General features: G+C 55.9%; 37 protein-coding genes and 1 pseudogene. 14 read left to right on the top strand and 24 right to left on the bottom strand.

Going from position 1 to position 43,576, the window contains the following annotated elements; all coding sequences use genetic code 11:
• The first annotated feature begins 307 nt into the window (after window positions 1-307).
• From QRD42_RS01910 to QRD42_RS01920, 3 genes are read left to right on the top strand one after another with little or no spacing between them, the layout of a single operon-like run.
• A complete protein-coding gene (locus tag QRD42_RS01910; protein WP_318373778.1) occupies window positions 308-613 on the top strand; it encodes a PTS sugar transporter subunit IIB in 306 nt (101 codons plus the stop codon).
• Window positions 614-622: 9 nt separating this feature from the next.
• Window positions 623-2,026 (top strand): glycoside hydrolase family 1 protein, encoded by a 1,404-nt coding sequence (locus QRD42_RS01915; protein ID WP_321988074.1) that lies wholly within the window; start codon window positions 623-625, stop codon window positions 2,024-2,026.
• The gene (locus tag QRD42_RS01920; protein WP_318363439.1) at window positions 2,013-3,341 is read left to right on the top strand and encodes a PTS sugar transporter subunit IIC; all 1,329 of its coding nucleotides are present in this window, start codon (window positions 2,013-2,015) and stop codon (window positions 3,339-3,341) included. Before QRD42_RS01915 ends, QRD42_RS01920 begins: the two co-directional genes overlap by 14 nt.
• 39 nt (window positions 3,342-3,380) lie before the next feature.
• On the opposite strand, the gene QRD42_RS01925 is transcribed toward QRD42_RS01920, so the two are convergent.
• A complete protein-coding gene (locus tag QRD42_RS01925; RefSeq protein ID WP_321988075.1) occupies window positions 3,381-4,601 on the bottom strand; it encodes an amino acid deaminase in 1,221 nt (406 codons plus the stop codon).
• A 202-nt stretch (window positions 4,602-4,803) separates the two neighbouring features.
• Here QRD42_RS01925 and QRD42_RS01930 point away from each other — a divergent pair, with 202 nt between their 5' ends.
• Both QRD42_RS01930 and QRD42_RS01935 read left to right on the top strand, forming a co-directional pair.
• A complete protein-coding gene (locus tag QRD42_RS01930; RefSeq protein ID WP_321988076.1) occupies window positions 4,804-6,258 on the top strand; it encodes an N-acyl-D-amino-acid deacylase family protein in 1,455 nt (484 codons plus the stop codon).
• Window positions 6,255-6,647 (top strand): RidA family protein, encoded by a 393-nt coding sequence (locus QRD42_RS01935; protein ID WP_072569678.1) that lies wholly within the window; start codon window positions 6,255-6,257, stop codon window positions 6,645-6,647. Before QRD42_RS01930 ends, QRD42_RS01935 begins: the two co-directional genes overlap by 4 nt.
• Window positions 6,648-6,741: 94 nt before the next feature.
• On the opposite strand, the gene QRD42_RS01940 is transcribed toward QRD42_RS01935, so the two are convergent.
• The 8 genes from QRD42_RS01940 to QRD42_RS01975 form a co-directional block, all read right to left on the bottom strand.
• On the bottom strand, window positions 6,742-8,133 hold the full coding sequence (locus QRD42_RS01940; protein ID WP_321988077.1) for a fimbrial protein: 1,392 nt from the start codon (window positions 8,131-8,133) through the stop codon (window positions 6,742-6,744).
• The gene (locus QRD42_RS01945) at window positions 8,126-8,704 is read right to left on the bottom strand and encodes a fimbrial protein (RefSeq protein ID WP_318363434.1); all 579 of its coding nucleotides are present in this window, start codon (window positions 8,702-8,704) and stop codon (window positions 8,126-8,128) included. The genes QRD42_RS01940 and QRD42_RS01945 overlap by 8 nt, the downstream gene beginning before the upstream one ends.
• A gap of 75 nt (window positions 8,705-8,779) precedes the next feature.
• Complete coding sequence (locus QRD42_RS01950; RefSeq protein WP_321988078.1) at window positions 8,780-9,406, bottom strand: fimbrial protein; 627 nt, start codon at window positions 9,404-9,406, stop codon at window positions 8,780-8,782.
• A gap of 12 nt (window positions 9,407-9,418) precedes the next feature.
• The gene (locus tag QRD42_RS01955; RefSeq protein ID WP_321988079.1) at window positions 9,419-10,000 is read right to left on the bottom strand and encodes a hypothetical protein; all 582 of its coding nucleotides are present in this window, start codon (window positions 9,998-10,000) and stop codon (window positions 9,419-9,421) included.
• 23 nt (window positions 10,001-10,023) lie between these two features.
• Complete coding sequence (locus QRD42_RS01960) at window positions 10,024-12,657, bottom strand: fimbria/pilus outer membrane usher protein (protein ID WP_321988080.1); 2,634 nt, start codon at window positions 12,655-12,657, stop codon at window positions 10,024-10,026.
• A 35-nt stretch (window positions 12,658-12,692) separates the two neighbouring features.
• Window positions 12,693-13,400 (bottom strand): fimbria/pilus periplasmic chaperone, encoded by a 708-nt coding sequence (locus QRD42_RS01965; protein ID WP_321988081.1) that lies wholly within the window; start codon window positions 13,398-13,400, stop codon window positions 12,693-12,695.
• A gap of 66 nt (window positions 13,401-13,466) precedes the next feature.
• Window positions 13,467-14,081 (bottom strand): fimbrial protein, encoded by a 615-nt coding sequence (locus QRD42_RS01970; RefSeq protein ID WP_321988082.1) that lies wholly within the window; start codon window positions 14,079-14,081, stop codon window positions 13,467-13,469.
• 583 nt (window positions 14,082-14,664) lie between these two features.
• Complete coding sequence (locus QRD42_RS01975) at window positions 14,665-15,528, bottom strand: MurR/RpiR family transcriptional regulator (RefSeq protein ID WP_072569670.1); 864 nt, start codon at window positions 15,526-15,528, stop codon at window positions 14,665-14,667.
• Between the two features lie 210 nt (window positions 15,529-15,738).
• Between QRD42_RS01975 and lysM the strand changes: the two genes are divergently transcribed.
• Together lysM and QRD42_RS01985 are read left to right on the top strand one after the other, a co-directional pair.
• Window positions 15,739-16,182: a peptidoglycan-binding protein LysM gene (gene lysM / locus QRD42_RS01980; protein WP_072569669.1), complete on the top strand. Its 444-nt coding sequence runs from the start codon at window positions 15,739-15,741 to the stop codon at window positions 16,180-16,182.
• 187 nt (window positions 16,183-16,369) lie between these two features.
• Window positions 16,370-17,539: a DNA repair protein gene (locus QRD42_RS01985; RefSeq protein WP_072569668.1), complete on the top strand. Its 1,170-nt coding sequence runs from the start codon at window positions 16,370-16,372 to the stop codon at window positions 17,537-17,539.
• Here QRD42_RS01985 and QRD42_RS01990 read toward each other — a convergent pair whose 3' ends face one another.
• The gene (locus tag QRD42_RS01990) at window positions 17,540-18,310 is read right to left on the bottom strand and encodes a siderophore-interacting protein (RefSeq protein ID WP_321988083.1); all 771 of its coding nucleotides are present in this window, start codon (window positions 18,308-18,310) and stop codon (window positions 17,540-17,542) included. It lies immediately after the preceding gene.
• A 118-nt stretch (window positions 18,311-18,428) separates the two neighbouring features.
• On the opposite strand from QRD42_RS01990, the gene QRD42_RS01995 reads away from it, so the two are divergent.
• Window positions 18,429-18,935 (top strand): PadR family transcriptional regulator, encoded by a 507-nt coding sequence (locus tag QRD42_RS01995; RefSeq protein ID WP_321988084.1) that lies wholly within the window; start codon window positions 18,429-18,431, stop codon window positions 18,933-18,935.
• Here the strand turns inward: QRD42_RS01995 and QRD42_RS02000 are convergent.
• Window positions 18,932-20,491 carry a methyl-accepting chemotaxis protein gene (locus QRD42_RS02000; RefSeq protein WP_321988085.1) on the bottom strand — a complete coding sequence of 520 codons (1,560 nt, stop codon included), beginning with the start codon at window positions 20,489-20,491 and terminating at the stop codon, window positions 18,932-18,934. The two genes, QRD42_RS01995 and QRD42_RS02000, sit on opposite strands and share 4 nt — an antisense overlap.
• A 311-nt stretch (window positions 20,492-20,802) precedes the next feature.
• On the bottom strand, window positions 20,803-22,323 hold the full coding sequence (locus QRD42_RS02005; protein ID WP_321988086.1) for a PAS domain-containing methyl-accepting chemotaxis protein: 1,521 nt from the start codon (window positions 22,321-22,323) through the stop codon (window positions 20,803-20,805).
• 435 nt (window positions 22,324-22,758) lie between these two features.
• On the opposite strand from QRD42_RS02005, the pseudogene ygjG reads away from it, so the two are divergent.
• Window positions 22,759-24,138, top strand: a pseudogene (ygjG, locus tag QRD42_RS02010) (putrescine aminotransferase).
• Between the two features lie 45 nt (window positions 24,139-24,183).
• Here ygjG and QRD42_RS02015 read toward each other — a convergent pair.
• From QRD42_RS02015 to QRD42_RS02035, 5 genes are read right to left on the bottom strand one after another with little or no spacing between them, the layout of a single operon-like run.
• A complete protein-coding gene (locus QRD42_RS02015) occupies window positions 24,184-25,239 on the bottom strand; it encodes a glycoside hydrolase family 130 protein (RefSeq protein WP_321988087.1) in 1,056 nt (351 codons plus the stop codon).
• On the bottom strand, window positions 25,223-26,716 hold the full coding sequence (locus tag QRD42_RS02020) for an alpha-amylase family glycosyl hydrolase (RefSeq protein ID WP_321988088.1): 1,494 nt from the start codon (window positions 26,714-26,716) through the stop codon (window positions 25,223-25,225). The genes QRD42_RS02015 and QRD42_RS02020 overlap by 17 nt, the downstream gene beginning before the upstream one ends.
• Before the next feature lie 10 nt (window positions 26,717-26,726).
• On the bottom strand, window positions 26,727-27,554 hold the full coding sequence (locus QRD42_RS02025; RefSeq protein ID WP_321988089.1) for a carbohydrate ABC transporter permease: 828 nt from the start codon (window positions 27,552-27,554) through the stop codon (window positions 26,727-26,729).
• Window positions 27,554-28,420 carry a carbohydrate ABC transporter permease gene (locus QRD42_RS02030; protein WP_318363421.1) on the bottom strand — a complete coding sequence of 289 codons (867 nt, stop codon included), beginning with the start codon at window positions 28,418-28,420 and terminating at the stop codon, window positions 27,554-27,556. Before QRD42_RS02030 ends, QRD42_RS02025 begins: the two co-directional genes overlap by 1 nt.
• A gap of 9 nt (window positions 28,421-28,429) precedes the next feature.
• On the bottom strand, window positions 28,430-29,716 hold the full coding sequence (locus QRD42_RS02035) for an ABC transporter substrate-binding protein (protein WP_321988090.1): 1,287 nt from the start codon (window positions 29,714-29,716) through the stop codon (window positions 28,430-28,432).
• 246 nt (window positions 29,717-29,962) lie between these two features.
• Between QRD42_RS02035 and QRD42_RS02040 the strand changes: the two genes are divergently transcribed.
• Window positions 29,963-31,036, top strand: a complete 1,074-nt coding sequence (locus QRD42_RS02040) for an ABC transporter ATP-binding protein (protein ID WP_321988091.1) — start codon at window positions 29,963-29,965, stop codon at window positions 31,034-31,036.
• On the opposite strand, the gene lsrG is transcribed toward QRD42_RS02040, so the two are convergent.
• From lsrG to lsrA, 6 genes are read right to left on the bottom strand one after another with little or no spacing between them, the layout of a single operon-like run.
• On the bottom strand, window positions 31,025-31,318 hold the full coding sequence (gene lsrG / locus QRD42_RS02045) for a (4S)-4-hydroxy-5-phosphonooxypentane-2,3-dione isomerase (RefSeq protein WP_072569657.1): 294 nt from the start codon (window positions 31,316-31,318) through the stop codon (window positions 31,025-31,027). The two genes, QRD42_RS02040 and lsrG, sit on opposite strands and share 12 nt — an antisense overlap.
• Entirely contained in the window at window positions 31,315-32,202 is an 888-nt protein-coding gene (lsrF, locus tag QRD42_RS02050) for a 3-hydroxy-5-phosphonooxypentane-2,4-dione thiolase (protein WP_318363418.1), read from the bottom strand. Before lsrF ends, lsrG begins: the two co-directional genes overlap by 4 nt.
• Before the next feature lie 11 nt (window positions 32,203-32,213).
• A complete protein-coding gene (lsrB, locus tag QRD42_RS02055; protein ID WP_072569655.1) occupies window positions 32,214-33,227 on the bottom strand; it encodes an autoinducer 2 ABC transporter substrate-binding protein LsrB in 1,014 nt (337 codons plus the stop codon).
• Between the two features lies 1 nt (window position 33,228).
• Window positions 33,229-34,221 carry an autoinducer 2 ABC transporter permease LsrD gene (gene lsrD, locus QRD42_RS02060; RefSeq protein ID WP_318373800.1) on the bottom strand — a complete coding sequence of 331 codons (993 nt, stop codon included), beginning with the start codon at window positions 34,219-34,221 and terminating at the stop codon, window positions 33,229-33,231.
• A complete protein-coding gene (gene lsrC / locus QRD42_RS02065; protein WP_321988092.1) occupies window positions 34,222-35,256 on the bottom strand; it encodes an autoinducer 2 ABC transporter permease LsrC in 1,035 nt (344 codons plus the stop codon). It lies immediately after the preceding gene.
• Entirely contained in the window at window positions 35,253-36,761 is a 1,509-nt protein-coding gene (lsrA, locus tag QRD42_RS02070) for an autoinducer 2 ABC transporter ATP-binding protein LsrA (RefSeq protein ID WP_321988093.1), read from the bottom strand. Before lsrA ends, lsrC begins: the two co-directional genes overlap by 4 nt.
• Window positions 36,762-36,959: 198 nt before the next feature.
• Between lsrA and lsrR the strand changes: the two genes are divergently transcribed.
• The 3 genes from lsrR (at window position 36,960) to QRD42_RS02085 (ending at window position 41,779) form a co-directional block, all read left to right on the top strand.
• The gene (gene lsrR / locus QRD42_RS02075) at window positions 36,960-37,931 is read left to right on the top strand and encodes a transcriptional regulator LsrR (protein WP_318373802.1); all 972 of its coding nucleotides are present in this window, start codon (window positions 36,960-36,962) and stop codon (window positions 37,929-37,931) included.
• A gap of 36 nt (window positions 37,932-37,967) precedes the next feature.
• Window positions 37,968-39,548 carry an autoinducer-2 kinase gene (gene lsrK, locus QRD42_RS02080; RefSeq protein WP_321988094.1) on the top strand — a complete coding sequence of 527 codons (1,581 nt, stop codon included), beginning with the start codon at window positions 37,968-37,970 and terminating at the stop codon, window positions 39,546-39,548.
• A 209-nt stretch (window positions 39,549-39,757) separates the two neighbouring features.
• Window positions 39,758-41,779, top strand: coding sequence for an NADPH-dependent 2,4-dienoyl-CoA reductase (locus QRD42_RS02085; protein WP_321988095.1), 2,022 nt, complete (start codon window positions 39,758-39,760; stop codon window positions 41,777-41,779).
• 87 nt (window positions 41,780-41,866) lie between these two features.
• Here QRD42_RS02085 and rlmG read toward each other — a convergent pair whose 3' ends face one another.
• A complete protein-coding gene (gene rlmG, locus QRD42_RS02090) occupies window positions 41,867-43,003 on the bottom strand; it encodes a 23S rRNA (guanine(1835)-N(2))-methyltransferase RlmG (protein WP_321988096.1) in 1,137 nt (378 codons plus the stop codon).
• An 86-nt stretch (window positions 43,004-43,089) separates the two neighbouring features.
• On the opposite strand from rlmG, the gene QRD42_RS02095 reads away from it, so the two are divergent.
• Window positions 43,090-43,576 (top strand): M48 family metallopeptidase (locus QRD42_RS02095; protein ID WP_321988097.1); only part of this gene is annotated, 487 nt, incomplete at its 3' end.

Below are 43,576 nucleotides of genomic sequence, written 5' to 3' on the forward strand. Positions count from 1 at the left end.
AACTCATAATCGCTTGGTCGCTGGTTCAAGTCCAGCAGGGGCCACCAGGTTAAACAAGGAGTTAGATGAAAATCATCTGACTCCTTTTTGTTTTCAGACGATAAAGTTTTACCGTTCATATAAGTAACACCCCTACCCCCCTGTTTTTAAACGGCTATCCCCCCAAACACCCACCAATCCCCCAAAAAGTATCAGACTATAACTCCTGATTTGTGTCCCCCCTCACTTGTGGGTTTTTTGGTCACTACCCAGAATACCTTCCACCGCGCGTCGCGCATTCTGGCGTTTATTCACTGAGGGAAAAGCAATGAAAAAGATCTTCTTATGCTGTGCTGCCGGTATGTCTACCAGCATGTTAGTGGAAAAAATGAAGCAGTCCGCCAGCAGCCGTGACGTGGCGGTGGAAATTACCGCCGTACCCGTTTCGGATTTTGAACAGATCGTCACGGAAGCCGACGTGATTTTGCTGGGGCCGCAGGTGAAGTTCCAGTTGCAGAGTTTACGGGCTGCCGCCGCCACGCACGGCGTGCCGGTGGATGCTATCGATATGATGCAATATGGATCGATGCAGGGGGATAAAGTCCTCGATCACGCCCTGTCACTGGTAAAATAAGGATCGCCCATGAAATACCGCTTTCCTGATAAATTCTGGTGGGGCACGGCGACCAGCGCCACCCAGTCCGAAGGGCGCATACCCGGCGACGGCAAAGGCGACAATATCTGGGATTATGCCTCGCATCACTATAACGAGCGTTTTTATAACGGCGTCACCGCCGACGATACCTCCGGGTTTTATCAGCACTGGCGGGAAGATATTCAGCGTGCGAAAGATATTGGCCTCAACTCCTTTCGCACCTCCATTTCCTGGTCACGATTAATACCTGACGGGGATGGCGACATTAATCCTCTCGCCGTTGAGTTCTATAACCAGGTTATTAATGAGCTCATTGATCAGGGTATTGAGCCCTTTATTAATCTGTACCACTTCGATATGCCGATGGCATTGCAGGAAAAAGGCGGTTTTGAAAATCGCGACGTGGTGGAGGCCTTCGCCCGTTATGCCGACATTTGTTATCAGCTGTTTGGCGATCGGGTGCGCCACTGGTTTACCTTTAATGAGCCCCTTATTCCGGCGGAAGCGGGTTATCTTCATCCCCGCCATTATCCTTACGTCAGCGATTTTCGCCGTGCGGCCCAGGTGCTGCACCATATTGTTATTGCCCACTGTAAAGCGGTGGCGGCCTGGCGTAAACGAAATCTGCCGGGAAAAATCGGCATTATTATGGATGTCATTCCGGTATATCCCCGCAACGACAGTCCGGAGGATCGGCAGGCGGCGGCGATGGCGGATCTGTTTTATACCCGCAGCATTAACGAGCCGATATTACTGGGCCGCTATCCGGCGGAATTACTCGCCATCCTCAACGAACACAGTCAGCTCCCCGTGGCTTTACCGGGTGACAGCGAATTAATTGCAGCGACGCGTATCGATCTGCTGGGGATTAATTATTATCGCCCGCGGCGGGTAAAAGCGCGCGAAACGCCCCTTACCGAAGCGCAGAATTTTGTCCCTGAACGCTTCTTTGAAGAGTACATCATGCCAGGCCGCCGGATGAATACTTCCCGCGGCATCGAAATTTATCCGCCCGCACTGTATGACATCGCGATGCTGATAAAGCATCGCTACGGCAATATTCCATGGTTCGTCTCGGAAAATGGAATCGGCATCATGGACGAAGAGCAGTTTATGGTGAATGGCGAAGTGCAGGACGATTACCGCATTGCCTTTCTTGAGGAACATCTTACCTGGCTGCATAAGGCCATTGCCGACGGAAGCCAGTGTCTCGGCTATCACATGTGGACCTTTATCGACTGCTGGTCCTGGCAGAATGCCTATAAAAACCGCTACGGGTTTTATCGTCTGGATTTAGCCAATGGTCAACGCTCGCTTAAAAAGTCAGGCCGCTGGTTCCGCACGGTAATTGAAAATAATGGCTTTGAGGAGAGTGACCATGTCGGCTTTTGATACCCTGGCAGAAAAGTTATTACCGCTGGCGAACGCCATTGGTAATCAGCGGCACATGCAGGCGATCCGCAACGGCCTTATTTCCATTCTGCCGCTGACCATTGTCGGCTCATTCTTTGTGATTTTGCTGAATATCCCCATCAAGGGCTATATGGATTTTGTCGCGCCCTGGCGCGATATGCTGGATGTTCCGTTTCGTTTTACCGTCGGGCTGATGTCGCTGTATGCCGCCTTTACCATCGGCTCTTTCCTGGGCAAAAGTTATAAGCTCAACGATATTACCAGCGGTCTGCTGGCGATGCTGGCGACCATCCTGATGATCGTGCCGGTCAATATTAAACAGGGGGTCACGGTTGCCGGGGATGCGGTTACCGGACGGTATATTCCATTAAGTTCGCTCAGCTCTCAGGGGCTGTTCGGGGCGATTATCTCATCGCTGATCGCCATTGAGATTTACCGTTTTATTAAAGTGCGCAATATCGAAATCAAAATGCCCGCCGGGGTGCCGCCGGTGGTGGCGAGTTCATTCTCTGCACTATTCCCGACGCTTGCCGTGGTGCTGGTATTCTGGATCCCACGGCACTTTTTTAATATCGATATTAACGCCATCATCAGCTACCTCATTATGCCGCTGAAAGGCTTTATGACCGGCACGAATCTGTTTGGCGGCATCGTCACGCAGTTTATGATCGACCTGTTCTGGGTGCTGGGTATTCATGGTCATGCGGTGATGGGGCCGCTGATCCGCCCGCTGTGGGATCAGGCCATTGTGCAGAATATGGAGCTGTTCCAGTCCGGCGTCAGTGCTTATGACCTGCCGAATATTTTCACCGAGCAGTTCTTCCAGTGGTATGCACAGATGGGCGGCACCGGTTCGACGCTGGCGCTGGTGGTGTTATTTATCCGCTCGCGGGTGATTTACCTGAAACAGCTGGGAAAAATTTCCTTCATTCCCGGCCTGTTTAATATCAATGAACCGATGATTTTTGGCGCGCCCATTGTGATGAACCCTCTGCTGGCCATTCCCTTTATCCTGGCGCCGATGGCAAACACGCTGGTGGTCTATCTCTGCACCATCAGCGGCCTGATCCCGCGCATGATGGTCAAACCCCCCTTTACCGTTCCGGCCCCGCTCGGGGCGCTGATCACCACGAACTGGAATTTAATCGCCTGCGGACTGGTGTTTGTCTGCTTCTTTATCTCCCTTGCCATCTATTACCCGTTCTTTAAGGTGTACGAGAAAAAGATGCTGGAAACCGAGCGCCAGCAACAGGCGGAAGAAAAAGCCAGAGAAGCGGCGCAGGCCAGCAGCTAAGCGCATTTCCCCTCTCCCGGACGGGAGAGGGAACGCCTGTCAGAATTCGGTATCCAGTTCTTCCAGCACGTTGTACTCATCGTCCACCAGCAGCAGCGTTTTCCATTTATCGAACGTCAGGCACGGGTGGGAGGTACTGAACAGCAGAATATCCCCCACCTGCACCTCTGCGCCGGGATGGAGTTTCAGCATGGCGTGCTGATCCATTATGCCGGTGGTTTCGATCAATGCTGAAGGATCAGCCAGCGCCTTACCCTGCCGATAATGGGCGATCGGCTGCGGAAGTCCGGCGTCAAAGGCGCTGTCGCGCTTGCCGAAGTTGACGATAGCCCGCCCTGCTTCCGGTACCGACTGCACCATGGCCGCCAGCTCCATCGCACAGGTCAGATCGCCGCCCAGATCGCAGGCAACGCAGTCGCGCGCCATCAGCGCATGCTGCGCCTCGTGATAAATTCCACCATCGTGGGTGATATAGCAGCCGGGCCGAATGGCGATGCGGCAGTCCGACGGTTTTTTTGCCGCCAGCCAGACGTTACAGACCACGTCGTACCACACCGAACCCGCGCCGGTCAGCAGAAACTCGCCGTCGACATAACGGTCCAGCTGGCAGGCCAGCGCCGCCGCCTCGCGCAGGAAAGCTTCCACCTGCGGCTGTGGATTATCGCCGTGCACCACGCCTTCATACAGCTCCAGCCCGCGCAAGCGCAGCCCCGGCAGATCCGCCACCGTAGCGGCCAACGCCAGCGCTTCATCCGCGGTACGGCAGCCGCAGCGGCCCCCCGGCACGCCCAGCTCAATCAGTACGTCCAGCGTCTGCTGCTGCGCGCTGAAAAACGCGGAAAGCACCTGCGCATTGGCCGCGCTGTCCACACAACACAGATAGTCCACATCCGGATAGGTGTTCTTCAGCTGTGAGATCAGCGTCATGTTCGCCTTCCCCACCAGTTGATTCACCATCAGCACGCGCCTGATGCCGCTCGCCATGGCGATGCTGGCCTGCCACGCGCTGCCGACGCCAATCGCCCAGGCGCCCGCCTGTTGTTGCCGCTGAAAGATCCACGGCGTCATGGTGGTTTTACCGTGAGGCGCAAGAGAAACGCCGCGCGCGTCGGCGTAATCCTGCATCCACTGAATATTGTTCTCCAGGGCGGTTTTTTTGATCAGCGCTGCGGGCAGGCAGACATCCTCATTCAGGACGTTGGCCGGGGTAAACATCAGGGCGGCTTTATGGGGTACGAGGTGTTCATTCTGGTATTTCATAACAACGCTCCTCAGGGGAATCAGTATCTTTCAGATCGGGTATCTTTTATAACTTACTGTAATTTAAATAAGTATTAATTTAAAACCATCGATAGTGAATAAAAGTATCATAAATTCATATGCGTTTTGTGTCATTTTCCACTGTTTTTATCCCTTGTAAATGGTTAACTTCAGCGCAGACCAAAAGGGGGGTGAGGATCACATGAAGTTCGACTATCTGTTCAGGAATGTCACGGTTATCGATGGATCAGGCGGCGCAGAGTACCGGGCGGATGTGGCGATCAAAGGCGATCGCATCGCAGAGATTGCGCCGGCTATCGAAGGCCACGCCGTGCGGGAAATCGACGGCAGTGGGCGCGTGCTGGCGCCGGGATTTATCGATGTCCACACCCATGACGACATCAATGTTATCCGCATGCCTGCTTATTTACCGAAAATCAGCCAGGGCGTGACCACGGTGATCGTCGGCAACTGCGGGATCAGCGCCGCCTGCGCGACCATGCACGGCGAAGTACCCGATCCAATGAACCTGCTCGGCGAGGCGCAGCAGTTTGTCTTCCCGACGGTGGACGCCTACGCGCAGGCGATTGCGCAGGCGCGCCCGGCGATTAACGTCGGCACGCTGATCGGCCACACCGCCCTGCGCAACAATCATATGGACGATCTGTTCCGCGCGGCCACGGCGGAGGAAATCGCCGGTATGCGCGCGCAGCTCAAAGAGGCGCTGTCGCAGGGCGCGCTGGGCCTCAGCACCGGGCTGGCCTACGCCAGCGCCTTCCAGTCCACTACTGAAGAAGTGATGGCGCTGGCGGAGGAGCTGGCGGCGGAAAACGGTATCTATACCACCCATCTGCGCTCGGAATTTGAACCCATTCTGGAGGCGCTGGACGAGGCGTTTCGYATCGGTCGCCACGGCAGGGTGCCGGTGGTGGTGTCGCACCATAAATGCGCCGGGGCGAAAAACTGGGGGCGCACTGTGGAGACGCTGAAGCTGTTCGACACCGTGCGCCAGCAGCAGGAGGTTGCCTGTGACTGCTACCCCTACTCCGCCTCCTCGTCCACGCTGGACATGAAGCAGATCACCGACGAATTCGACATCATCATCACCTGGTCCGAACCGCATCCGGAAGTGGCCGGGCAGTCGCTTCAGCAGATCGCCGAAAGCTGGTCGATGTCGCTGTATGACGCGGGCAAATTACTGATGCCTGCCGGGGCCATTTACTACAACATGGACGAGCAGGATGTGCGCCGCGTGCTGCGCTATCCGGTGACCATGATAGGCTCTGACGGTCTGCCGAACGATCCGATGCCGCATCCGCGTTTATGGGGCGCCTTCCCCCGCGTGCTCGGCCATTACAGCCGCGACGAAAAGCTGTTCCCGCTCACCGTGGCGGTGCACAAGATGACCGGCCTGTCGGCGGCCCGTTTCCGGCTGCCCGAGCGTGGGCTGGTCAAACGCGGCTATTATGCGGATCTGGTATTGTTCGATCCGGCCACCGTGCGGGATGTGGCCAGTTTCAGCGATCCCAAACAACCCGCCGCCGGTATTGAAGCGGTGATGGTGAATGGGGTAATGAGTTATTGTCAGGACCAGCAGGTCACTGGCCGCGCAGGGCGTTTTCTGCGCCGGGAAAAACCAAATAAGGAGCAAAAATGAGTATTAGACGTTATGGCGTCGGTGGCAGCACCGGCACGGGCGGGCAGCATTTGCCGTTTGCCAAAGCCGTGGAAGCGGCGGGCTGGCTGTATGTTTCCGGCCAGACGCCGATGAAAGACGGCGAAGTGGTGGAAGGCGGCATCATTGAGCAGTCCCGTCTGGCGATCCAGAACTGCGTGGACATCATGACCGAAGCCGGTTACACCCTGGCCGACGTGGTGCATGTGAAGGTTTTCCTGACGGATGCCCGCTACTTCCAGTCATTTAACAAAGTGTTCCGCGAATTCTTCGGCGAACACCCGCCCGCCCGCGTGTGCTGCGTGGCGGATCTGGTGGTGGATTGCAAAGTCGAAGTGGATGTGACCTGCTACCGGGCTGACCGGGGCTAAAGGTTCTGCTCCGTTGCAGGTCTTTTTTAGATTAATCCGGAGCAGATCCCTTCATAAACGTCAGTCCCGGCTCGAGCCGGGACTGATTGCGCTGTCAAAGTATCTCAAAGGTCAGCGTTGCCGATGCTTCATAGCCTCCGGCACCGGTTGGATTGGCCCCTGTCCGGGCAGGGGTGGGATAAGAATAAAATGTCACTGTAGCCATATCATTGTTGATTGTCGCCCTCAGGGGGGAGAAACCATCGAGTTTCACCAGGGACTGGCCTGCGGCATCCTGAGTAATCTTAACGCCCAGGTTGTTAATGGTGGTCCCCACCCCCTTCGCCAGCAAAATGCCCTTCGATGCGAGGTCAGCGTCAAAACTGTAGCCTGCTCCCATCATTGTCGCCTGCACAATACCCGCTCCATCAGGAAAAGAATTATTGATATTGCCAGAACACTTCATCGACACCTTTGTTTCTTGCGGCGTATAACCTTCAGGCAGAGTACCTTGTGCTTTTCCCGCCAGCTTAGCATCGGTGATATTCGCTAACACAACGTTCTTAGTGGTCTCAGTCACTTTACAGGTGTTTCTGAATATCAATGAACCCTGCAGATAAAATCTGGATACGACGGCTTTTTTGGAATTCATTGTACAATTATTGGCCGCTGCAAAGGCAGCGCTTTCATCTCCGCCAGTAGCAACCATACATACGCGACTAAAACTTAAAGAACCTACAAAAATATTTTCAAAATTAATGGGATATAACGGGGTTTTGGGCATGTAAAAATACATTTTCACATCGCGGTTCGCGAACTGTGAACTTAATTCATAATACAAATCTCGTACACAAAAAAGAGTGACATTGAAGTTTCCCTGCGCGTTATTACATCCACTAAGATAACTATTCTGGAAAATGGTGTTAAAAAAGAAAGAGCCCCGATGTTGTCTAGATTGATTCTCTACGTCCTTCAGATCGACATAAGAATAAGCGTTCTTTACAGGCAAGAAGACTTTCTGTTCAAGCCGTACGTAAACAGGAAATCTCTCGCTGTCAGCCATTCTTAATTTATAATAAGTTTTACCATCAACAGTCCTGGTTTGAGTGGTATCAACATTGTTACTGTCATAGGACGCAGTCAAAAGTGGGGAACTGCTTGCCCAGCGCCAGGTTCCATTACCGCGGTCACCCCATAAAGAGCGTTGATTATATTCAATTCCCGTGGTAGGAGGAGGAAGTTGTTTCTCCTGCATAACTTTCACCCCCCCGCCCATATTCGGGATGGAAGCGCTATCGACATTGAACGTTGCCGCTATTGATAAGTCGGATTGACCAGCAAAAGAGGCATCCATTATATATGTCGTCTGCAAAGCAGCCTGACAATGCCCGGTAAACAGATAAAGTAAAACAGGTAAAAACCATTTGAGTTTCATTTTCATCTTAGCCATTAGAATAAATATGATGTGCTTTTTTAGGCCGTTATTGTCATAAATTTGACTAGTCATAAAATGCACTCACTAACAATGTTGCAGAGATCTGCCCAGCGGTGACATCGGCCCCGGATTGTATATATTTAACGTAAAAATCACGCGGAATATCCAGCGGAGCGCTACTATTAACCGGATAGTTTAACACTCTGCTTTCTCCCGAAACCGTTAATACATTCTGATTATCACGCTGGTCATAGACCGCAAACCCAATGCCTTTGGCCCCACCCGGAAGTTGATTGCTAAACGCTCCGGGGGCAACACGGCCCTGACCATCGAGGGTACTAAAGGAAAGTCGTATATCACTGACAACGGCAGGTGACAGATTGCAATTATTAATGATGAGCTGAAAGTTTTGCTTATAGGCTGAGGTCATTCCGGGCTGCGTAAATTTATCGATCCCCACGGCCTCCATTATCAGCGTATCCCTGGGAAACGTTACTGTACAGGAAGTATTAATTAGCTCCCCACTAAACTGCAGCCCCATACTGGCTGCATCAACCTTATCATCCGCCATGACTGAATGAGGAAAACCGCACATGCTTATTCCACAAATCAACAAGTATAATAATGATGCATTTTTTGTCATGGGTTCCTCCATCAACTTATAACGCTGTCCATGCTATCAATACGCGGAGCTGTAAACAGGCTCCGCGTATCTTAATTACAGATAGTCGATATTTATTGCGCCATCCGTTTTCAGCGTGGTGCCAGCATACCCAGAAATGGCCGCTGACGTCAGCTTAGCACTATCAATTGCCACTAATCCTGCGTAGGTTGTCCATACATAACCGTTGGTGGCATCGCCCGTCGTGTTACCAGAGAAAGCCAAACTCACGGTCGAGCCATTGGTTGGCAGGGTATTAGTTTCCGAGCTGTCTTGATTAGTTTTAAAGAAGGCCACGCCTAACCCGGTTGCGGCTGGGGTCGCCGCAGTAGTGAACATCTTAAGCGACTTGTTCTTATAAGACGTACCGTCACTGTTATTTTTAGCGGATGACAGACCCACAACAAACTTACTTGATGCACCACATGCGGTAAATTTCACTTTAACGGGTTTATAGACTGTATTGGGTACCAGATAACCCCCATGGCTTGCCGAAGCCAGGACGTCACTACTTTTTACGTTGCCAAAGTCAATATTAAAGCTGGTCGCATTAGTATCAAACTTCGCTGTACAGGTTGGTGAACTTAACGTTCCGGTAAAATTAAGTGTCAGGCTAGCGTCATCAAGAGCATGGGCGGCAAATGGTGCCAAAAAAATTAAAGGTACCAGTACTTTTTTCATCATAATCATCCTTAATTATAAAAAGTCCATGTTAAGCGTTGCTGTTGAGTCCAGTGATCCAGAACCAATTGTCATAATATCAGCCACTGCAGGGATCAGCGTGGCTTTAATATACAGGTTACCCGTTTTACCTTGTCCAAATGGCTCGAAATTGCCACCCAATCTGATTGATGGTGCCCCAACATAGAGCGGAACATAGTTACCACCCTCGGTTTTAACTTCCGTTTTATATGCTACCTTCACCGCCACATTAGCTGGGCGGAGGTAGTCATGTGTGGTATCGCCATTGATTTTAACTTTATTTGATGACGACAGGGAAATGTTCATTCCCGACGTTCCCACACAATCTGAGATGACAATTTTCTTTTCAACTGATTTATTTTGCGCTTCAATCTCAGCTGGTGTGACGGTATTAAAGGCAAAAGGAACGCTCGTGGCGGACTGATTATCCACTTTAAACGTACAGGTACCTTTTTCAATATATGCCTGAGCAGTTACATCCAGCGTACTCGTTGCGGCCATCGCCTGATGTCCGAACCCCATAACTCCAGCCATAACAGTAAGCACCCTTACTGTCTGTTTATTCTTTAAAAACATATAGCTCTCCTTTTCTATAATAACTAATCACAATTAATATTATCGACTGATAACGTATCTGTTCGTAACTTAATATCGTCCCTGGTAGGTAACTGGTAATTAAAAGAACACTGTTCACTCATATCTTCACCCCATTTGACAGTTAAACGCCCTTTTTCAGCAATGCCACGGGTGAATATTCGACTGTTTTGTCCAGCGATACCTAACTGATTATTCGAATCATCAACTACCTCTGCCCCCAGCGGAATATTTTTGCCATTTTTCAACTTCAGGTGGAAAAATACCGAGCGACGATCGTCCGTCGCAAAGGGGACATAAATAATTGCTCCGGCACGCGGCACCACCCGGGTGGACGTCTCTTTTAATTCCGTATCCTGTTCCATTTTCGAGGGATCGATACTCACATCATTAAAACGATAGGGCGACAGGTTAGAGACATAGGCATAGCCAGCACTATTAATTCGCGACGCGTTATCCCCCATTGCACGCGCGCCCTTCGCACCTTTCGCCTCGATTAATGCAACAGGCGTGTCACCATTGATGGTGCGCCCGAGGGTTATTCCTCCCTTGTGGAGTAAAACGCCACCGCTGCCGCTCACCGACATCTGGCGGCTGTTGTCTGAATCGGCAGAAAGACTGGCCCCCCAGCTACCATAACGGGTATCCCACGAAGCATTCGCCCCGATATTCTCAATCTTATTCCCGTCATAGCCGTTTTGACGATAATTCGCATTAACACCGTAGTTCAGACCCGCGTCCTGGTTATAACCGGAAGTCGAAGCCGATAAATTGCGGTCTCCCTTACTGCTACGGGTATAACTGGTGTTCAGATAATCAAACAGCGGCGATTTATCCTCGGCGCGATCGCCGAGCGGTACAGATAACGACAGATAGAGCTGATCGTCCTTCTCGTTATCGCCGGTGTAATAGCGGTTAACGGAAACGCTATAGCTGACCCGGCCCAGGGAGTTGCTGTATCCCAGTTGATAGCTTTTCTCTTTACGCCCTGAACGCCAGTACTCCGATAACATTGCTGAAGAATAAAACGAGCCCCATCCCGCTTCGAGGGTCTGGCTAACGTTAATCTGCACCTGTGATTTAAGCCGATCGTCCATGTCCTGCCAGTCGGTATTCGACAGATAATCTGCCGCCTCACCCAGCGTGAAGAAATCTTTTGTCGAATAACGATAAGCCGCGATATTAAAACTGGTATTCGTCGGAGTAATATAGCTGTTGTATTTAATCCCCAGGCTCTGCCCTTTCCGGCTACCGTCTTCTGCTGACAAATGCGACTGAGTCAAATCTAAAGAAACTGCGCCAACCGGCGTATTCAGCGCCACCCCGCCAATAACGGAGTAATAGTCCGACATATATTCAGCACCGGTATACAATGACAGATAGTTATTCAGACCGTATTGCCAGGTTCCCTGGCCGACCACCGGTTTATCGCTACTGCTCGCGCCGTCATATTCCCCCACCGCCAGCGTGTACAGGCTGACGCCCGGGTAAAGCAATTGCCCACCGCCGTTGTATGGGATAATCAACTGACGCGTCCGGCCATCCGCTTCCTGGATCGTGACGTCAAGCTGTTCGCTGGAGCTGATCGGATTATAGTTATCGATCGAAAACGCCCCGGGCGGCACGGTAGTTTCTAATATTTTAGTGCCTGCCTGACTGACGATAATTTTCGCATTCGACTCCGCGACCCCACGAATAACCGGGCGGAAGCTGTTCAGAGAGTCGGGCAACATGCGCGTGTCGCTGCTCAGCGTCACGCCGCGTAATGGAAACGCATCAAAAAATGTGCTGCTGCTGTATATCTCACCTACCCGCAACTGAGATTTAAGCGGTGCAACATCATGCTCCGCGTACAGGTTTGAACTGTCAAACGTGGTGCCACTCTCTTTTGCGTAGTTCGCATCGCCACGGACACGGACACGCCACCCCAGTAAATTCAGACCGCCATCAAGGCCCATCCAACCGCTGTCGGACTCAACGCCGCTATAGCTCGAACGATAATAACTGGTGTTATAGCTGACAAAGGCCGCGTTGATGCCATCGTCCCAGAGCGTATCCGGCACTTCATCAGGGCGGGTCGCCCGTTCCATCGCCTGTGGAATAGTCAGAATAAAACGCTGATCGTTAATATCCATTTTCCAGCTGGCTTGTGGTATCAGCGTCTTCAGCGAAACGCAGCTTTCTTCTTCCATGCCGGAAACATTAATTGCGCCGATATCAATGCCAAGCTTAGCCAGTTCTTTCAGGCTAAAGCAGGGCAGCGCTCTTAACGGATCTTGCGGATTATCATCAAATTGAATTTCAAATTTCCCCATTTCCCGCTCGTTAAGTACAACCGAAACATTATACTTCCCGGCAGTGACAGGGTTTCCTTTGGAAAAACGGCTAACATCAATTGGGGAATTTGATAAAAAGATGTTATTGAACTCCACCTCTTCATCTTCAGTTCCCGCTATTTCACTTTCTTTACTTTCACCCTCTTGCTGCGCATTCGAATTTTCTACTGATGATGCAGGTGAGAGACTATTTTGCTCAACTGTTTCCGTTTCCGCAGCGAAAACTCCCCCGGCAACATTCATTAAAATGAATGCGCCAGCAATACGTGATAAACGAAAACGTTCGCTAACTAACATATCCATAGAAAAAACCTGAACAATCCATTGTAATTGAAATATTATTTGATAACAGCAGTACCCTCTACATCATTACCATAATCAGAAATATAGCTATAGGCCAGGCTGGCTCCCGCAGAAGGTTTAAACGCTTTGTTATCAAACTCGAATTTTTCCGTTGCAAAAGGCGCAACCATTCCTGACTTCGCCATATTATTACCGACTTTCATCATGTTGAACGTCACATAATAAGGGGAGCTGTTTTTCGCAATTAACGCACCATTTTCAGCACGCCATTCAACTTTCGCCGCCGCGTCTTGTGGTTTGACGGTTAACGCCTCTGGACGATAGAACATCTTAATACGGGTACGGAATGCCAGCTGTAATTTGTTGCTCGCTTGTGCCTCGCCTTTTGCTTTTGGCGGAACTTCCAGCACGTTTAAATAGTAGATGCTTTCACGATCTTTGGGAAAATTGGCGGCCATTTTGGAAATACGTAACGTCTGCCCTTTTTTCGCATCAATGCGTGAGACCGGCGGTGTGATCATAAAAGGCAGATCAATATTTTCCGGCGATTCGGTCGCACGGCCATCATCCAGCCATGACTGCACCAGTAGCGGACGCGTGCCCTCGTTAGTCAGGCGAACGTTAATTTCTTTGGCCGCTTCTTTATAGACCACTCGAGTGGTATTAATGACAACATCTGCCCATGCTGATGCGCTCACGGCCAGCATCGCTGCCACAATTGTAGCTAAATATTTAACTGACATTTAATTTATTGCTCTCTGAAAAAACAAGGCGGCAATAAGACTTACCGCCTTAGATTTAGTAAATAATTACAAATAAACGACGCTGAAAGTGGCTACCGTTTCGATATCACCGGCGGTGACATCTTCTACTTTAGCAGCCGTCTGAACGTAGCGAGTTTCGAAACTGTAGGTCTGCGCACCTGAATTGGTGTCTTTATAGTCTGCAGTCTCATCCAGACCATTCAAATCCATCATCAGATCGCTGCCATTAATCTTAGTGAAACCGATCTGGACGCCTTTCGCGGCAACATCCATGGTATTCACAGAATTCAGCAGGCTATTTGTATAGGTGCTGGTGCCCGCATCCGCATAGCCAGTAGAATCAAAACTGACCGCAACTTTAGTTTTACCCTGAGGCAGGACGCAGCTTTCCAGAGTAATATTTACGGTACGCATATCACGAGATGCTTTATAAGTCGTGCCTTTAGCGGACTTAACATCTTTATTCAGATCGACGGCAGCAACCGGATCGATATTCAACAATGTAGAAGACGGCGCGCCGTTGATTGCTACTGTGCAAGTTTTATTAATGACTTCACCGGTAATACGAATTTGGCCATCAGCAGCCATCGCATTTACTGTCCCCAAACCACCAGCAACCAGCACAGCAATCTGAGCCATCTTAATAACTGAATGTCGCATAATTCATAACTCCATTATATGTTAGTTCACATACACTTCCGTGCATTATGTCGGGTATACAAAAGCACAACGCTTCACTGCACTGATAAAATGAGATGCTTATTGTGCCTGGAGGGGATTATTAGATGAAGCTATCGTTATTGCAATATTAGAAATGATGATTGCTCGATAGGACGAGTGATATTATTTATATGCTATAGTTTATTTTAGTTCAGATCAACACAAGCAATGGCCGCAAAAATGCTGGAAAAACAACATATTAAAACAAAAGATTAGAAAAATTGATGAAATTAAAAGTTCTCTACAAAAAGAGCCAGCCGCGTGTTTTTAGGAATATATTTAGGTAATCATTACTTCCGTTAATATATTCATAAAACAAATACCATCTCTGTATTTATTATCCTGACAGTTAATATTCATTTGCATTAGTTATTAATTGCATTATTTATTTTGACGTGCTGCCACAACCCGTTTTATACAGGAAAGTAATAGTCCAAAGACGATCAGGCCTTTCAGGAAGACTGCTGCACCGCATCAATGTCCCACCATTACTTGGTGGAATATTACACAATCGGCTGGTGGGTTAATCCCCCAGCGGTTGCCGATCCGCGCCGCCGCGATGGCTGTCCAGCGCCAGCTTAATTCTGCGTAAGCGGTCTTTCGCCTGGCTTTTGTTAGCCATCGCTAATTCTGTCGCCAGCACGTCGATCATCGCCAGCATGGCGTAGCGCGACGTGCTCGGCTTAAAGATGTAGTCGTTTTCACGCACAATCAGCGGCAGCACCAGATCCGCCAGCTGCGCCAGCGGCGTCGCTTCCGGCGTGATGGCGATTACCTTCGCGCCATACTGTCTGGCAATGCCCGCGCTTTCCACCACCTCCGGCGTAAAGCCGCCCAGCGACAGTGCGATCACCACGTCACCAGGCGACACCGAGGCCGCCATCATGCGCACCAGCAGCCCGTCATTCTGACTCACCACCGGCAGGCCAAGGCGAAACAGACGGAACTGGAGTTCCTGCGCGCAGATGGTGGAGCCGCCCCCCATGCCGAACGCCAGGATCTGCCGCGCCCCGCTCAGCCAGCCCACCGCTTTATTCAGTGAGGCCGCATCCAGCGCGCGACGGTTCATCTCCAGCACGTTAATGATGGTGCCGTAAATTCCCTGCACACCTTCGAGATCCGGCACGTCGATAATAAATCGCTGCCCGACCGCCAGCGACTGCGCCAGTTTGACCTTCAGTTCACGCACATCTTTGCAGCCAATGGCACGGGCAAAACGGGTGATCGATGCCTGGCTGGTACTGGTCAGACGCGCCATCTCCGCGATCGGCAGCGTGGCGGCAGACTGTACGTCATCCAGAATAAACTGCGCGATACGCTTTTCAGTGGTGGTGAGTTCCACGAAGCGGTCGGTGATACAAGAGATGATGTCGATGGAATAACCCATAGCGTGTTCCTGAATATGAGCCATCGGGACAGACGCCGCCATCCGTTCTGGTACTTGCACATAAAATGATGGGTACTTTGTATCATAGCCGCACGACGGCGCACTATTTTTTAGCGCGCCCCAGGTCGCAAGTCTGCTTTCTTTAACCAAAACTGGCACTTTCTGCCGCCTTTGCCAGGATTAAAAGGTCTTTTGAACTGGAGAGAAACCATGGGTTTATTTGATTTTGTGAAAGATGCAGGCGAAAAGTTATGGGATTCACTGAAAGGCAACGACAGCGATCACGGCACTAAGCTTGAAGAGCATCTCAAAAAAACAGGTGTTCCCGGGGCCGATAAAGTCAGCGTCAAGGTGGAAAACGGCAAGGCCGTGGTCACCGGTGATGGCCTGACCCAGGAGCAGAAAGAAAAAATCCAGGTCGCCGTCGGTAACGTGGCGGGGATTGGCAGCGTGGAGAATAACGTCTCAGTGACCGACTCCGCCGCCGAAGCCACCTACTACACCGTGAAATCCGGCGACACCCTGAGCGCCATTTCCAAACAGGTGTATGGCGATCCTAACAAGTACAACCAAATCTTCGAAGCGAACAAACCGATGCTGAGCCATCCGGACAAAATTTATCCGGGCCAGGTGCTCATTATTCCGAAGCAATAAGGGTTGTCAGCAAAACCCACTGCGGTGGGTTTTGTTTTCTGCAGGAAAACTCCCCGCCAGGCCTGTCACCCGCCGCAAACCCGCCTAATGCCCCTCGCACCATTTATCAGACCTGTGTATGATTTCCGGTAGCTCTGCTGATAACTAACCTTAACTCAAATACTTAAGCGCTAAAGCGAAAGGCATCATGAGCACACCCATCAAACGACTTGAAATCATCAAAAATGCCATAGAACTGGAAGATGACGACATCATTGTCAGTCAGCTCGCACGGCTGAAAAATGAAGCGTTCAATGATGAGCTGCTGGCGATTGTCGCGGCGCTTGAGGAAAAGAATTACACCGCCGCCATGACGGCGATCACCGCCTGGTTGCAAAGCCAGCGCGCGGTGACCCAGTGGCGGGATCCGCAGGTGGCGGCCAGCAAGCTGGAACTCAAAGCGCTGGAGGAGCGGCTGCGCGATCTGATCGACCGTCGCAATGCCCGCGTTCAGCAGTTAGATGAGTTTAATGACCTTTACCTGAACCGTCTCGGGCCGCTGATGACGCAGATCCTTCAGCTGCGTAAAAATCTGGCGGAACTGAACCTGCGCCGCCAGCTGGCGGAGCGGCAGCGTCGGGAAGAGGACTACCGCCGCTGCCAGCAGTATATGGCGCAGGCGCTGGACGTGCTGGCGATGCTCACAAAACGCTGGCGCGAGCTGCCCGCCGATTCGGTGCAGTCTGTCGAGGCGCGCAAACAGCTCCAGCAGCAAAGCGATCTGATCGCCAATCTGCTGGCGGAAGCGCAGGAGCTGGAAACCGGCTTAACGCGGGAAGAAGAGCCCGCGCGTCAGGCCTGTGACGAGGCAAACGACGAGTACGAAAAATACCGCGAGCAGCAGCACGACGCCGAGATCCGTTTCCGGAAAGGCCGCCAGCTGTCAGAAGAAGATCAAAGCGAACTCAAGCGACTGTGGCGTCAGGCCAGTAAACTCTGTCACCCGGATCTGGTGGCGGATGAACTGAAAGATGAAGCCAACGCCATGATGGTGCAGCTTAATCAGGCGAAACACCGCGGCGACGTCAAAGCCATTCGCTCGCTGGTGGCGCGTCTGCATCAGGGCTTTGAGCCGATGATGGCCAGCGACCGGCTGAACGATCTGGAACGTATCCGCAAAAAGATGGCGCAGGTACGTGAACAAATCGACACCCTGGTCGCCGAGCTGGCGGAGCTGGAAAAAGAGGAGTCCTGGCTGCTGGTGTCATCACTAAGCAATATGGACGCTTATTTTACCCAGCAGGAAAAAGCGCTCAGCGAAGTCCGCGCCGCGCTGGAGCGCCAGGTGAGCGAAGCGCAGCTCGACGCGGTCGCCTGATTATTTGGCGTGCCAGTAGGCCGCCGCCCGCATCAGCTGCGGATCAACGCTGCCGCCTTCAAACGGCTGACTGACGTTTTTCACCACCTTCCCTTCCCCGGTGATCCACAGGTAATACTCCTGCGCCGGGACGCGCACCTGCGCCAGCCGTTGCGCCAGTACGTCCTCGTTATGACCGATAATCCACTCGATATTAAAGCCGTCCAGATGCGCCAGATAATCCTTATACGCCTCATCGCCAATGGTCACGATGGCGGTTACCTCCGGGCGCGCCGGGGTTTTGCTGATAGCTTCCAGGCGGCGGCGCAGCGCAGGCATCCCGGACTCATCGCAGACGTAAAGCTGCCAGGCGTAATCCTCCGGCACCACCAGCGAACCGCGCGGGCCGCCGATGGTCAGGGTGTCGCCTTCCCGGGCTTCCAGCGCCCAGCTGCTGGCGACGCCGCCGTCATGGATAAAGAAATCCAGCGCCAGTTCGTGACGTTCTGCGTTATACAGCGGCGTATAGTCACGGGCCGCCGGGCGCGGGCCGTCCGGCCAGACGATGCCGTCTTCGGTGACCGTGGGCGGCACCACTTTTTGTCCCGGCTGCGGGAAAAAGACTTTGGTGTGATCGTCAAACCCCTGCGAACTGAAGCCCGCCAGTTCGTCGCCGCCCAGCACAATGCGCTGAAAACCTGCGCTGATACGTTCAACTCGTAATACTGTCAGTTCACGAAAGCGCAGTTCATTGCGCACGCGCTGCGGGTAACGCTGATGTGATGTGGTCATTATTTAGCCTTCGTCACGTTAAAAACGATATATCTGATTTGGTTTTTAAATGATAATGATTGCTAATTAGCAGGAACGCAAGCAAAATTAGATATATCTAATTCAGAGGGATTATGCGATGAGGCATCCACAGGATCACGGTCATCACGAGCACGGCAGCCGCCGTCCGCGCTTTTTCGGGCATGGCGATCTGCGGCTGGTCATTCTGGATCTGCTGTCCCGCAACGCCAGCCACGGTTACGAGCTGATCAAGGCCATTGAACAGCTCACCCTCGGGCATTACACGCCAAGCCCTGGGGTGATCTATCCGACGCTGGATTTTTTGCAGGAACAGGCGTTTATCGCGATCGGGGAAGACGGCGGACGGAAAAAGATCGCTATTACCCCAGCCGGAATGCAGTGGCTGGCGGAAAACGCTGAGCAGCTCGGCCAGATCCAGGCGCGGATCAAAGCCCGCAGCGTCGGGTATCTGCTGCGTCAGGATCCGCAGATGAAACGCGCGCTGGATAACTTTAAAGCCGTGCTGGATCGGAAAGTGAATCAGGAAAACGTCAGCGCCGCACAGCGGGAACAGATCATCGCGGTGATCGACCGTGCGGCGCTGGAGATTTCACAGCTGGATTAAGCCGTCGCCTCCCGGCGCACGCGGAACACGCTGACCAGACCTTTCAGGTGCGACGCCTGATCGCTGAGCGACGCGGCGGCGGCCACGGACTCCTCCACCAGGCTGGCGTTCTGCTGAGTGGTGGAGTCAATCAGGCCAATGGCGCTGTTGATCTGCGAAATGCCTTCCGTCTGTTCACGGCTGGCGTGGCCGATCTGGCGCAGAATGGTATCCATCTCTTCCACGTTGCTGACCATGCCGTTAATCAGCCCGCCCGCTTTTTCCACCAGCGCCATGCCGTCGCGGGCCTGGGCGGTGGAGCTTTCGATCAGATGGCGGATCTCGCTGGCGGATGAGGCGGTTTTGCCCGCCAGCTGGCGCACTTCCCCTGCCACGACCGCAAAGCCACGTCCGTGCTCACCGGCGCGCGCCGCTTCCACTGCCGCATTGAGCGCCAGAATATTGGTCTGGAAGGCGATGGAATCGATCAGGTTGATGATGTCGGACATACGGTCAGAAGTGTCGTTGATGACGCGCATTTTCTCGGTCACCTGCTTCATCATCTGACCGTTATTTTTCACCACCGTTGCCGCTTCGGCAGAGAGCTGCGTCGCTTCGGTGGTATGTTCGCTGGTGTTTTTCACCGTGGCGGTGATCTGCTCCATCGAGGCGGCGGTCTGCTCAACGGAGCTAGCCTGCTCTTCGGTGCGGGCAGCCAGATCCTGGTTACCGGCCACAATCTGCGCGGCGGCGCTGGAGATGTTCTCCGAGCCGTTCTGCACTTCCTGCACAATCTCGTACAGGCGCGATTTCATCGCCACCAGCGCGCTGAGCAGCACGCCGGTTTCGTCCCGGTGTTTTACGTCAATATGCTGAGTCAGATCGCCGTCGGCAATGGCTTCGGCAAACTGCACCGCCTGTACCAGCGGGCGAGTGATGGCGCGTACAATAAACAGCCCCATCAGGCTGCCAGCGCCAATGCTGATCAACGCCAGCAGGATCAGCATGGTGCGGTTGGATTTAAAATCATGCTCCACCAGCTTACCGGCGCTGCGCATATTGTTGTCCTGAACGGCAATCAACTCCTGCACTTTGTCTTTGTAGGCGCGCTGTACCGGCAGAGTGTTGTTCATCATCTCTTCCACCGCCGCGTGAGTATCTTTATTTTTCACCGCCTCGAGAATACGGAAACGCGAATCCAGATACTGCTGGCGTATCTGGCGCAGTTCACTCAGGATGCGCTGCGACTCGCGATCGCGCAGGGCGCTGCTGAGGTCGTCGAGCAACACGGTAATGTTGCCGCTAATGGCGGTCAGATGCTTCTGCGATTCGGCGCTCCACTTCCCGTCCGTATCCAGCACCATCAGCTGCTGGGTGCTGACAAACTCCTGAAAATTCTGAATCAACTGATTGGCCTTCACGGTCGTGGGATAGTCACGATTAACAATGTCCTGCATCCCATTATTGGCACGATTCAGACTGAACAGCGACAGACCGGAACTCACCACCATCAACACAATAAAAATTCCGAACGCCAGAAATAATTTTGTGCCGATCTTAACATCATGTAAGAACATATTTTTTCCCTGGTTGTAAATGGCTACGCACAGGAAACGTTATCGGTAACGGTTTCGCTAACTTTATGAGTTTGATCGGTTTTTTATTTATCACCGCACGAAAAGAATATTCTCAGACAGGTTGCTGTTATTCGAAAAATAGCCTAATGAAGATCCGTAAATACGCTATATTTCGATCAAAAAGCATTCGGCTTTTAATATAAAATTAACAATATTTAAATATGTAGTTTACATGAAGCTAACAGGAGGGAAGGCCATCAGGCGATAAAAAACCGCTTCTCTGCGGGCAGAAAAGCGGTGAGGGAAATGACTTAATGCAGGACGGTGACGGCATCTTCCAGACGGCTGGCGCGCTGTTTGACCATCGCTGACACCTGGGCGCTCACTTCCACCAGCCCGGCATTTTTCTGCGTGATGGTATCCAGTTCTGCCACGGCGCGCGTCAAATCCGACAGCCCCGCCGCCTGCTCAGAGGTGGAGTGGCTGATCTGCGCGATCAGCTGCGTGACGTTCTGCACCTGTTCAACAATGTTATCCATGGTGGCGCCCGCGGCATGCACCTGCTGCGAACCGGACTGCACCTTGCTGGCGCTGGCATCAATCAGTTTACGAATATCATTGGCGGCGCTGGCGCTGCGGCTGGCCAGATGACGCACCTCCCCGGCCACCACGGCAAAACCTTTGCCCTGCTCCCCTGCGCGTGCGGCCTCCACGGCGGCGTTAAGCGCCAGGATATTGGTCTGGAAGGCGATGTCGTTAATCAGCGAGGTAATAGAGCCGATGCGCTGGGTGCTGTCGGCGATCTCATCCATGGTTTTCACCACCGTATCCATCGCTCGTCCACCATGGCTGGCGGCATTACTGGCTTCAATAGAGAGCTTATCCGCCGCAGCAGCGGTGGCGGAATTGTTCTGTACCGAGGCTGCCATCTGCCCCATGGTGGTGACCGTCTGCTGCACATTCACCACCGTCTGGCGCGTCCGCTCGTTAAGATCGTCATTGCCTTTCGCCAGGGTTTCGCTGCCGTCGCGCACTTCTGTCGCCTGGTGCGCCACGTCGTTAATCAGCCAGCGGCACATCAGGCCAAGCTGACCAACGGATCGCAGGATCAGCCCCAGCTCATCGCTGCGGTTAAGGTGCTGCACGCTGTTGCGCTCGCCGGTTGCCACCTTCAGCGCCTGCTGCGCAACCTTTTCCACCGGACGCACTATCTGCGCCTCAAAAATGCCGCAGCCGATGAGCAGGATCAACGCGGCCGCCAGCTGCACCGCCCAGCTGGCATGCAGCAAGGCCATGGACGCCGCCAGCACCAGCCACAGCCCGGCCATCACACTGCGCACCCGCCAGCGCAGCGGCATCGCGGGCAGACGGCCCAGCCAGCCTTTGCGTACCACCAGACCGGTATCCACACGCTTGTTGCAGCGCCCTTCGTTCAGCGCCTTGTACAGCGGCGTGACGGCGGCGATCTCCTCCGGCGTGGCGCGGGAGCGGATCGACATATAGCCGGTGACTTTGCCATTGCGCACCATCGGCACGGCGTTGGCGCGCACCCAGTAGTGATCGCCGTTTTTGCGGCGGTTTTTCACGATGCCGCTCCAGGGTTCGCCGCGTTTCAGGGTGGCCCACATATCCGCAAACGCGGCTTTTGGCATATCCGGGTGACGAACAAGATTGTGCGGCTGGCCGATCAGCTCCTCTAACTCATAGCCGCTGACCTGCACAAAGGTGTCATTCGCATGAGTGATGTAACTGTTAAGATCGGTGGTGGACATCAGGGTGGTGTCATCATCGAGTGAATACTCGTGCTGACTGACCCAGGGTTGAGCAGGCATGAAAGCGTCCTTTGCAGAGTTATCTGGCTGTTAATTTTTCTGGCAAATGTTATTTCGGCGCTAATGAGTTTATCTTTAGTTGTTAAATTTGATTTAGATCGCAAATCACACTAAAACCCTGTTAATTTCATGCCATGCAGGTCATTGATTTTCTAATATTTTCATCAAGAAACTACTTCTACTCCCTTTTTGCCTGTGCCCTATAAAGAGGCAAAATCTGCACCATATCTGCGCAATATCGGCGAAAGTACAGCCAAAGACCGCTTTTTACCGCCGCAGGAAAAGAGTTTAATCGCCCCGCCGGACGATTAAATTTTGCGCGATCGCGATTCCACCTGGTGTTTATCCCGATTTTCTGCGCGCCTGCTGAAGTGGCGTAATCCCTGCAATAATTATTTTGTGTATCGCGTGATACGCCACTCCCAGGAGCTCATTTTGAACAGGTTACCTTCCAGCGCATCGGCTCTTGCCTGTAGCGCACATGCCCTTAACATTATTGAGAAGGCCACGCTTTCTCATGACGAAATGAAAGATCTGAATCGTGAGGTGATTGAATATTTTAAAGAGCACGTCAATCCGGGGTTTTTAGAGTATCGAAAATCTGTCACCGCAGGCGGGGATTACGGAGCCGTAGAGTGGCAAGCAGGAAGTCTGAATACGCTTGTCGACACCCAGGGACAGGAGTTTTTAGATTGCCTGGGTGGCTTTGGTATTTTTAACGTGGGGCACCGTAATCCAGTCGTTGTTTCCGCCGTACAGCATCAGCTCGCCAAACAACCCCTTCACAGCCAGGAATTACTTGATCCACTGCGGGCGATGCTCGCCAAAACCCTCGCCGCGCTGGCGCCGGGAAAACTGAAATACAGCTTCTTCTGTAACAGCGGCACCGAATCCGTTGAGGCGGCGCTGAAGCTGGCGAAAGCCTAGCAGTCCCCGCGCGGTAAATTTACCTTTGTCGCCACCAGCGGCGCGTTCCACGGTAAATCGCTGGGCGCGCTGTCGGCCAAGGCGAAATCCGCCTTCCGCAAACCCTTTATGCCGCTGCTGCCGGGCTTCCGCCACGTGCCGTTCGGCGACATCGAGGCCATGCGCACGCTGCTGTCGGAATGCCACAAAACCGGCGATGACGTGGCGGCGGTGATCCTTGAACCCATCCAGGGCGAAGGGGGTGTGATCCTGCCGCCGGTCGGCTATCTGCCTGCGGTGCGTAAGCTGTGCGATGAGTTCGGCGCGCTGCTGATCTTCGACGAAGTGCAGACCGGTATGGGACGCACGGGCAAAATGTTTGCCTGCGAGCATGAAAATGTCCATCCAGATATTCTCTGTCTCGCCAAAGCGCTGGGCGGCGGCGTGATGCCGATTGGCGCCACCATCGCCACCGAAGAAGTCTTCTCGGTGCTGTTTGATAATCCCTTCCTGCACACCACCACTTTCGGCGGCAACCCGCTGGCCTGTGCCGCGGCGCTGGCGACCATTAACGTGCTGCTGGAAGAGAACTTACCGGCGCAGGCAGAGCAGAAAGGCGACATGCTGCTGGACGGCTTCCGTCTGCTGGCGCGTGAATACCCGGATCTGGTGCAGGACGTGCGCGGCAAAGGCATGCTGATGGCCATTGAGTTTGTGGATAACGAGACGGGCTATAACTTTGCCAGCGAGATGTTCCGCCAGCATGTACTGGTGGCCGGGACGCTGAACAATTCGAAAACCATTCGTATTGAACCACCGCTGACGCTACAGATTGATCAGTGCGAGCAGGTGCTGAAAGCCGCCGGTGCGGCGCTGGCTGCGCTGCGGGTAGGCGTGGCGGAGGCGTGAGATTTGCCCCCTCACCCGGCTATACCAGCGGGGTGAGGGAAACATTCACACCCCCAGATGCTGCCACAGCGCATCCAGCGGCAGCGTCGCCAGCGCAATACACTCATCGGCTGCGCCGTACCAGATGTGCAGCGTCTCGTCTCTGATCAACGCCCCGCAGGTAAAGACCACGTTGCCGAAAAATCCTTCCCGCTCATAGGGGGCGACCGGCTCCAGCAACGGCACCGGGGATTTGGCGAGGATCTTCAGCGGATCGTCCGTATCCAGCAGTAACGCCCCCAAGCAGTAGCGCTGGTTTTCATCCACGCCGTGATAAATTTCCAGCCAGCCGCGATCGGTTTTCAGCAGCGGCGCGCCGCCGCCGGATTTGCGCGCGTCCCAGGCATCGCCGGATCGCCCCAGCAGATGCCGGTGATTACCCCAGTGCAGCATATCCGGCGATTCGCAGATCCAGATCTCCGGCAGACCAAAATGACAGGGTGCCGGGCGGGTCAGCGCCATATATTTTCCGCCCACCTTTTCCGGGAAGAAGCAGACATCGCGGTTATCCGGACAGAAAATCAGCCCTTTTTTCTCCACCGTGACAAAATCGCGGGTGATCGCCAGCGCCGTGGTGATGCCGAGCGGTGAAATCGCCGAATAGTTGATATACCAGACGTCGTCGATGCGGGTGATGCGCGCATCTTCGCAGCCAAACTGTTCGTACTGGCTGTCGGCGAGGATAAACGGCTGAGGGCCGACGCTGAAATTCACGCCGTCGCGGCTGCGCGCCAGCCGCAGATGGGACATGGAGGTGAGCCAGATCTGCGACGGATCGCTTTTTTGTACGATCAGCCGTGGATCGCTGAAGTCGTAGCGCGGATCCGCGCGATCGAACGCCCGCGTCGCCGCCACCCACGCCCCGCCCTGCTGCTCAAGCAGCGGCACGACGATCTTGTTTGCATCGTTACACTTCACGCTCTCCGCCACGCGCACCAGCAGCAACACTTCGCCGTGATACTCCGTCACCCCGGCGTTAAAAACGCACTCGACTTTCATCTCCGGTGAAGACGGCACCACGTCAGCCGGCGTGATAAGCGGATTTTTACTGTGCCTTTCCATAACCTCTCCTTTTGATCACAAACTGATTTTTCCCAAGCCAGGGGGCGTTATCGCCGTACAGCACCTCACCTGCAACCGCCTGCCACGGATTACGCACCGGCGCGCCGAAATTGATCGCCACCCACACCTGCTCGTCCGCCGTGATGCGGGAAAACCCGATGCAGGCGTCCGTTAACGCCAGGCGGGTATACGCACCGTAGCGCAGTACCGGGATGTGGTTACGCAGGGCTATCAGCTCGCGATAATCCTTCCACAGCGCGTCTTTCTCGCCCCAGGGCAGCGGCGCGCGGGAGGCGTCGCGAGTATGCGTCAGGGCGATTGCCAGCGCCTCGTCTGCGGTCATGCCCGCCGCCAGCGCCGTCTGGTAGTGCGTTCTGCCCTGCACGTCGCTGATGTCTGCAAGGCATCGCGGCCGATAATCGGTCAGGCCGAACTCTTCCCCCTGGTAGATAAAGGGCACGCCGCGGGCGGTGAGTTGCAGCGCCAGCACCGCGCGGGCGCGATCGGTATCGCGTTCGTTTTCCCCAAAGCGGCTGATCATGCGCGACATATCGTGGCTGGAAAAAAACAGCGTCGGCAGGCCCGGCTGCTGCTCATTCATGGCGGTTAAGGCGGCGAAAATCGCCGCCGCGCTGAAGGTTTTCTGGCTGCCGAGGTTGAAGTTAAACACCACGTCCAGCAGATCCGCGGCCTGATAGCGGCGCAGCACCGCCAGATCTTCGCTGCCGATTTCGCCGATCAGAAACAGCTCGCCCCTGGCGCGGGCATACGCCATCAGGCGGCGCAGCACGGCCATGAGTCCCGGCTGGTTCACATCGTACAAATGTTCCTGTTCACCTGCGCTTTGCGGGTTATCCGCGCCGATGCCGTCGGTAGTGAGAAAGTTGATCACGTCGAAGCGAAAACCATCCACGCCAGCTGCCAGCCAGAAATCCATCACCCGGTAGATCTCCTGCTCCACCTGCGGATTCTGCCAGTTGAGATCCACCTGCTGCGGGGCGAATTTATGGTAATAAAACTGCCCGGTATCCGGCTCCGGCATCCAGGCGCTGCCGGAAAAAAACGACTGCCAGTTGTTGGGCTGGTCGGTAAAAATAAAATAATCCCGGTAACGGCTGGCGGGATTATTCCAGGCATCAACAAACCATGGATGCTGTGATGAGACATGGTTGAGCACCAGGTCGATCACCACGCGGATCCCCCGCCCATGACAGGCCGCCACCACGCGCCGGAAATCGTCCAGCTCCCCAAAACGCGGATCCACCGCGCAGTAATCGCTGATATCGTAACCGTTATCCACCAGCGGCGACGGGTAGAACGGCGTGATCCAGATCCCGCCGATCCCCAGCTCATGCAGATAGTCGATCTTCTGCGCAAGGCCGATAAAATCTCCCCGCCCGTCGCCGTTGCCGTCGCAAAACGCGGGCAAATAAATTTGATAAAACACGCACTCCTGCCACCAGCGCACCGGTTCCATCCGGCCCTCCTTATTTGAGTGACAATGACATCCCCTGCAGGAAATATTTGCGGAACATAATAAACAGCAGCATCACCGGCAGCATCTGCACCACGGATCCCGCCAGTACCGGGCCGAGGTGAATGCCCCAGGATTTACTGAAGGTGGCGAGCAGCACCGAGAACGGCATTTTGTCGGCATCGCGCATCACGATCAGCGGCCAGAGAAAGTTGTCCCAGGCGGTGGAAAAGGTGAACAGCGCCACAATGGCGAGGATCGATTTGTTCAGCGGCATCATCACGTGGCGCAGAATGCCCCACAGGCTGGCGTGATCGAGTTTTGCGGCGTGGATATAGTCGTTTGGCGTGCCTTTAAAACTCTGGGAGACCATAAAGATCCCCCAGGCGCTCATGGCGTAGGGCAGGATCATCGCGCTGTAGCTGTTAATCAGCCCCAGCTCGCGCATCAAAATAAACTGCGGAATGATGAACATAAATGCCGGAAACACCATCTGCACGATGAGCAGATTTTTGAAGGCGTTTTTGCCGCGAAAATCCGTTTTCGCCACCGCGTAGCCCACCAGCATGGCGGTAACCGTGACGCAAAAGGTGATGGTCAGCGACACAAACAGCGAGTTAAACAGCGTGCGCATAAAGGGCTTATCGGCGCGGTTGCTGTTATCAAACAGAAACTGGTAGTTCGCCAGCGAAACGTCACCGGCAAACAGGCTGGTGGTGTAGATCTGCGCCGTTGGTTTCAGGGAGGCCATCACCATCCAGATAAAGGGATACAGCCAGGTGAGCGCGAGGATCAACATGGCGGCGTGGAGAAGCAGGCTGGCGGGGGTAAGTTTTTTCATCAGACGATCTCAATGTGCTTTTCAAAGAGTTTGCGGAACAGCCAGATCAGCAGAAAACTGCACGCGGCGACGATAATCGACATGGTCGCCGCCCAGCTCGGTTTCATCTTCTGAAACGCCACTTCGTACATCACCACCATCGGGCTGGTGGTGCTGTTGAGCGGGCCGCCGCCGGTGATGAGATACGGCTCGGTAAAGATGCTGAACGCCACGGTGATCGCCAGCACCATCACCATAACGATTTGCGGGTTCATCATCGGCAGCGTGATGGCGTACGCCTGGCGCAGGCGACCGGTTTTATCCAGCCGCGCGGCGCTATAGATGTCCTGCGGGATCGCCAGCATGCCGGAGTAAAGGATCAGCCCGTAATAGCCGACGAATTTCCAGGTGACGATCAGCGCAATGGAGAGCATCGCGCAGTCCGGGTTGGTAAACCAGGGCACGGAAATGCCGAACAGCTCGCGTAAAAAGGCGTTCACCGGGCCGAACTCGCTGAACAGTTTTGAAAACACAATGGAGTAGGCGACGCCGGACGAAATGTTCGCCAGCAGGAAACTCAGCGCGATAAACCCCCGGCCAAAGGTGATGCGCTTTAACCCGGCGGCGAACAGCAGCGCGCTGAGAAACACAATCGGGATGTACCACAGCAGAAAGCGCAGCACATTGAGCATTGAGGTCCAGAACAGCTCATCCTGCATCACGCTGAACAGATTGCTCAGCCCCGTGAAAACCGGCGTACCGGTGAACTGCCACTGCGTCACGCTTAACAACGCCAGCCAGGCCAGCGGATAAAACCAGAACAGCAGCGAATACCCGAGCCATGCGGAGGCCAGCCAGCCTCCGGTACGTGCGTCATGTCCAGCCATCGCCGCCTCTTAAGGTTTCAGAATGCCGTTAATTTCCTGAGCGGAATCACTGAGCGCCGCCGACGGATCGTCGTTGCGGAAAATGACCCGCTCGATCATCTGCGTCATGCTGCGCTGAATGTCGCTGGTTTTGGTGGTCGCCGCCGCGGGCAGCGCGACGTTGACATACGAGGCGATCTGTTTTTCCAGCGGGTTATTCGCGAAGTAGCCGACAAACAGCGGGTTGGTGAGCAGATCGGCGCGGGCGGGCGGCATACCGACCATTTCCAGCCACAGCAGATCGTGTTCCGCCTTGCCGAACACCCACTGCAAAAACGCCCAGGCCTCGGCCTTGTGTTTGCTGGTGCTGAACATCGCCACGCCTTTGCTGTCGCCAAAGGTATAGGGTTTTTCGCTGCCGTTTTGCGTCAGCATGGGGCCAATCTGGATCTGCTTTAAGATCTCGGGAAACTGTTTGCGGTAGCGGGCGATGTCCCAGGGGCCGCGCGCCGACGCCAGCACCTGACCGCTCGCCAGCGGATCTTCCGCTGAGGTAAAGTCGTAGCTGCTCCAGCCGCTGTTGAACACCTTGCCCATAAAGGTCAGCACCGCCTGGCCGTCGGCATTGTTAAACTGCGCCTGGTTATCCGCGATATAGGGCTTGCCGCCGTTTTGCGCGTACAGCAGCGGAATAAAATCGTACCAGCGCTCCCACCAGTTTTTTCCGGCGGTGAGCTGCATCACGTAGCCGTTGTTATCCGCATGGCGGGCCTCAGCCAGCCGGTACAGCTCGTCATAACGTCGCGGCACCTGGTCAAAACCATACTGTTTTAGCAGATCGGCACGCCACCACCAGACCGTGGGATTGATATAAATCGGCAGCACGTTTTGCTGACCGTTAATTTCCCAGGCGGGCATGACCTCATTCATCTGGCGCTGTTTAATCAGTTCGGCAAAGCCCGGCATTTTAGAGAGATCTTCCAGCTGATTAATTTCATTCAGCTGCGAGGCGAAGCCAATAAATATATTACTGGTGATATCCGGTTCGGTGCCGGAGGCAATCGCGTTCATGATGGCCTCTTCGGAACTGCTGGCGACGGGAATAGGGGTGAATTCTACCGGCGTATGGGTGGGATCGCTATTCCACTCCGTGACCATTTTCTTCCAGAAGGTTTCTTCGTTCTCGACTGGCGTCACCCATAATTTAATCGGCGTTTTCGCCGCGGTGTCGGCGGGCTGCTCATCAGGGCCGCAGCCAGTAAGACAAACACTTAATAAGAGTGATGCGGTCCATGTGGCAAGTATTGCACGTTTCATCCTGATCTCCATGTTATTCCTGACGCGTGTTAAATAAAACATCGCACGCGGCAAACGGCCTGTAAGTTAACAAGAGTGATTTATGTTTAACGATAATTCAGTCACATTTCGGTTTTTATTTATCGCTAAACTTTGCGGCGAAAAGTAAATGCAAAAATATAATCAAGACAAATACATCTGATTATTTTTAACAAGCTCAACGGCGATTAATATCTTATACAGATAGGCCATTAAAAAGGATTTCACATGACCGCCCTCACCCTGAGAAATATTCACAAGCAGTACAACAAAAACACCATTATTGAAAACCTGTCGCTGGATATTTCCTCCGGCGAATTCATCGTGCTGGTCGGCCCGTCCGGCTGTGGTAAATCGACGCTGCTGCGTATTATTGCCGGGCTGGAAACGCCCGATGGCGGAGCGATAGTGATGGGCGATGAGGACGTCACCCACCAGCCTGCGGGCAGACGCAGCCTGTCGATGGTATTTCAGTCCTACGCGCTTTACCCGCACATGACCGTGCGGCAGAACCTCAGCTTTGGGCTGAAAAACATGAACACGCCGCCCGCAGAAATTACGCAACGCATCGCCGGAGCGGCGAAAATGCTCAAGCTTGAAGCATTGCTGGATCGCCTGCCGCAACATCTCTCCGGCGGCCAGCGCCAGCGCGTGGCGATTGGGCGATCCATCGTTCAGCAGCCGGAGGTGTTTCTGTTCGACGAGCCGCTGTCGAATCTGGATGCGGCACTGCGCGTGGAGATGCGCCAGGAGATCCAGGAGCTGCACAACAGGCTTGGCAACACCATGATTTACGTCACCCACGATCAGGTGGAGGCCATGACGCTGGCGGACAGAATTGTGGTGCTCAACAAGGGGAATATTGAACAGACGGGGACGCCGCTGGAACTCTACAACACCCCGGCGAACCTCTTTGTCGCGGAGTTTATCGGCACGCCAAAAATTAACGTTTTGCAGGCCGAATGGCGCGATGGCGGCCTGAGTATCAGCGACGAGCTGCATTTTCCGCTGTCACGCCAGCCTGATGGCGTGCTTGAGGGTGATGCGCTTTTCGTCGCCATCCGCCCGGAACATATCCGCCCGGACAGCAGCGGCGAACTCACCTTCAGCGCCACCACCCGGCTGTGTGAATTGCAGGGTGACGCCACGCTGGTGTGGTTTACGCTGGCCGGACAGCCGTGCTGCCTGAAGTCATTCCAGCAGCTGAACTACCCGCCGCGTCATCCGCTGACCATGAGCACGGATGCGCGGCATTTACATCTGTTTGACAGCGCCGGGAACAGGGTCGCCTTACTCCGGTAACAACCCGATAAAACTGCGCTTTTTACGCGGCTCCGACATCATGTCGTCCAGCTTCTCCACGCACGCCAGATAGTGCGGCGTTTGCTTGTGCGCCAGCACCGCCGCCTCATCCTGGTACGCCTCATAGATATAAAAACGCGTATTCACTTCGGGGTCCTGCAACACGTCGAAGCGTAAGTTGCCCGGTTCCTGGATCGCCCCTTCGTGATTGGCGCGAAACACCGCCAGAAACTCATCGACCCGCTCCGGTTTGATATTGATCTCCACCAGCGTCACGTTCATCGCGCCTCTCCCTGTTTTTCTTCCTGCCAGAATTCGAACGCCTCGTGGGCGCTCATATTGTCATGCACCACTTTTTTCACCGCTTTCAGCATGGCGAGGGGCGCGCTGGACTGGAAAATATTACGTCCCATATCAACGCCGGACGCGCCCTGATCGATAGCGCGGAAACACATCTCCAGCGCCTCGCGCTCCGGCAGTTTTTTACCGCCGGCGATGACGATGGGCACCGGGCAGCTGGCGGTCACTTTTTCGAAGCCCTCCTCAACAAAATAGGTCTTCACGAACTGCGCCCCCATCTCGGCGGCAATACGACTGGCGAGGGAAAAATAGCGGGCATCGCGGGCCATCTCTTTGCCGACGCCCGTCACCGCCAGCGTCGGAATACCGTAGCGGTTACCGGCATCCACCAGCTTGATGATGTTATTGATGGACTGATGTTCATGTTCGCTGCCGATATACACCTGCGCCGCCACCGCGCAGGCGTTGAGGCGCAGCGCGTCTTCCATCGCCACCGCCACGCATTCATTCGAGAGCTCCGAAAGTATGGAATTGCCGCCGGAGGCGCGCAGCACCACCGGTTTGTTGGTGGCGGGCGGCACCACGCTTCTGAGCACGCCGCGGGTACACATCAGCACATCGGTTTCGCCGAACAGCGGCGCAATCGACAGATCGATACGCTCAAGCCCTGTGGTCGGCCCCTGAAAATAGCCATGATCGAACGCCAGCATCACCGTGCGATTACTGGCTGGATTGAAAATACGCGCCAGCCGCGACTGCATCCCCCAGTCCAGCGCGCCGCAGCCCTTCAGGGCGAACAGCGTGTTCTGTTGCGGCGTTTCAAGGCCAAAGTTTTTACCTTCTCTGATGTCGTCTAAATCTGCCATGCTCTCCCCCGTCAGAAATCGTATTTGCCGATGTTATCTTTGGTGAACACCACGCGCTCCGGCAGCAGCACAATGCCGTTGCCCTTCGCTTCATACTGGTAGCCCTGTACGCTGTTCGGCTCCACTTTAAGCGGGCCAAGCCCCTTCACTTCCACCGTGTCGCCGACGTTCAGATCGCCTTTCTTCAGTAACTGGCTGGCGACGTTGACGGAGATTTTCCCCTGCTGCACCACGTCCCACAGGCCGAAGGCTTTCACCGTGCCGCGCTCCACATACGGGCGCATGACGTTCGGCGTGCTGAAGCCGGTGATCGCCACGTTGGTACGCTTGAGGTTTTCCGCCGCCTGCGCCGCTGCCGGTAAGGCGTTGGCGTCCGGGGCGATGATCGCATCCAGATCCGGATACGCTTTTAAGATCCCTTCGGCGGTTTGCAGGGATTTGGTGGCGTCGTTATAACCAAACTGGGTGGTGACGATTTTCCACTGCGGATGATCTTTGGCGATCTTCGCTTTCGCGGCATTCACCCACTGGTTCTGGTCGGTCACCGTCGGGCTGGAGTAGAAAAACGCCACCTTCGCATCAGGCTTCGTCACCTGTTTTTCGGTCATCTCCACCAGCAGGCCGCCCAGCTGTTCCGGCGTGCCCTGGTTGATATAGATGCTGCGGCATTCCGGTTTGGTGTCGGAATCCCAGGTGAGCACTTTTACGCCGCGCTGCATCGCCCGCTTGAGCGCCGGGCAGAGACCGTCAGGCGACACCGCCGACACGATAATGGCGTTGTAGCCCTGGTTGACGAAGTTATTCACCAGCTGCACCTGGCCGGAAACGCTCGGCTCGGTGGGACCGTCGTAGGTGACGTCAACGCCGAGATCTTTGCCCGCCTCTTTCGCGCCGTTGCCGCCGCTGGTGAAGAAGCCGACGCCCACCAGTTTGGGAATAAAGGCGATGCGGTCGGCGGCCTGCGCCGTTGCCACACAGGTTGCCAGCGCCAGCGCGCTAAGCTGCACTATCTGTTTTGCTTTCATCTTATGCTCCGATTGTTTTTCGCGAGAGAAGCCGACGCCAGGCCGTGCGCACCCATTCCCGGTGCAGGCTCAGCGAACGCCCCATCACCACCACAACCAACAGCGCACCTGACAACGCGCTCGACACCTGGTTGGGGATGCCGACCATCTGTAACCCTTGTTGCAGATACCCCACCAGCAACGCTGCCAGCGCGGTACCCAGAATGGACCCCGATCCGCCGTAGATATTCGCGCCGCCGAGCACCGCCGCCGTCAGCGCCGGCATCAGCAAATCACGCCCCAGATCCGAACGTGCCGAACCGAAGTAAGAGACCAGCACCAGCGCGGCAATCGCCGACGCCACCCCCACCAGCCCGTACAGCGCGTAGGGCATACCGTTCACTGGCAGTGCCGCATAGCGTGCCGCGCGCGGGTTCTGACCAATCAAAAACAGGTGCCGCCCGAAGCGCCCGCGGTGGGCGAGCAGCCAGAAGGCAAAGGTCAGCACGCCGAACAGCACCAGCGGCACCGGCAGCCCGAACAGCGTCAGGCTGGCGAAAGCGGTAAAGCTGTCCGGAAAACCACCGATACCCTCGTAACCTGTCGCCCCCGCCATGCCGGAGAGCAGCAGCGCCCCGCCGCCGTAGAGATAAAGCGTGCCGAGGGTGATCACCAGCGGGCTGATGCCGGTGTAGTGGATAAGCGCAGCGTTTAGCAGGCCACACAGCAGACCCAGCGCCAGCGTCAGCACGATGGCGAGGCCCATCGGCCAGCCCGCCTGCATCATCACCCCCAGCGCGATGGCGCACAGGCCAATGGTGGAGCCGAGGGAAATGTCGATACCGCCGCTGATGATCACCAGCGTCAGCGGCAGCGCCACGATGCCGATGCAGATAAAGTCGCTGGTGCTGAACAGCAGCATGTTGATGTCCAGCATGCGCGGGTTAATCGCGCCGAACAGCGCGATCTCCAGCACCAGCAGACCGAGCAGCGACCACTCCCAGTTGAGCTTCATTTACGCCACCTCTTTATTTTTGCGATGCGGAAAGCGGGCGACGTGCTTACTCCCCTTGTGGCCCGGCTGAAAACGGCTGTATTTAAGCTGGCGCTGATGACGGGCCAGCGCCTGACGCAGACGCCCGTCCAGCACCAGCACGCCCAGCAGCACCAGCCCGGCGATAAAGTCGTTCCACCAGGCCGGGAGCTTAAACAGCACCAGCACGGTGTCGATTTGCGTGAGGAAGAACGCGCCCAGAAACGCGCCGATCAGCGTGCCGGTGCCGCCGAGCAGCGAGATGCCGCCGAGCACGCAGGCGGCGATGGCCTTCATCTCCAGCCCGCTGCCGGTCTGGTTAGGCACAAAGCCGATCTGCGCGGCAAAGACGATCCCGGCGCAGGCCGCCAGCACGCCGTTTAAGGTGAAGGCCAGCATACGGGTGCGGTTGACCGCCACGCCCAGTTGCCGTGCGGCGGCGAGGTTATCCCCTACCGCATAAAAATCCCGCCCGGAGGCCGTGCGCGCCAGCCACCAGGCCCCCGCGCCCAGTACGGCTAATACCAGCAGACCGAGGGGCGACACGCCCGCCGCCACCGGCACCGACAGGGATTTCAGGCTGGCGGGCAGTCCTTCAATCCACTTACCGCCGGTCCACAGCAGCATGGCGCCACGGTATAACCCGAGGGTACCAAGGGTGGCGACAATGGCCGGAATGCGCAACCCGACCACCAGCAGACCGTTGAACGCCCCCGCCAGCGCGCCTATGCTCAGGGCAAACAGCATGGCGAGCGGTAGGCCGTAGCCATTGTTGAGCGCCACCCCGACGGCAATGGCGCTTAAGCCCACCGTCGAGCCGACCGAAACATCAATGTTGCGCGTCAGCATTACCAGCGTCGCCCCCAGCGCCAGCAGGATCAGGATCTGGCTGCTGGCGAAAATCATGCCCAGGGTTTGCAGGCTGAGGTAGGCCGGATCGAGGGCCACCAGCACGGCAAAGAGCGCGAGGATCGCCAGAAAAGCGCTCAGCTCGCGGTTTTTCAGTAAGGTCTTCATGCCTGTCCTCCGAAGGCCAGCGCCATCATGCGATCGACGTTGATCGCCTGCCGCGCCAGTTCACCGCTGCGCATTCCCTGATGCATTACCACCACCCGATCGGCCAGACCGGGGAATTCATCGAGATCGCTTGAGATCATCAGCACCGCGACGTTCTGCGCCGCCACGCTTTTCAGCAGCTGATAAATATCCGCCCGCGCGGAAACGTCGACGCCGCGCGTTGGCTCATCGACAATCAGCAGCAGCGGATTGGCCTCAAGACAGCGGGCGAGCAGCACTTTTTGCTGATTACCGCCAGAGAGAGTACGCACCGTCTGATCGGCGTTGTTAAGTTTGATGCCCAGCGCCCGGTGATAACGCTCCACCACCGCCGCTTCGCGGCTTTTTTGCTGCCAGACAGAGGGTTCGTTAAGCGTCACGGTGTTCCAGCGCACCGGCGCATCGAGGAACAGCCCGGACACCTGGCGGTCTTCCGGCAGATAGACCAGCCCGCGCGCCAGCCGGGAGGCCGTATCGCGGCTGGTAATCTCCTGATTTTCCAGCCACACGCGCCCGCCGCGTACCGGACGCAGACCGTAGAGGGTTTCGGCAAATTCGGTGCGCCCGGATCCCACCAGCCCCGCCAGGCCGACGATCTCCCCGGCGTACACCTCAAGATCCAGATCGATAAAGCCTTCGCCGGTCAGGTCTTCCACGCGCAGCACCGGAAAATCCTGCGGCTGGGTCCGCCGGTTGCCCGGCAATGCCAGCCACAGTTTTTGCGAGTCGCTTAAATGATGGGCGCGGCTGGCTGGCGTCATCGCGCCGATCAGCGCCTGATCGTCAAATTCACTGAGCGCGCCGCTGAGCACCACCGCGCCGTCACGCATCACCGAGACGCTGTCGGCCAGGGCGCGGATCTCTGGCAGCTTATGGGAGATAAACACGATGCCGACGCCGAGCCCCTGCAGGGCGCGGATCTGCCGGAACAGCCGCTCTGTTTCCCCCGGCGTCAGCGAGGCGGTGGGTTCATCGAGGATCAGAATGCGCGCGTTACGCATCAGCCCGCGCAGGATCTCCACCATCTGCTGATCCGCCACTTCCAGCGTGCTGGCGGCAGCCTGCAAATTCAGCTGGCAGTTGAGTTGCTGTAATTTTTCATTCAGCACCTCATCGGTATTCCCGCTGCGCGGCAGGCGGAACAGAATGTTTTCCCGCACCGTCAGATTGGGAAACAGCATCGGCTCCTGCGGCACCAGATAAATGCCCAGCTGATGCGCCTGGCCGGGCGTCAGGCGGCGGTAGGCGCTGCCGTTAATGTGCAGCGTGCCGCTGTCGGCGGTTTCCACCCCGGCGATGATCTTCATCAGCGTGGATTTCCCCGCCCCGTTGCCGCCCATCAGCGCATGCACCTGACCGGCAAGCAGCGTAAAATCAATGCCTTTCAGAACGGGCACGCCGGAGAACTGTTTGCGGACGTCACGGGCTTCAATGAGAGGGATCATTCTGGCTCCGGTAATGAACATATGATTTTAAAAATTCACAATGTTCAAAAAGCGTAGACGGTGAGCTATATTAATACCCGTGCCCGGATCACACTTTTTTGCATTCGGATCGTTGCTTTGTTTTGCGCAGGGACAAAAGATCGCTTTTGCCATGGCGCTCACATTTTATTCAGCGGCGCATGAGAACATTTGATCTAAAATTTTATAAGAGTTCATCATATGAGCGAAAAACGTATTACGGATGAGAGCCGCTTTGCCGGGCTGACGTTATCGGAGGAAGAGCTGGTGGCGCGGGTGGCCTGGTGCTACTACCACGATGGCTTAACGCAAAATGATATTGGCGAGCGGCTGGGACTGCCTCGGCTGAAGATCTCCCGCCTGCTGGAAAAGGGGCGGCAGTCCGGCGTGATCCGCGTGCAGATCAATTCCCGTTATGAGGGCTGTCTGGCGCTGGAAACCGAACTGCAACAGCGCTTTGGGCTGAAGATCACCCGCGTGCTGCCCGCGCTGAACACACCGGCAATGAGTGTGCGCCTCGGGATAGGCGCTGCCCAGTCGCTGATGGGCGTGCTGTCGCCGGGGCAGTTGCTGGCGGTGGGCTTTGGCGAAACCACCATGAGCTGTATCCAGCATCTGAGCGGTTTTATCAGTTCACAGCAGATCCGCCTGGTCACGCTGTCCGGCGGCGTCGGGCCGTATATGACCGGCATCGGCCAGCTGGACGCGGCCTGTAGCATCAGCATGATCCCTGCCCCGCTGCGGGTATCATCGGCGGATGTGGCGGAGATCTTAAAACGCGAATCCAGCGTGCGGGACGTGATCCTCGCCGCAACCGCCGCGGACGTCGCCGTGGTGGGCATTGGATCGGTCAACCAGAAACGCGACGCCACCATTATGCGATCCGGCTATATCAGCGAAGGCGAACAGCTGATGTATGCCCGCAAAGGCGCGGTGGGCGACATTCTGGGGTATTTCTTGCAGGCGGACGGCGAGCGGGTGGACAACCTCGACATCCACCGGGAACTGCTCGGCGTCACCCTCGATGAACTGGCGCAACTGCCGACCATTGTCGGCGCGGCCGGCGGCATCGAAAAAGCAGAGGCGATTTATGCCGCACTCAAAGGTCGCCGTATCAATGGCCTGGTGACGGAAGAGACGACAGCACGCGCGATCCTGGCACTGGCGGAGTAATTCCGGCCTGCCGCGCGCCAACAGCGAGGCAAGCTCATGAGTTATCTTTTAGCCTTAGATGCCGGGACCGGCAGCATTCGCGCGGTAATTTTTGATTTACAGGGGCGGCAGATCGCCGCAGGCCAGGCCGAGTGGAAACACCTGAGCGTGGAGAACGTGCCCGGCTCGATGGAGTTCGATCTCACCACCAACTGGCAGCTGGCCTGCCAGTGCATTCACCAGGCGCTGACGCGGGCACAGCTGACCGGCGCTGATATTCAGTCCGTCGCCTGCTGCTCCATGCGTGAAGGCATTGTGCTTTATGACCGCAACGGCGAGGCGATCTGGGCCTGCGCTAACGTCGATGCCCGCGCCAGCCGCGAAGTGGCGGAATTAAAAGAGATCCACGACGATCGCTTTGAAGCGGAAGTGTACGAGGTTTCCGGGCAGACGCTGGCGCTGAGCGCGATGCCGCGTTTGTTGTGGCTGGCGCATCACCGGCCCGATATTTATCGTCAGGCAGCGACGATCACCATGATCAGCGACTGGCTGGCGGCGAAACTCTCCGGCGAGCTGGCGGTGGATCCCTCCAACGCAGGCACCACCGGCATGCTGGATCTTTTCTCGCGCGACTGGCGTCCGGCGCTGCTGGATATGGCCGGGCTGCGCGCCGATATTCTCTCACCGGTAAAAGAGACCGGCACCGTGCTGGGCGCGGTGACCCATTCTGCCGCCATGCAGTGCGGCCTGCGCGAGGGCACGCCGGTGGTGATGGGCGGCGGCGATGTGCAGCTGGGCTGTCTGGGGCTGGGCGTGGTGCGCGCCGGGCAGACGGCGGTGCTCGGCGGCACCTTCTGGCAGCAGGTGGTCAATCTGCCGCAGGTACGCACCGATCCCGATATGAATATCCGCGTTAATCCGCACGTAATCCCCGGCATGGTTCAGGCGGAGTCGATCAGCTTTTTCACCGGCCTGACCATGCGCTGGTTCCGGGACGCGTTTTGCGCCGAGGAGAAGCTGATCGCCGAACGGATGGGGATGGACGCCTACGCGCTGATGGAAGAGATGGCGGGCCGCGTCCCTGCAGGCTCACACGGCGTGATGCCGATTTTCTCGGACGCCATGCATTTCAAACACTGGTATCACGCCGCGCCGTCTTTTATTAACCTCTCCATCGATCCGGAAAAATGCAATAAAGCCACGCTGTTTCGCGCGCTGGAGGAGAACGCAGCTATTGTTTCCGCCTGCAACCTGGCGCAGATTTCGCGCTTCTCCGGCGTGACCTTTGATGGCCTGGTATTTGCGGGCGGCGGCGCGAAAGGCGCGCTGTGGAGCCAGATTTTAAGCGACGTGACCGGCCTGCCGGTGCGCGTACCGGACGTGAAAGAAGCCACCGCGCTCGGCTGCGCCATCGCCGCGGGTACCGGCGCCGGGCTGTTCGACGATATGGCCGCCACCGGCGAGCGGCTGGTGAGCTGGAGCCGGGAATTTACACCTAACCCGGCGCACCGGGAGCTGTATGACGGCATGATGCAGAAATGGCAGGCGGTGTATGCGGATCAGCTTGGGCTGGTGGACAGCGGGCTGACCACCTCGATGTGGCAAGCGCCGGGACTGGTGCGGGCAACGGCGCCGTAAATCATGCCGGATGGCGCTGCGCTTATCCGGCCTGGGGTTTCTGCGGTTTCGTAGCCCCGGTAAGCGTAGCCCCGCTAAGCGCAGCGCCACCGGGGAAGTTCTTTGAATCCCATCACAATCATTCGATCCCGCTTTTACCTTTGCCCCCGCGCTGGCTAAATTAGTAACTCATCCGACCACATAACAATAATTTTACACTGGAAGAGATTATGAGCCGCTATCCGTCGCTTTTCGCCCCGCTCGATCTGGGTTTCACCACGCTGAAAAACCGCGTGCTGATGGGCTCCATGCACACCGGCCTTGAGGAGCGCCCTGACGGTGCCGAACGACTGGCCGCTTTTTATGCCGAACGCGCCCGGCACGGCGTGGCGCTGATCGTCACCGGCGGCGTGGCTCCGGCGTTCTCCGGCGTTACCATGGAAGGCGGCGCGGTGCTCTGTGATGCCAGCCAGGTGCCGCATCATCAGATCATCACCGGGGCGGTGCACCGCGAGGGCGGTAAAATCGCCCTGCAAATTCTGCACACCGGGCGCTACAGCTATCAGCCACACCCCGTTGCGCCTTCCGCCATTCAGGCGCCGATCAACCGTTTTAAACCCCACGCCCTGACGCACGAGGAGATCCTCGCGCTTATCGACGACTTTGCCCGTTGCGCTGCGCTGGCGCGTGAAGCGGGCTATGACGGCGTGGAAGTGATGGGATCGGAAGGCTATCTGATTAACGAATTCCTCGCCGCCCGCACTAACCAGCGCGACGATGAATGGGGCGGTGACTATCCGCGACGGATGCGTTTTGCCGTCGAAGTGGTGCGCGCGGTGCGGGAGCGGGTCGGCAGCGACTTCATTATTATCTATCGCCTGTCGATGCTCGATCTGGTGGAAGGCGGCGGCACTTTTGAGGAGACCGTGCAGCTGGCGCAGGCCATTGAAGCGGCGGGGGCCAGCATTATCAATACCGGCATCGGCTGGCACGAGGCGCGCATTCCGACCATCGCCACGCCGGTGCCGCGCGGGGCCTTTACATGGGCGACCCGTAAACTGAAGGGGAAAGTGTCGCTGCCCTTAATTACCACTAACCGCATTAACGATCCGCAGGTGGCGGAGGAGATTCTGGCGCGCGGCGACGCGGATATGATATCGATGGCGCGGCCTTTCCTCGCCGATGCGGAGATCCTCTCCAAGGCGCAGGCCGGACGTGCGGACGAAATCAACACCTGTATCGGCTGTAACCAGGCCTGTCTGGATCAGATCTTCGCCGGGAAAGTGACCTCATGCCTGGTCAACCCCCGTGCCTGTCATGAAACCAAAATGCTGATCGTACCGGCGGTGAAGATCAAAAAGCTGGCGGTGATTGGCGCGGGACCCGCCGGGCTGTCTTTCGCGGTTAACGCGGCGGCGCGCGGCCACAGCGTGACCTTGTTCGACGCCCAGGCGGAACCGGGCGGGCAGTTTAACGTCGCCAAACAGATCCCCGGCAAAGAAGAATTTTACGAGACGCTGCGCTATTACCGCACCATGATCGCGGTGACCGGCGTCGATCTGCGGCTAAACCAACGGGTCACGCCTGACATGCTGGGCGACTTTGACGAGGTGATCCTCGCCTGCGGGATCGAGCCGCGCACCCCGCCGATCGAGGGGATCACGCATCCGAAGGTGCTGAACTATCTGGACGTGCTGCGCGATAAAAAACCGGTCGGCGAGCGCGTGGCGATCATCGGCAGCGGCGGCATTGGTTTCGACACGGCGATGTATTTGAGCCAGCCGGGGGAGTCCACCAGCCAGAATATTGCGGAGTTTTGTGCCGAATGGGGAATTGATACCACTCTGGATCAGCCCGGCGGCCTGCGGCAGGAAGGCGCGCAGTTACCGAAAAGTCCGCGGCAGATCGTGATGCTGCAACGTAAAGCCAGCAAACCGGGCGAGGGACTCGGCAAAACCACCGGCTGGATCCATCGTGCAACTCTGCTGGCGCGCGGTGTGAAAATGATCCCGGCGGTGAGCTACGAAAAAATCGACGATGCCGGTCTGCATGTGCTGATCAACGGCGAGCCGCAACTCTTCGCGGTGGATCATGTGGTGATTTGCGCAGGCCAGGAGCCGCGCCGTGAACTGGCGGAGCCGCTGCGCGAAGCGGGAAAAACCGTGCATCTCATCGGCGGCTGCGATGTTGCGCTGGAGCTGGACGCCCGCCGCGCGATTGCCCAGGGTACCCGGCTGGCGCTGGAGATATAAGTTTGCCTTTGCCGGGCGGCGCTGCGCTTGCACCGGCCTACATGAGCCGCGTAGGCCCGGTAAGCGCAGCGCCATCGGGCGGGAAATTTACCGTCTGCGTCCGGTTTTAACCGCTTTCAGGATCACGAATTTCTGGTTGGTGGCGATGGTTTCACAGTTGCCGAAAATCTTCTTCAGCTTGTGGAAATAATCCAGGTGGCGGTTCGCCACGATGCGCAGCTCGCCGTTGATTTTCAGGCAGCGGCGGGCGTGGTGGAACATCTCCCAGGCGATATTGTCCGTCAGCGCATGTTTTTGATGGAACGGCGGGTTACAGAGCACGGCGTCAAAACGGAACGGCTCGACGCCTGACAGCGCGTTGTTGATCATAAACTCGCAGCGATCCAGCGCCTCTGGCAGGTTGGTTTCGACGTTAAGACGGCTGGAGGCCACCGCCATCGGCGACTCATCCACGAATACCACGCTGGCCAGCGGGTTCTTATCCAGCAGCGTCAGGCCAATCACGCCGTTACCGCAGCCGAGATCGACCACCTCCCCTTCCAGATTATCCGGCAGATGCTGCATAAAGAAGCGCGCGCCGATGTCCAGCCCGGTACGGGAAAAGACGTTGGCGTGGTTGTGAATAGTCCAGTCGGTGCCGTCCAGTTTCCAGCTCAGGGTCTGCGGCGCATCGTTAAGCGCCGGGGCGCTGAAAGTGCAGTTCACCAGACGCGCTTTTTTCCAGGCCAGGGTGGTGGTGGTCGGCCCCAGCACTTTTTCATACAGTTCAAGGGTCGAGTTGTGAATATCACGCGCTTTGGTGCCAGCGATGATGCGCGTTTGCGGCGTCACTACCGTGCGCAGGGCGCGGAGTTGCTGCTCCAGCAGGGCCAGGGTTTTCGGGATCTTAATCAGCACGACGCCCGGCGCGGCCGGATAAGGCGCGGTGCTGTCAAGGAAGGTGACATCCCCTTCGTTGAGATCGTTATGGCGCAGGTTTTCACGGGTCGCCAGTTCGCTCAGGTAGGAGTCGCCAATGCTGTAAGGCTTGTGCTCCACCAGCGCGCAGGCCAGCGCACCAAAAGTATCGTTGAAAATCAGGACCGGGCCACTGATTTCAGTTTCGTCCAGTTGTTGCAGCAGGTATTCGTCTGCCGCTTCCCACGCCTGCAGTGGGTTGACGTCGTCCGTCTCCGGAAAACGTTTTAAGTTAAGTGAACGGAAACCGTTGTCTGAATGGCTCATCGGCCCTCCTGGATGGTAAAATTCGGTGTGATCCCCTGAATGGGGGCGTGAGTATACCCTTTTTTAACTGCTATCGTGGGGCAATGATGAGCAAACTTCTCTATCTCCAGGGCTATCCGGAAAATCTGCTGGCCCAGGTTACTTCGCTCATCGAGCAGAACCGGCTCGGCGAGGTGCTGCAAAAGCGTTATCCCGATACGCACAACGTCACCACCGACAAGGCTCTCTATCAATATACCCAGGATCTGAAAAGTCAGTTTCTGCGCAATGCGCCGCCGATCAACAAAGTGGCCTACGACAATAAAATTCATGTGCTGAATAACGCCCTCGGTCTGCATACCGCCATCTCCCGCGTGCAGGGGGGCAAGCTGAAGGCAAAAGCGGAAATCCGCGTGGCGACGGTGTTCCGCAACGCGCCGGAAGCCTTTTTGCGGATGATCGTGGTGCATGAGCTGGCGCACCTGAAAGAGAAAGATCACAGCAAGGCCTTTTATCAGCTGTGCTGTCATATGGAGCCGCATTACCACCAGCTAGAGTTCGACACCCGCCTGTGGCTGACGCATCAGGCGCTGG

The sequence above is a fragment of the Enterobacter sp. PGRG2 genome (assembly GCF_030291195.1).
Taxonomy (GTDB): Bacteria; Pseudomonadota; Gammaproteobacteria; order Enterobacterales; family Enterobacteriaceae; genus Enterobacter_D.

What these genes read in the sequence shown, in the direction of transcription:
- lysM (WP_072569669.1), top strand. Translation starts at nt 15,739, where the DNA reads ATGGGTTTATTTGATTTTGTGAAAGATGCAGGCGAAAAGTTATGGGAT.
- QRD42_RS02000 (WP_321988085.1), bottom strand. Translation starts at nt 20,491, where the DNA reads ATGTTCTTACATGATGTTAAGATCGGCACAAAATTATTTCTGGCGTTC.
- QRD42_RS02015 (WP_321988087.1), bottom strand. Translation starts at nt 25,239, where the DNA reads ATGGAAAGGCACAGTAAAAATCCGCTTATCACGCCGGCTGACGTGGTG.
- QRD42_RS01990 (WP_321988083.1), bottom strand. Translation starts at nt 18,310, where the DNA reads ATGACCACATCACATCAGCGTTACCCGCAGCGCGTGCGCAATGAACTG.
- QRD42_RS01965 (WP_321988081.1), bottom strand. Translation starts at nt 13,400, where the DNA reads ATGTCAGTTAAATATTTAGCTACAATTGTGGCAGCGATGCTGGCCGTG.
- QRD42_RS01920 (WP_318363439.1), top strand. Translation starts at nt 2,013, where the DNA reads ATGTCGGCTTTTGATACCCTGGCAGAAAAGTTATTACCGCTGGCGAAC.
- rlmG (WP_321988096.1), bottom strand. Translation starts at nt 43,003, where the DNA reads ATGAGCCATTCAGACAACGGTTTCCGTTCACTTAACTTAAAACGTTTT.
- QRD42_RS01950 (WP_321988078.1), bottom strand. Translation starts at nt 9,406, where the DNA reads ATGATGAAAAAAGTACTGGTACCTTTAATTTTTTTGGCACCATTTGCC.
- QRD42_RS02035 (WP_321988090.1), bottom strand. Translation starts at nt 29,716, where the DNA reads ATGAAACGTGCAATACTTGCCACATGGACCGCATCACTCTTATTAAGT.
- QRD42_RS01960 (WP_321988080.1), bottom strand. Translation starts at nt 12,657, where the DNA reads ATGGATATGTTAGTTAGCGAACGTTTTCGTTTATCACGTATTGCTGGC.
- lsrF (WP_318363418.1), bottom strand. Translation starts at nt 32,202, where the DNA reads ATGGCAGATTTAGACGACATCAGAGAAGGTAAAAACTTTGGCCTTGAA.
- QRD42_RS01925 (WP_321988075.1), bottom strand. Translation starts at nt 4,601, where the DNA reads ATGAAATACCAGAATGAACACCTCGTACCCCATAAAGCCGCCCTGATG.
- lsrA (WP_321988093.1), bottom strand. Translation starts at nt 36,761, where the DNA reads ATGTTCATTACCGGAGCCAGAATGATCCCTCTCATTGAAGCCCGTGAC.
- QRD42_RS01975 (WP_072569670.1), bottom strand. Translation starts at nt 15,528, where the DNA reads ATGGGTTATTCCATCGACATCATCTCTTGTATCACCGACCGCTTCGTG.
- QRD42_RS01945 (WP_318363434.1), bottom strand. Translation starts at nt 8,704, where the DNA reads ATGACAAAAAATGCATCATTATTATACTTGTTGATTTGTGGAATAAGC.
- lsrR (WP_318373802.1), top strand. Translation starts at nt 36,960, where the DNA reads ATGAGCGAAAAACGTATTACGGATGAGAGCCGCTTTGCCGGGCTGACG.
- QRD42_RS01985 (WP_072569668.1), top strand. Translation starts at nt 16,370, where the DNA reads ATGAGCACACCCATCAAACGACTTGAAATCATCAAAAATGCCATAGAA.
- QRD42_RS01915 (WP_321988074.1), top strand. Translation starts at nt 623, where the DNA reads ATGAAATACCGCTTTCCTGATAAATTCTGGTGGGGCACGGCGACCAGC.
- lsrB (WP_072569655.1), bottom strand. Translation starts at nt 33,227, where the DNA reads ATGAAAGCAAAACAGATAGTGCAGCTTAGCGCGCTGGCGCTGGCAACC.
- QRD42_RS01995 (WP_321988084.1), top strand. Translation starts at nt 18,429, where the DNA reads ATGAGGCATCCACAGGATCACGGTCATCACGAGCACGGCAGCCGCCGT.
- lsrC (WP_321988092.1), bottom strand. Translation starts at nt 35,256, where the DNA reads ATGAAGACCTTACTGAAAAACCGCGAGCTGAGCGCTTTTCTGGCGATC.
- QRD42_RS02020 (WP_321988088.1), bottom strand. Translation starts at nt 26,716, where the DNA reads ATGGAACCGGTGCGCTGGTGGCAGGAGTGCGTGTTTTATCAAATTTAT.
- QRD42_RS02005 (WP_321988086.1), bottom strand. Translation starts at nt 22,323, where the DNA reads ATGCCTGCTCAACCCTGGGTCAGTCAGCACGAGTATTCACTCGATGAT.
- QRD42_RS01955 (WP_321988079.1), bottom strand. Translation starts at nt 10,000, where the DNA reads ATGTTTTTAAAGAATAAACAGACAGTAAGGGTGCTTACTGTTATGGCT.
- QRD42_RS01940 (WP_321988077.1), bottom strand. Translation starts at nt 8,133, where the DNA reads ATGACTAGTCAAATTTATGACAATAACGGCCTAAAAAAGCACATCATA.
- lsrK (WP_321988094.1), top strand. Translation starts at nt 37,968, where the DNA reads ATGAGTTATCTTTTAGCCTTAGATGCCGGGACCGGCAGCATTCGCGCG.
- QRD42_RS01970 (WP_321988082.1), bottom strand. Translation starts at nt 14,081, where the DNA reads ATGCGACATTCAGTTATTAAGATGGCTCAGATTGCTGTGCTGGTTGCT.
- QRD42_RS01935 (WP_072569678.1), top strand. Translation starts at nt 6,255, where the DNA reads ATGAGTATTAGACGTTATGGCGTCGGTGGCAGCACCGGCACGGGCGGG.
- QRD42_RS02040 (WP_321988091.1), top strand. Translation starts at nt 29,963, where the DNA reads ATGACCGCCCTCACCCTGAGAAATATTCACAAGCAGTACAACAAAAAC.
- QRD42_RS02025 (WP_321988089.1), bottom strand. Translation starts at nt 27,554, where the DNA reads ATGAAAAAACTTACCCCCGCCAGCCTGCTTCTCCACGCCGCCATGTTG.
- QRD42_RS02085 (WP_321988095.1), top strand. Translation starts at nt 39,758, where the DNA reads ATGAGCCGCTATCCGTCGCTTTTCGCCCCGCTCGATCTGGGTTTCACC.
- QRD42_RS01910 (WP_318373778.1), top strand. Translation starts at nt 308, where the DNA reads ATGAAAAAGATCTTCTTATGCTGTGCTGCCGGTATGTCTACCAGCATG.
- lsrG (WP_072569657.1), bottom strand. Translation starts at nt 31,318, where the DNA reads ATGAACGTGACGCTGGTGGAGATCAATATCAAACCGGAGCGGGTCGAT.
- QRD42_RS02030 (WP_318363421.1), bottom strand. Translation starts at nt 28,420, where the DNA reads ATGGCTGGACATGACGCACGTACCGGAGGCTGGCTGGCCTCCGCATGG.
- lsrD (WP_318373800.1), bottom strand. Translation starts at nt 34,221, where the DNA reads ATGAAGCTCAACTGGGAGTGGTCGCTGCTCGGTCTGCTGGTGCTGGAG.